57 protein-coding genes, 1 tRNA gene, 1 pseudogene and 1 riboswitch (1 of these 60 only partly in view) are annotated in these 55020 nt (G+C 69.4%); of the genes and pseudogenes, 32 read left to right on the forward strand and 27 right to left on the reverse strand.

All coding sequences use genetic code 11. The features are described 5' to 3' along the window. Window positions 1–93: 93 nt before the first annotated feature. Together ACFOY2_RS44375 and ACFOY2_RS44380 are read right to left on the reverse strand one after the other, a co-directional pair. Window positions 94–921, reverse strand: a complete 828-nt coding sequence (locus tag ACFOY2_RS44375) for a hypothetical protein (protein WP_379534175.1) — start codon at window positions 919–921, stop codon at window positions 94–96. 69 nt (window positions 922–990) lie between these two features. Then, entirely contained in the window at window positions 991–2082 is a 1092-nt protein-coding gene (locus ACFOY2_RS44380; protein ID WP_379534176.1) for a hypothetical protein, read from the reverse strand. 323 nt (window positions 2083–2405) lie between these two features. Between ACFOY2_RS44380 and ACFOY2_RS44385 the strand changes: the two genes are divergently transcribed. Further along, entirely contained in the window at window positions 2406–3947 is a 1542-nt protein-coding gene (locus tag ACFOY2_RS44385; RefSeq protein WP_379534177.1) for an MDR family MFS transporter, read from the forward strand. Between the two features lie 5 nt (window positions 3948–3952). Here ACFOY2_RS44385 and ACFOY2_RS44390 read toward each other — a convergent pair whose 3' ends face one another. Next, window positions 3953–4489, reverse strand: a complete 537-nt coding sequence (locus ACFOY2_RS44390; RefSeq protein WP_379534178.1) for a DinB family protein — start codon at window positions 4487–4489, stop codon at window positions 3953–3955. Window positions 4490–4579: 90 nt separating this feature from the next. Between ACFOY2_RS44390 and ACFOY2_RS44395 the strand changes: the two genes are divergently transcribed. From ACFOY2_RS44395 to ACFOY2_RS44415, 5 genes are all read left to right on the forward strand, one after another. After that, the gene (locus ACFOY2_RS44395) at window positions 4580–5563 is read left to right on the forward strand and encodes a helix-turn-helix transcriptional regulator (RefSeq protein ID WP_379534179.1); all 984 of its coding nucleotides are present in this window, start codon (window positions 4580–4582) and stop codon (window positions 5561–5563) included. Between the two features lie 58 nt (window positions 5564–5621). Beyond that, window positions 5622–6929 (forward strand): hypothetical protein, encoded by a 1308-nt coding sequence (locus tag ACFOY2_RS44400; RefSeq protein WP_379534180.1) that lies wholly within the window; start codon window positions 5622–5624, stop codon window positions 6927–6929. Window positions 6930–6974: 45 nt separating this feature from the next. After that, window positions 6975–8219 carry an AAA family ATPase gene (locus ACFOY2_RS44405; RefSeq protein ID WP_379534181.1) on the forward strand — a complete coding sequence of 415 codons (1245 nt, stop codon included), beginning with the start codon at window positions 6975–6977 and terminating at the stop codon, window positions 8217–8219. Further along, window positions 8216–9439, forward strand: a complete 1224-nt coding sequence (locus ACFOY2_RS44410) for a vWA domain-containing protein (RefSeq protein WP_379534182.1) — start codon at window positions 8216–8218, stop codon at window positions 9437–9439. Before ACFOY2_RS44405 ends, ACFOY2_RS44410 begins: the two co-directional genes overlap by 4 nt. Before the next feature lie 78 nt (window positions 9440–9517). Continuing rightward, complete coding sequence (locus ACFOY2_RS44415; RefSeq protein ID WP_379534183.1) at window positions 9518–11014, forward strand: hypothetical protein; 1497 nt, start codon at window positions 9518–9520, stop codon at window positions 11012–11014. 60 nt (window positions 11015–11074) lie between these two features. Here ACFOY2_RS44415 and ACFOY2_RS44420 read toward each other — a convergent pair whose 3' ends face one another. Further along, the gene (locus ACFOY2_RS44420; protein WP_379534184.1) at window positions 11075–11725 is read right to left on the reverse strand and encodes a LuxR C-terminal-related transcriptional regulator; all 651 of its coding nucleotides are present in this window, start codon (window positions 11723–11725) and stop codon (window positions 11075–11077) included. Further along, window positions 11710–12840, reverse strand: a complete 1131-nt coding sequence (locus ACFOY2_RS44425; RefSeq protein ID WP_379534185.1) for a sensor histidine kinase — start codon at window positions 12838–12840, stop codon at window positions 11710–11712. Before ACFOY2_RS44425 ends, ACFOY2_RS44420 begins: the two co-directional genes overlap by 16 nt. Before the next feature lie 131 nt (window positions 12841–12971). Between ACFOY2_RS44425 and ACFOY2_RS44430 the strand changes: the two genes are divergently transcribed. After that, window positions 12972–13889, forward strand: a complete 918-nt coding sequence (locus ACFOY2_RS44430) for an ATP-binding cassette domain-containing protein (RefSeq protein ID WP_379534186.1) — start codon at window positions 12972–12974, stop codon at window positions 13887–13889. After that, window positions 13886–16117: an alpha/beta fold hydrolase gene (locus ACFOY2_RS44435; protein WP_379534187.1), complete on the forward strand. Its 2232-nt coding sequence runs from the start codon at window positions 13886–13888 to the stop codon at window positions 16115–16117. The genes ACFOY2_RS44430 and ACFOY2_RS44435 overlap by 4 nt, the downstream gene beginning before the upstream one ends. On the opposite strand, the gene ACFOY2_RS44440 is transcribed toward ACFOY2_RS44435, so the two are convergent. Beyond that, window positions 16110–16325: a hypothetical protein gene (locus ACFOY2_RS44440; RefSeq protein WP_379534188.1), complete on the reverse strand. Its 216-nt coding sequence runs from the start codon at window positions 16323–16325 to the stop codon at window positions 16110–16112. The two genes, ACFOY2_RS44435 and ACFOY2_RS44440, sit on opposite strands and share 8 nt — an antisense overlap. A 39-nt stretch (window positions 16326–16364) precedes the next feature. On the opposite strand from ACFOY2_RS44440, the gene ACFOY2_RS44445 reads away from it, so the two are divergent. From ACFOY2_RS44445 to ACFOY2_RS44455, 3 genes are read left to right on the forward strand one after another with little or no spacing between them, the layout of a single operon-like run. Continuing rightward, window positions 16365–16793, forward strand: coding sequence for a hypothetical protein (locus ACFOY2_RS44445; protein ID WP_379534189.1), 429 nt, complete (start codon window positions 16365–16367; stop codon window positions 16791–16793). 10 nt (window positions 16794–16803) lie between these two features. Next, a complete protein-coding gene (locus ACFOY2_RS44450) occupies window positions 16804–17568 on the forward strand; it encodes a PAS domain S-box protein (protein ID WP_379534190.1) in 765 nt (254 codons plus the stop codon). Continuing rightward, on the forward strand, window positions 17552–18007 hold the full coding sequence (locus tag ACFOY2_RS44455) for a hypothetical protein (RefSeq protein WP_379534191.1): 456 nt from the start codon (window positions 17552–17554) through the stop codon (window positions 18005–18007). The genes ACFOY2_RS44450 and ACFOY2_RS44455 overlap by 17 nt, the downstream gene beginning before the upstream one ends. A gap of 44 nt (window positions 18008–18051) precedes the next feature. Here the strand turns inward: ACFOY2_RS44455 and ACFOY2_RS44460 are convergent, their stop codons facing one another. The 3 genes from ACFOY2_RS44460 to ACFOY2_RS44470 form a co-directional block, all read right to left on the reverse strand. After that, entirely contained in the window at window positions 18052–19041 is a 990-nt protein-coding gene (locus ACFOY2_RS44460; RefSeq protein WP_379534192.1) for an LLM class flavin-dependent oxidoreductase, read from the reverse strand. 66 nt (window positions 19042–19107) lie between these two features. Then, window positions 19108–20418, reverse strand: coding sequence for a glycoside hydrolase family 6 protein (locus ACFOY2_RS44465; protein ID WP_379534193.1), 1311 nt, complete (start codon window positions 20416–20418; stop codon window positions 19108–19110). Window positions 20419–20555: 137 nt separating this feature from the next. Beyond that, window positions 20556–21119 (reverse strand): TetR/AcrR family transcriptional regulator, encoded by a 564-nt coding sequence (locus ACFOY2_RS44470; protein ID WP_379534194.1) that lies wholly within the window; start codon window positions 21117–21119, stop codon window positions 20556–20558. Window positions 21120–21216: 97 nt separating this feature from the next. Here ACFOY2_RS44470 and ACFOY2_RS44475 point away from each other — a divergent pair, with 97 nt between their 5' ends. From ACFOY2_RS44475 to ACFOY2_RS44500, 6 genes are all read left to right on the forward strand, one after another. Beyond that, entirely contained in the window at window positions 21217–23025 is a 1809-nt protein-coding gene (locus ACFOY2_RS44475) for an MDR family MFS transporter (RefSeq protein ID WP_379534195.1), read from the forward strand. Then, complete coding sequence (locus ACFOY2_RS44480; RefSeq protein ID WP_379534196.1) at window positions 23022–23435, forward strand: hypothetical protein; 414 nt, start codon at window positions 23022–23024, stop codon at window positions 23433–23435. Before ACFOY2_RS44475 ends, ACFOY2_RS44480 begins: the two co-directional genes overlap by 4 nt. Beyond that, window positions 23432–23701, forward strand: coding sequence for a hypothetical protein (locus ACFOY2_RS44485; RefSeq protein ID WP_379534197.1), 270 nt, complete (start codon window positions 23432–23434; stop codon window positions 23699–23701). The genes ACFOY2_RS44480 and ACFOY2_RS44485 overlap by 4 nt, the downstream gene beginning before the upstream one ends. A 13-nt stretch (window positions 23702–23714) precedes the next feature. After that, entirely contained in the window at window positions 23715–24188 is a 474-nt protein-coding gene (locus tag ACFOY2_RS44490) for a universal stress protein (RefSeq protein ID WP_379534198.1), read from the forward strand. Window positions 24189–24259: 71 nt separating this feature from the next. Then, entirely contained in the window at window positions 24260–24973 is a 714-nt protein-coding gene (locus ACFOY2_RS44495; RefSeq protein WP_379534199.1) for a M15 family metallopeptidase, read from the forward strand. A gap of 148 nt (window positions 24974–25121) precedes the next feature. After that, window positions 25122–25958 (forward strand): NUDIX domain-containing protein, encoded by an 837-nt coding sequence (locus ACFOY2_RS44500; protein WP_379534298.1) that lies wholly within the window; start codon window positions 25122–25124, stop codon window positions 25956–25958. Window positions 25959–25981: 23 nt separating this feature from the next. Here ACFOY2_RS44500 and ACFOY2_RS44505 read toward each other — a convergent pair whose 3' ends face one another. After that, entirely contained in the window at window positions 25982–26308 is a 327-nt protein-coding gene (locus ACFOY2_RS44505) for an STAS domain-containing protein (RefSeq protein ID WP_379534200.1), read from the reverse strand. A 51-nt stretch (window positions 26309–26359) separates the two neighbouring features. Here ACFOY2_RS44505 and ACFOY2_RS44510 point away from each other — a divergent pair. After that, window positions 26360–26449: transfer RNA gene (locus ACFOY2_RS44510), tRNA-Ser, on the forward strand. Between the two features lie 24 nt (window positions 26450–26473). On the opposite strand, the gene ACFOY2_RS44515 is transcribed toward ACFOY2_RS44510, so the two are convergent. After that, the gene (locus ACFOY2_RS44515; RefSeq protein WP_379534201.1) at window positions 26474–27139 is read right to left on the reverse strand and encodes a DUF2306 domain-containing protein; all 666 of its coding nucleotides are present in this window, start codon (window positions 27137–27139) and stop codon (window positions 26474–26476) included. A 189-nt stretch (window positions 27140–27328) separates the two neighbouring features. Continuing rightward, window positions 27329–29206 (reverse strand): nucleotide-binding protein, encoded by a 1878-nt coding sequence (locus ACFOY2_RS44520; protein ID WP_379534202.1) that lies wholly within the window; start codon window positions 29204–29206, stop codon window positions 27329–27331. Window positions 29207–29359: 153 nt separating this feature from the next. On the opposite strand from ACFOY2_RS44520, the gene ACFOY2_RS44525 reads away from it, so the two are divergent. Beyond that, entirely contained in the window at window positions 29360–30316 is a 957-nt protein-coding gene (locus ACFOY2_RS44525; RefSeq protein WP_379534203.1) for an NAD(P)H-quinone oxidoreductase, read from the forward strand. Window positions 30317–30321: 5 nt separating this feature from the next. After that, on the forward strand, window positions 30322–30837 hold the full coding sequence (locus ACFOY2_RS44530) for a bacterial proteasome activator family protein (protein ID WP_379534204.1): 516 nt from the start codon (window positions 30322–30324) through the stop codon (window positions 30835–30837). Here ACFOY2_RS44530 and ACFOY2_RS44535 read toward each other — a convergent pair. Next, window positions 30828–31598 (reverse strand): HAD family hydrolase, encoded by a 771-nt coding sequence (locus ACFOY2_RS44535; RefSeq protein ID WP_379534205.1) that lies wholly within the window; start codon window positions 31596–31598, stop codon window positions 30828–30830. The two genes, ACFOY2_RS44530 and ACFOY2_RS44535, sit on opposite strands and share 10 nt — an antisense overlap. A gap of 250 nt (window positions 31599–31848) precedes the next feature. On the opposite strand from ACFOY2_RS44535, the gene ACFOY2_RS44540 reads away from it, so the two are divergent. Continuing rightward, window positions 31849–32052, forward strand: a complete 204-nt coding sequence (locus ACFOY2_RS44540) for a cold-shock protein (RefSeq protein ID WP_127938141.1) — start codon at window positions 31849–31851, stop codon at window positions 32050–32052. Between the two features lie 166 nt (window positions 32053–32218). Further along, window positions 32219–33526 carry a hypothetical protein gene (locus tag ACFOY2_RS44545; RefSeq protein ID WP_379534206.1) on the forward strand — a complete coding sequence of 436 codons (1308 nt, stop codon included), beginning with the start codon at window positions 32219–32221 and terminating at the stop codon, window positions 33524–33526. Between the two features lie 12 nt (window positions 33527–33538). On the opposite strand, the gene serS is transcribed toward ACFOY2_RS44545, so the two are convergent. The 4 genes from serS to ACFOY2_RS44565 all read right to left on the reverse strand — a co-directional run bounded on the left by serS (window position 33539) and on the right by ACFOY2_RS44565 (window position 37579). Further along, window positions 33539–34801 carry a serine--tRNA ligase gene (gene serS, locus ACFOY2_RS44550; RefSeq protein ID WP_379534207.1) on the reverse strand — a complete coding sequence of 421 codons (1263 nt, stop codon included), beginning with the start codon at window positions 34799–34801 and terminating at the stop codon, window positions 33539–33541. 150 nt (window positions 34802–34951) lie between these two features. Then, entirely contained in the window at window positions 34952–35872 is a 921-nt protein-coding gene (gene pheA / locus ACFOY2_RS44555; protein WP_357813675.1) for a prephenate dehydratase, read from the reverse strand. 62 nt (window positions 35873–35934) lie between these two features. After that, complete coding sequence (locus tag ACFOY2_RS44560) at window positions 35935–36354, reverse strand: DUF4446 family protein (RefSeq protein ID WP_357813677.1); 420 nt, start codon at window positions 36352–36354, stop codon at window positions 35935–35937. 22 nt (window positions 36355–36376) lie between these two features. Continuing rightward, a complete protein-coding gene (locus ACFOY2_RS44565; protein ID WP_379534208.1) occupies window positions 36377–37579 on the reverse strand; it encodes a glycosyltransferase 87 family protein in 1203 nt (400 codons plus the stop codon). Between the two features lie 715 nt (window positions 37580–38294). On the opposite strand from ACFOY2_RS44565, the gene ACFOY2_RS44570 reads away from it, so the two are divergent. Further along, window positions 38295–40493, forward strand: coding sequence for a hypothetical protein (locus ACFOY2_RS44570; RefSeq protein ID WP_379534209.1), 2199 nt, complete (start codon window positions 38295–38297; stop codon window positions 40491–40493). Between the two features lie 259 nt (window positions 40494–40752). Here the strand turns inward: ACFOY2_RS44570 and mptB are convergent. After that, window positions 40753–41907 (reverse strand): annotated as a pseudogene (gene mptB / locus ACFOY2_RS44575) (polyprenol phosphomannose-dependent alpha 1,6 mannosyltransferase MptB); the annotation flags it as partial. A 277-nt stretch (window positions 41908–42184) separates the two neighbouring features. Between mptB and ACFOY2_RS44580 the strand changes: the two are divergent. Together ACFOY2_RS44580 and ACFOY2_RS44585 are read left to right on the forward strand one after the other, a co-directional pair. Further along, the gene (locus tag ACFOY2_RS44580) at window positions 42185–42706 is read left to right on the forward strand and encodes a GNAT family N-acetyltransferase (RefSeq protein WP_379534210.1); all 522 of its coding nucleotides are present in this window, start codon (window positions 42185–42187) and stop codon (window positions 42704–42706) included. Then, window positions 42706–43263, forward strand: a complete 558-nt coding sequence (locus tag ACFOY2_RS44585) for a GNAT family N-acetyltransferase (RefSeq protein WP_379534211.1) — start codon at window positions 42706–42708, stop codon at window positions 43261–43263. The genes ACFOY2_RS44580 and ACFOY2_RS44585 overlap by 1 nt, the downstream gene beginning before the upstream one ends. Before the next feature lie 467 nt (window positions 43264–43730). Here ACFOY2_RS44585 and ACFOY2_RS44590 read toward each other — a convergent pair whose 3' ends face one another. Both ACFOY2_RS44590 and ACFOY2_RS44595 read right to left on the reverse strand, forming a co-directional pair. Continuing rightward, window positions 43731–44465: a glycosyltransferase family 2 protein gene (locus tag ACFOY2_RS44590; protein ID WP_379534212.1), complete on the reverse strand. Its 735-nt coding sequence runs from the start codon at window positions 44463–44465 to the stop codon at window positions 43731–43733. Window positions 44466–44766: 301 nt separating this feature from the next. Further along, on the reverse strand, window positions 44767–45114 hold the full coding sequence (locus tag ACFOY2_RS44595; protein ID WP_357813688.1) for an STAS domain-containing protein: 348 nt from the start codon (window positions 45112–45114) through the stop codon (window positions 44767–44769). A 187-nt stretch (window positions 45115–45301) separates the two neighbouring features. On the opposite strand from ACFOY2_RS44595, the gene ACFOY2_RS44600 reads away from it, so the two are divergent. Then, window positions 45302–45763 (forward strand): hypothetical protein, encoded by a 462-nt coding sequence (locus ACFOY2_RS44600; protein ID WP_379534213.1) that lies wholly within the window; start codon window positions 45302–45304, stop codon window positions 45761–45763. A 152-nt stretch (window positions 45764–45915) separates the two neighbouring features. Here ACFOY2_RS44600 and ACFOY2_RS44605 read toward each other — a convergent pair whose 3' ends face one another. Both ACFOY2_RS44605 and ACFOY2_RS44610 read right to left on the reverse strand, forming a co-directional pair. Then, window positions 45916–47028: a sensor histidine kinase gene (locus tag ACFOY2_RS44605; RefSeq protein ID WP_379534214.1), complete on the reverse strand. Its 1113-nt coding sequence runs from the start codon at window positions 47026–47028 to the stop codon at window positions 45916–45918. After that, window positions 47025–47720: a response regulator transcription factor gene (locus tag ACFOY2_RS44610; protein WP_379534215.1), complete on the reverse strand. Its 696-nt coding sequence runs from the start codon at window positions 47718–47720 to the stop codon at window positions 47025–47027. The genes ACFOY2_RS44605 and ACFOY2_RS44610 overlap by 4 nt, the downstream gene beginning before the upstream one ends. A gap of 94 nt (window positions 47721–47814) precedes the next feature. Here ACFOY2_RS44610 and ACFOY2_RS44615 point away from each other — a divergent pair, with 94 nt between their 5' ends. The 3 genes from ACFOY2_RS44615 (at window position 47815) to ACFOY2_RS44625 (ending at window position 48899) form a co-directional block, all read left to right on the forward strand. Continuing rightward, the gene (locus tag ACFOY2_RS44615) at window positions 47815–47985 is read left to right on the forward strand and encodes a hypothetical protein (protein WP_357813700.1); all 171 of its coding nucleotides are present in this window, start codon (window positions 47815–47817) and stop codon (window positions 47983–47985) included. Next, window positions 47982–48179, forward strand: a complete 198-nt coding sequence (locus ACFOY2_RS44620; RefSeq protein WP_379534216.1) for a DUF6412 domain-containing protein — start codon at window positions 47982–47984, stop codon at window positions 48177–48179. Before ACFOY2_RS44615 ends, ACFOY2_RS44620 begins: the two co-directional genes overlap by 4 nt. 69 nt (window positions 48180–48248) lie before the next feature. After that, the gene (locus ACFOY2_RS44625; protein ID WP_379534217.1) at window positions 48249–48899 is read left to right on the forward strand and encodes a YidC/Oxa1 family membrane protein insertase; all 651 of its coding nucleotides are present in this window, start codon (window positions 48249–48251) and stop codon (window positions 48897–48899) included. Here ACFOY2_RS44625 and ACFOY2_RS44630 read toward each other — a convergent pair. Continuing rightward, window positions 48896–49327: an ATP-binding protein gene (locus ACFOY2_RS44630; protein WP_379534218.1), complete on the reverse strand. Its 432-nt coding sequence runs from the start codon at window positions 49325–49327 to the stop codon at window positions 48896–48898. The two genes, ACFOY2_RS44625 and ACFOY2_RS44630, sit on opposite strands and share 4 nt — an antisense overlap. Window positions 49328–49468: 141 nt before the next feature. Further along, complete coding sequence (locus ACFOY2_RS44635) at window positions 49469–51337, reverse strand: sensor histidine kinase (RefSeq protein WP_379534219.1); 1869 nt, start codon at window positions 51335–51337, stop codon at window positions 49469–49471. A 95-nt stretch (window positions 51338–51432) separates the two neighbouring features. Here ACFOY2_RS44635 and ACFOY2_RS44640 point away from each other — a divergent pair, with 95 nt between their 5' ends. Continuing rightward, on the forward strand, window positions 51433–52005 hold the full coding sequence (locus ACFOY2_RS44640) for a methylated-DNA--[protein]-cysteine S-methyltransferase (protein ID WP_379534220.1): 573 nt from the start codon (window positions 51433–51435) through the stop codon (window positions 52003–52005). On the opposite strand, the gene ACFOY2_RS44645 is transcribed toward ACFOY2_RS44640, so the two are convergent. Next, window positions 51971–53302 (reverse strand): purine-cytosine permease family protein, encoded by a 1332-nt coding sequence (locus ACFOY2_RS44645; protein ID WP_379534221.1) that lies wholly within the window; start codon window positions 53300–53302, stop codon window positions 51971–51973. The two genes, ACFOY2_RS44640 and ACFOY2_RS44645, sit on opposite strands and share 35 nt — an antisense overlap. After that, window positions 53293–53406: riboswitch (TPP riboswitch) on the reverse strand. It overlaps the preceding gene by 10 nt. Window positions 53407–53485: 79 nt before the next feature. On the opposite strand from ACFOY2_RS44645, the gene ACFOY2_RS44650 reads away from it, so the two are divergent. Continuing rightward, window positions 53486–54013: a hypothetical protein gene (locus ACFOY2_RS44650; RefSeq protein ID WP_379534222.1), complete on the forward strand. Its 528-nt coding sequence runs from the start codon at window positions 53486–53488 to the stop codon at window positions 54011–54013. Here ACFOY2_RS44650 and ACFOY2_RS44655 read toward each other — a convergent pair. Further along, the gene (locus tag ACFOY2_RS44655; RefSeq protein ID WP_379534223.1) at window positions 54010–54333 is read right to left on the reverse strand and encodes a rhodanese-like domain-containing protein; all 324 of its coding nucleotides are present in this window, start codon (window positions 54331–54333) and stop codon (window positions 54010–54012) included. The two genes, ACFOY2_RS44650 and ACFOY2_RS44655, sit on opposite strands and share 4 nt — an antisense overlap. A gap of 58 nt (window positions 54334–54391) precedes the next feature. Next, complete coding sequence (locus tag ACFOY2_RS44660; RefSeq protein ID WP_379534224.1) at window positions 54392–54787, reverse strand: winged helix-turn-helix transcriptional regulator; 396 nt, start codon at window positions 54785–54787, stop codon at window positions 54392–54394. A 121-nt stretch (window positions 54788–54908) separates the two neighbouring features. On the opposite strand from ACFOY2_RS44660, the gene ACFOY2_RS44665 reads away from it, so the two are divergent. Beyond that, window positions 54909–55020 carry the 5' portion of an MFS transporter gene (locus tag ACFOY2_RS44665; protein WP_379534225.1) on the forward strand. 1301 nt of this gene lie beyond the right edge of the window, so 112 of the gene's 1413 nt are visible here — the first part of the coding sequence; the start codon lies at window positions 54909–54911; its stop codon lies beyond the right edge, outside the window.

A 55020-nucleotide genomic window follows, 5' to 3' on the forward strand; every position in this document is an offset into this window, starting at 1 on the left:
GAGCCCGGTGCTCAGTAATGGGCACGCCGGGTTCGGAGAGCGACCCGAGGAAACGGGTCGGGAGCAATCCCGATACCGCGCCTCGGGTCGACTCTACCAATTGCCGGCTGAGACGCGCGACCCTTCCTCGACGTGAACTGGGGGCAACAGCGCTGAGGCGAGTAAGCAGACTGCTGCACAGCAGCGCGGTACAGCAACACCGCCATACACGATCACCTGATAGCAATCCGTATCCACTGCTTCACCAGGGCGGGAAGCCAGTAACGAGGCTCCTGCCCTTCCCAACGGATCAGAAGGTTCGGGGTTCGAGTCCGCGGGAGCAAGAGGTGGGGAAGGGACGCCGAGGCGGTCTTGAACTGGACGCTGGTGGTGGGCAGGGATGTGGTGGGCGTTCATTGCTCGTTGCAGCAGGTCAGAGTCGAACCCGTGCGTGCCCAGGTGGTCGAGGAGCGGGTCATATCGGTCAGCCCGGTCTCGCAGGAGTTCCGAAACCAACCGGAGTTCCAGCCGGACTACCGGCACGTGGTGAGAGCCGCAGGTGATCAGGACGTGATGCTGCCATGGCCCGCTGCCCACACATTCCATGGTGTCCGCATCGGCTTGCCTCTCGACGGTGCTGAGCTCCACTTCGACCCCGTTCACCTCGAACCTGGCGAAGTATTGCGAAGATTCGGGGATCCATGCGGCGGTGTAAAGGCAGGGGAATGATGAGAGTGCTGCGGCGAACGTGTCCACGTCCTCTCGGCTGGTGAGCAAGATGTCGATGTCCCCAACAGGGAGTTGAACGCCTTGCAGGAGTGCGGCGCTTGTGCCGCACACGCGATACGCCGTGTCGGTGTCCGCAGCTCTGAGCGCATCGAGCGCCAGGTCTAAGGCTGTAGTTACATCCGTCAGGTTCAATGATCTTGTTTTGTCGCCCATGTGAGTCAACGTATCGATCACGCGAGTGCCCGCGTCAGACGTCTTCGGGTTCCGGTTGGTCCTTCGTTTTCAGGTGGGCGTACGGATCGCACGACCCAGCCGGGCCAGGCCGCCGGTCGTCAGCGCGACGATCGGCGCCATGAGCACGGTCAGCAGAGCCAACCCGTACGGCCAGCTCTGCGTTGAGTGATCGTAGTTCCTGGAACCGATCATCAGGTAGACCGACCAGGCCAGTAGCGGCCCCGCTACGCCTGCGACCACTCCTGACCCCAGGCTCGCATCCCGCCACGCCGTCCAGGCGGCCACCACGGCGATCAGGATCGCGGGACCGGCCAGACTCCACAGCAGATCGAAGGTCCTCACCTCCCCCACCTGGCCGACCGTGTACTCCAGGATGAAGAGGACCAGTCCGAGCGCTGTCCCGCCGTGGCGGAGGGCGGCCGCCGCAGCAGCAGCACCGATAAAGCCGCCGGCGAGCGAGGCAAGGAGTGCTACGACCGCGGGTTTGCCGTCCACGCCCAGCGCCTGGACGTACTGCACCGGCCCAGCCGTCACCGCACAGCCGAACCATGCGGCGAGCGGCAGTACGACGAACCGTTCACTCCCATCGGGCATCCTGCTCGCGATCAGCGAAGCGAGCACGATCGAAGCCGCGGGGTACCAGGTGGCGCTGGTGAGATCGCGATACCAGCCCGGGCCGTCGTAGGCGTGATAGTCGACCCAGTCCGTCATCCCGAACGCCTTGCCCGCGACGATCTGCCCGCAGGAGAGCACGGCGGCGATCAACGCGGCGACACCTATCGGGAGTACGGCCGGCTTCGTTTCGCCGGTCTTTCCTTGGGGCAGTCCCCGGGCCGCGACCAGATAGGCGAGTACAGCTCCCAGCACCCAGCCTGGCCAGCCCGCCATCACGTCGGCGAAGTCCGACTCGTCGAGGAGGCCCTCCGCGAAGAGTACGCCGATCATGACTGCTGACGCGCTGCCGTACAGGGTCGCCAGCGCAGCCATCGAGGGTTTCTCTCGAAGGAGGAACCCCGCCGCCAGGCCGGTCAGCACGCCGGCGGGTTCGGGACGACCGATCATCGCCAGGAGTACGGACAGGCCCGGCGCGACGACCAACGCCACACCCACCGCCAAGGCGATCCCTCGCAGGTTCGACATCAGCCCAGAAGATCATGACATGTACGTGTTCGGGTTGGTTTCCACGAGATGGACCTCGGCGACCGGTTGTCGGGCCCCTGCGGCGTGGCCAAGACGGTAAGACTGGAGCAAGTCCGACGAGGTCATCGTGGACGCCGCTGCACTGCTCATGCGCTCGTGGTCGGCCCCACGGGCAGCGGACGACGACTCATGAGCAGCGCCGAGCCCGTCGCGGCGGTCCCCGAGCCCGGCTCACCGGTGAAAACCGAGTGACATTTGGCATCATTTGCCGGAATGTTTGGCTCGGTCGATGAGTTCTGTCGGTGGTTCCGGTCAGTCTTCGCATGACCGCAACTTCTTGGAAGACCCCAGGCTGCGACGCCAGCCGCGACGACGTGACGTCCGACGACCCCGATCGAGGTGCCGTGTCCGCCCCACAACTCGACTCAACGGCCGAATCCGCCACCGCCGTCTCGGGTCGTACCCCGCCCGTGATCCGGCTGCTGGTGCTCGCCACCTTCGTGGTCATCCTCAACGAGACGATCATGATCAACGCGATCCCCCGGCTGATGGTCGCGCTGCAGATCACCGAGCAGACCGCGCAGTGGCTCTCGACCGCCTTCATGCTGACCATGGCCGCGGTCATCCCGATCACCGGGTGGTTCCTGCAGCGCGTGTCGACCCGCCGCGCGTACACCGTCGCGATGAGTTTGTTCCTGCTCGGCACGGCGTTGGCCGCCGTCGCGCCGTCGTTCGAGGTGCTGCTGGCCGCCCGCATCATCCAGGCGTCCGGGACGGCCGTGATGATGCCGCTGCTGATGACCACGATGATGCAGGTGGTGCCCAAGGCGGACCGGGGCCGGGTGATGGGCAACGTCACGCTGGCCATGTCGGTCGCGCCCGCGATGGGCCCGGCGGTTTCTGGAGTGATCCTCCAGTTCGGGTCCTGGCGGCTGCTGTTCGCCGTGGTGCTCCCCATCGCCGCCGTGATCACGTGGCGTGGGCTGAAGCAGCTCAAGAACGTCGGAGAGCCGCAGTTCAGCACCATCGACTGGTTGAGCGTGGTGACCGCGGCCGCGGGTTTCGGCGGCCTGGTCTACGGGCTGAGCCGGTTCGAGAGCGGTGACGTCGGCGTCGCCGCCGCGATCGTGGCGGCCGGTGTGGTCGCCATCGCCGTCTTCGTCGTCCGCCAGTTGTCGTTGCAGAAGCGCGACGTGCCGCTGATGGACCTGCGCACCCTGCGCCACCGCACCTACACGGTCGCGTTGATCATGATGTCGGTGGCCTTCATGGCGATGCTCGGCTCGATGATCCTGCTGCCGCTGTACCTGCAGAACGTCCGCGAGCTCAACCCCCTGGAGACCGGGCTCCTCGTGATGCCGGGCGGCCTGGCGATGGGGTTGCTCGGTCCGACCGTCGGCCGCCTGTTCGACCGGTTCGGCGGCCGGATTCTGGTCGTCCCCGGCTCGATCGGGATCATGCTCTCGCTCGCCGGATTCACCCAGGTCACGATGACGATGCCGTTCTGGCTGCTCCTCGGTCTGCACGCGCTGCTGATGGTGAGTCTGGCCGCGACCTTCACCCCGGTGTTCACCCTCGGGCTCGGAGCGGTGCCACCGGCGCTCTACTCCCACGCCAGCTCGATCCTGAGCACGTTGCAGCAGGTCGCCGCGGCCATCGGCACCGCGCTCGTGGTCACCGTGATGAGCGCGCGAGCCGACGCCCTCAGGGCCGAGGGGGTCACGGAGCAGATCGCCAACCTCGACGGAATGCGGCTGGCCTTCATCATCGGCGCGGTGCTGTCCGTGGTCGTGGTCGTCACCGCGCTGCTCCTGCCGGCCCGAGCGGACAGCGGCGTCGGCGAACTCGACGAACCCGTCCAATAAAACGGTCAGCCCATGCTTTTGGCGCCGTCCATGGACTCGCGGATGATGTCGGCGTGGCCGGCGTGCTGGGCGGTCTCGGCGATGATGTGCATCAGCACCATGCGGGCCGACCACCGCTCGTCGGCCGGGAACCATGGGGCCTTCGGCAGCGGCTGGGTGGCGTCCAGGTCGGGCAGGGTGACGACCAGCTCGTCGGTACGGCGGGCCACCTCGGCGTAGTCGGCCAGCACCCCGGCCAGCGTCTCTTCGGGCAGCAGCCGGAACCCGTCGGCCCACTCGGCGTATTCGGCCTCGGTCATGTCGGTGAAGTCGCCTATCGCGGACGGGCCGTTCAGGATGAAGCCGGCCCAGTTCCGCTCGACCTCGGTGACGTGCTTGATCAGGCCGCCCAGGCACAGCTCGCTGGCGGTGGTGCGCAGGCGGGCCTGCTCGTCGGTGAGGTCGCGGGTGGTGAAGCGCAGGAAGTGCCGCTTGTCGGCCAGCATCGCCAGCAGGTCGGCACGCTCGCTGGTGACGTGGTTGCGCAGCTCGTTGACGGTCATGATCTCTGCCTTTCGTCGTCCTGATCTGCTGACCACGCTAGGACCCTCAACGGCCACTTTCTGGCCTGAATTACCGGCACAATGGAAAACATGGCGAACACCAGCACCCGGACGCTGCGGCTGCTGTCCCTGCTGCAGACCCACCGCTACTGGCCGGGCACCGAACTGGCCGAACGGCTGGGTGTCTCGGCCCGCACCCTGCGCAGGGACATCGACCGGCTGCGCGAGCTGGGCTACCCGGTCGAAGCGCAACGGGGCGTGGACGGCGGGTACCAACTGGCCGCCGGCGCGGCGCTGCCGCCGTTGGTCATCGACGACGAAGAGGCGGTCGCCCTGGCCGTGGGGCTGCAGGCCGCCGCGCAGAGCGCAGTGGAGGGCGTCGCCGAGTCCTCGGTGCGGGTGCTGGCCAAGGTGGTGCAGGTGATGCCGACCCGGCTGCGGCAGCGGATCGACGCGCTGCGCACGATGACCGTGCCCGGCTGGGACGGCTCGGCCTGGGCGGGCATCGAGCCGAGCGTGCTCACCGCGATCGCGCTGGCCTGCCGGGACAGCGAACAGCTTCGCTTCTCCTACACCGCCGCCGACGGCCGGCGCACCGACCGGGACACAGAACCGCATCGACTGGTCTGTCTCGGCCGCCGGTGGTACCTGGTCGCCTACGACCTCACGCGGCACGACTGGCGCAGCTTCCGTGTCGACCGGCTCAGCGCGCCGCAGGCCACCGGCTCCCGGTTCAGGCCCCGCGAACTGCCCGCCGCCGACGCCGCCGAGTTCGTCCGCGCCGGCCTGGACAACATGCCCCACTGGTATCGGGTGGAGGTCCTGGTCGACGCCCCTGCCGCGACCGTACGCGAACGGATCGGCAGGTGGAGCACGGTCGAGGAGGTTGACGCCGAGCACTGCCGGGTGCACATGACCGCCGAATCTCTGGACTGGCCGACCATGGCGCTGGGTGTGGTCGATGCCGACTTCCGCATTATCGGCCCGCCCGAATTGCTCGACCAGGTCCGCAAGTGGGGAGCCCGGTTCAACCGGGCGGGCTTGACGGATCCACCGCGGGACCTTGTACGCTGATCACGATGAATACCTCCTTCAGCAGATTGGGGGTCCTGTTCGCCATAGGTGAGTGCTGATGCACCACTCGATCGCGAACGGGGATTCCCGTCTTTCCTTCTGGCTGCGCGTGCGCGAGTTCGCCGTGCCGTCCTCCATGATCGAATCTGCGACCGCTCGCCGTGCCGCCGGAGACTGGGCGGGGGCGTGTGCCGCGGCGCACGTCGACGTCGATCTGAATCCGCGCCACGCCGCTCGTGTCCACGGCCGGGAGTTCGCCGCCCGCCTTCGGGACGATCTCCGTCATCTGGCTCCTGACCTGCTGCGCTGGCACATGCCGAGGATCGCGCCCGATGGGCTGATCCGTCCTGGTGTGACCGTCTCGCTGGCCCGCTATCACGAGGTGCACCTCGTGGCCAGGACACCTCCGGCCTGGGCGGATGCGGGTCAGCGGATCAGCCTGGCCCTGTGGGACGGGTCCCGCTCCGGAGCCCATCCGCATCCGCGTCCTCATCAGCGTTTCCGCCTCGATCTGCACCGCCACCTGTGGGACGTCCGCAGGGTCGGTGAGCTGCGGGTCCGTTCAGGAGCGGACCGGCAGCCCGACGGACGGGACCTGGGCGTGCCGCTACCGCAGGGCTGCGCCGTGGACCGGTGGGCGGCCGAAGCGTGGACGCTGCTGCGCGCGGAAGGGCGGGCCGCAGGCGCGGTCGCCGTACGGCTCGGGCGGCGGCGTCAACTCGTACTGGACCTGGACGAGGGTGCCGCCTTCCAGGTCAGAACGGCTCCCGTCATGCCGGTCTTGCCCGATGCGGCGACGTGGGTGCTGCCCGACCTGGCGTTGCTTCGCGCCGGGCTGATCGAGGCCGACCGGCTGCACCCGCTCGTCGCGCCGGTGCTCGTCCCCGGCCATTCGCCGGACGACACGCCGCGAAGCCCTGAACGGGAAGCCGGCACGCGCCTGGTCGAGTGCCGTGGTGCCCGGCACCGGATCGCCGTCGTGCACGGGGTGCTGGTTCCGCTGGACCACGACCCGGCCGAGATCCGCCGCGAGAGCCTGCTGGCCGCGCTGACCGGAACCCCGCTGCCCTGCCTGCGGGTGATCGACGAGACCCACCGCGCCCCGGAGGACCTCATCGACGTCCGCACGCGCCTGGACCACGGCGACACCGCCGGCGCTCTGGCCGCCGTCGAAGACCTCCTCGGTCCTGACGCGCCACTGCCCAGGGGCGCGCTGCGGGAGGAGCTGGAGACGGCGGCGCAGCGGCGCATCGACCACGGGCTGTTCCGAGCCGGCCTGGACGGGCTCGGACAGGGCCCGGCCGCCCGGCCAGACCGCCGCTCCCGCGACGGCCGGGCACGCCCACGCCACGCGACATACCGCTGAAACCACGCGTCTTCCTGCCCGACGAGACCTCAAAGGTGATCCAGCATGCCCGAATCTTCTGTCATCTCCGGCCCTGCTCACGCCTCCAGGCTGGACGTCGCCGCCGACCTGCTGTCCATGCTCCGCGACACCACCACGGAGCCCCACGTCGACCCGCAGTTGGACGCCCTGACCCTGGCCGTGTCCGCCGACCTGCCGGTGCTGCTGTGGGGAGAGCCGGGGATCGGCAAGACCGCGGCGCTGCAGCAGCTCGCCGTGGCGCTCGACCTGCCGCTGACCACGGTGATCGCCAGCGTGCACGAACCGTCCGACTTCTCCGGCCTGCCCGTGGTCGGCGACGACCCCGCCGTCCAGGGGGTGCCGATGGCTCCGCCGGACTGGGCCGTGCGCCTGGCCGACGCCGGACGGGGGCTGCTCTTCCTGGACGAGCTGTCCACGGCGCCGCCGGCCGTCCAGGCCGCTCTGCTCCGCCTCGTACTGGAGCGGCGGGTCGGCGCCCTGCGGCTGCCGGACGGTGTCCGGATCGTGGCGGCCGCCAATCCGCGCTCCTCCGCGGCCGACGGCTGGGAGCTGAGCCCGCCCCTGGCGAACCGGTTCGTTCACCTGCAGTGGAGGCATGACCACGAGGTCGTCGTACGCGGCCTCGGCGGGACCTGGCCGAGGGCGTCGCTGCCATGGCTCGACCCGGAGCGGCTGCCGAAGGCCGTGACGTTCGCCCGGCGTGCGGTGTGCGGGCTCCTCGCCGCCCGCCCGACCCTCGTGCACCGGCTGCCGAACAACGAAGCCCACCGGGGCGGCCCGTGGCCCTCACCCCGCAGCTGGGAGATGGCACTGCGGTTGATCGCCTTCGCCACCGCGGCGAACACCTCCAAGGACGTGCTGTCCATGCTGGTCCGGGGCACGGTAGGGGACGGTCCCGGGCTGGAACTGCTGGCCTTCATGGACCGGATGGACCTCCCCGACCCCGAGACGCTGCTGGCCGACCCGGCGGCGGCCGACCTGCCCGAGCGGGGCGACCTGCGCCAGGCCGTCCTCGACGGCGTGGTCGCGGCGGTCAGGAAACGGCCGGAGAAGTCCCGCTGGGACGCGGCGTGGGCGCTGCTGGCGCGGGCGCTGGAGACCGGAGCCCCGGACCTGGTGGTCGTGCCCGCGTCCACGCTCGCCGCGCTGCGCCGCGCCGATTGGGACGTCCCCGCCCCGATCGAGCAGCTCGCAGGGGCGGTCTCCTTGAGCAGGCAGGCGGACGAGGCCGCGGCGCGGGTCGCGGCCGTCGCGGGGACGGGCCGATGACGCTGGACTTCGACAAGCTCTTCGCGGCCCGGCTGCACGCCGCACGGGCCCGGCCCTACCTGGCGACGGCGCTGTTCGCGCTGCACCCGGTGGAGTCGCGGCTCGTGCCCACGATGGCCGTGGACCGGCACTGGCGGTGCTACGTCTCACCGGCGTTCGTCGCGCAAACCTCCGTGGAGGAGCTGGCAGGGGTGTGGGTGCACGAAGTCTCCCACCTGCTGCGCGACCATCACGGCAGGAGCGACCGGGTCGCCTCGGAACGGGGGCTGACCGGGCCTGGGGAACGGTTGCGGATGAACATCGCCGCCGACTGCGAGATCAACGACGACGTGTACGGGGACGGGCTCACCCGGCCCAAGGACGCCGTCCGACCGGAGACGCTGGGGCTGCCCAATGGGGAGCTCATGGAGGACTATCTGCGCCAGTTCCGGCTCGGTCCCCACACCCAGGGGCTGGTCTGGCTGGACTGCGGCAGCGGCGCCGACGGGCTGGAGCGGGAGTGGGATCTCGGGCCGGAGGGCGCGAACGGGCTCAGCGACCAGGAACGGGACGCGGTCCGGTTCCGGGTCGCGCAGGGCATCACCGGCCGTCCGGGGGACGTCCCGAAGGGGTGGCGGCGGTGGGCGGAGGAGGCTTTCCATCCGCCGCAGCCGTGGCGGGAACTGCTCGGCGCGGCCGTCCGCTCTGCGGTGTCCGGGCCGGGTGTGGGTGAGGACTACACCTACGGCCGGCCGTCGCGGCGCTCCGCGGGTCTGCCCGGCGTCATCCTGCCGAGCCTGCGGCGCAAGCCGCCTCGGGTCTGCGTGGTCATCGACACCTCCGGGTCGGTCAGCGACGCCGAACTGGGGAGCGCGCTGGTCGAGGTGGCCGCGATCGTCCGCGCCGTGGGCGGCCGGCGCGACCTGGTCAGCGTGCTGTCGTGCGACGCGGCGGCCCGGGTCGTGCAACCGCTGTGCGCCGCCGAGGGCATCACGCTGATGGGCGGCGGCGGGACGGACCTGCGCGCGGGAGTCGCCAAGGCGCTGCGGACAAGACCGAGGCCGGACGTCATCGTGATCCTGACCGACGGGCAGACCCCCTGGCCGGACGCACGACCGGCGTGCAGGACGGTGGTCGGGCGGTTCACGCGGGACAGGGCGGCCCGGTCGTGGGACGAGAACGATCCCGACTATGTGCCGGACGCGCCGCCCGATTGGGCGCGGGTGGTCGACATCGGCTAGCGCGCCAATGTCACGGAAAGGGGGACGAGCAAGATCGTATAACTATAATGTTCCGTGCGATCGATTGGAGATGATCGCATGAAACGCGTCTTACTCGCTCTCACCGTTCTCGCCGCCGGCCTGGGAAGCGCCCCGGCCGCGCAGGCCGCGAGCGGCACCGTGGTCCTGAAGTTCTACGACAGCGCGGGCAACGGCACCGAACTCAACGCCACCCAGGCCAGAAAGACGATGTACGGCAGCGGCGGTTCCGACAGCGACGCCCTGCTCGACCCGGTCACGTTGCAGGACGTCGAGGAGTACCCGCTCTACTCGAGCGGCTCGCCCGCCCGGTTGCGGTTCGACATCCCCGACAAGGCCGTGGCCCTCGCGGTGAACTGGCCGACCAGCCGCGGCTTCTCGACGGTCATCGTCGACAACGGCGGCGGCGGGTTCACCGCCGGCAATACCGTGGTGTTCAACCAGCAGGCGGCCAAGGACGCCAAACGGCGGCTCGACGGGGCGCTGGCCGCACGGCCCGACTACGTCCGTTCGACGGCGTTCACCAGCGCCCTCGCCGACGCCGTCACCAACCTGAACGCGGCCGACGCCGCGACGACCGACGCCGATCGCGGCAGGTACGGCCAGCGCGCGCTGAACGCGGTCAACACGGCCAACGACCTGCTGCTCAGCGAGTACGGCCCGGCCTACGCCAAGGCCCACGCCACCCAGCCGTGGATCGGCCTCACGGTCGACGACCTCTCGACGTACCAGAGCTGGCCCTCGCTGGCCAAGACGCTCACGCAGCCGCACGGCTGGGTCAGGATCGTGTTCGACCCGAGCGCGGACAAGGGCGACGTCGAGCACTACCGCAGTGCCGTGAAGGCGGCGCGCGCCGCCGGCCTGCGCGTGCTCGGCCAGCCGCTCGACTCGACGTTCGCCAACGGCTACACGCGGGCGCAGTATCTGGCCAGGGTCAAGTCCTACGTCGACGCCTACCCCGACATCGAGGCATGGGAGGTGGGCAACGAGGTCAACGGCTGCTGGGTCGACGGCTACACCGACGGCGAGGGCGACTGCGACGGCAGGCTCGTCCCGGCCAATGACCGGATAAAGAACAAGATCGCCGACGCGGCCGCCTATGTGCGTTCCAAGGGTGCCCAGGTGGTCGTCACGCTCTACTGGCAGCTCGGCACCGACGCGGCCCAGTGGTCCACCTTCAACTGGGCACGCGCCAACCTGCCCGCCTCGACCAGGCAGAACATCGACGTGGTCACGCTGTCCACGTACGTGGAGGACGCGCCCATGGGCCTCGCCTTCGACCAGGTCATGCAGGCGCTGCAGACGGAGTTCCCGAGCCAGAAGGTCGCCATCGGCGAGCTGGACTACTGGAGCGATGACACCACCAAGGCGTACTGGGCCTTCGACCAGAGCGACGCGGACGTCGGACGACGCGCCGTCGCCGCCCACTACTACGCGGCCTCCCTCGGCTATCCACGCAGCCTCGGCGGCGCTTTCTGGTGGTACTTCGTGCAGGAGGTCCCCCATGACTCCGGCCTGCAGAAGGCGATCCGCTCAGTGGTGGACCAGCTCACCTGAGGTCGAGTTCGGCCCGTGAGCCACCGGCTCCGCGTTCCTCAGCCCACGCACGTCTCGACGTCACTTGATGGCCTGCAGGTAGGTGAGCACCGCCATCACCCGCCGGTTGTGATCGTCGGACGGCGGCAGGCCGAGCTTGGCGAAGATGTTGTTGGTGTGCTTGGCGACCCCTTTGTCCGTGACCCGGAAACGGGCGGCGATCGCGCCGTTGGACAGGCCCTCCGCCATCAACGCCAGCACCTCGCGCTCTCTCGGGGTCAGCTCGGCCAAGGGTTCGTCTCGGCCGCGGCGGGTCAGCAACTGCGAGATCACCTCGGGGTCCATCACGGTGCCGCCCGCGGCGACCTGGCGGACCGCGTCGACGAACCTGTCGACGTCGCCGACCCTGTCCTTGAGCAGGTAGCCCACCCCGCCGGACCGGCTGGAGAGCAGCTCGCGGGCGTAGAGCTGCTCCACGTACTGGGACAGGATCAGCACCGGCAGGCCGGGCACCTGGCGGCGGGCCTCCAGCGCGGCGCGGAGCCCCTCGTCGGTGTAGCCGGGCGGCAGGCGCACGTCGACCACGGCCACGTCGGGGCGGCAGCGGGTGAGCGCGTTCAGCAGCATCGGGCCGTTGTCGACGGCCTCGGCCACCTCGAAGCCGTTCGCCGACAGCAGGCGGATCAGGCCGTCGCGGAGGAGGGCGAGGTCTTCGGCTATGACAACGCGCACGGGAGCTCCATGATGAGTTGGGTCGGGCCTCCGGCGGGGCTGTTGAGGATGAGGCGTCCGTCGAAGGCCGACAGGCGTCTGTCGATGCCCCGCAGGCCGGTGCCGGCGGCTATGTCAGCGCCGCCGCGGCCGTCGTCGCGGACCGCCACGCGAAGCAGGCCGGCCGCATGGGAGACGCGCAGCCACACGCGGGACGCGCCACTGTGCTTGGCCACGTTGGTCAGCGCCTCCGCGGCGGCGAAGTAGACCGCGGACTCGACCGGGGCCTCCAGGCGGCCCGGCAGGTCGATCTGGACCTCGACGGGCACCGGGCACAGCAGTGCGGCGGCCTGGACCGCGCCGGCCAGGCCGCGGTCGGCCAGAACCGGAGGGTGGATGCCGCGTACCAGGTCGCGCAGGTCGGTCAGGGCCTCGCCGGCGACCTCGTGGGCCTCGTCGATCATCATCTGGACCTGGGCGGGGTCGCGGATGTTGCGGGCCAGGCCCAGGTTCATCCGGATCGCGACCAGTTTGGCCTGCGCGCCGTCGTGCAGGTCGCGTTCGATCCTGCGCAGCTCCGCCGCCTGCGCGTCGACCACCTCGGCCCGTGACTTGGTGAGCTGCCTGATGCGCGCGGCCGGGCTCGTGGCGGGGCGGAGCAACAGCGCGGACAGCCGCGCCTGCCCCGTTCTGAGCAGGGGCAGGGCCGCCAGGGTGACCGTCGCGATGGCGGCGACGGAGACGCTCAGGGCGAACGCGGTCACCCTGGTCGGCTGGACCACGCTCACCCGGGTGAAGATGTAATCGAAGGCGACCAGCAGCCCCCAGATGACGAGCGGGGGGAAGGGCCAGGTGCAGGCGTGCACGGCAAGCCAGGCCAGATCCCGCTTGTCGGAGCCGGCGGCCCGCCATGGGCTGTCGGAATCGAGCGCCACGCTCACCCAGGCCCGCTGGATCCGGGCCAGTGACCGGACGAGCATGCGCAGGCGGTCCAGCAGCGGCAGGCCGATGCCCGCCACCGGGATCAGCGCGAGGCTCACGAGCAGCATGGCGACCAGCGCGAGCGCGGCCATGCCTGTGGCGAGGTTCAGCAGCAGCCCGCTGATCACGTCGGACGCTCTGCGTGTCCAGGTCACGTCAGCAGTTTGCCGGACGGGCGGCGCGCGGACGGTAGTCCTAGCCCCACCAACGATGGTGGGAAAGTGCGTCCTGCATGGTAGGCGCACCACCATCGAGATCAGCGCGCCCGGCCGCGAGGCTGGCGACCGTGATCGAAGTGCAAGAGCTGACGATGAGATACGGCGGCAAGATCGCCGTCGACGACCTGTCGTTCACCGTGAAACCCGGGCTGGTGACCGGCTTCCTCGGTCCGAACGGCGCGGGCAAGTCCACCACCATGCGTGCCGTCCTCGGCCTGGAGGTGCCGAACGCGGGCAAGGCGCTGGTGAACGGCCGCCCGTACGCGTCCATCCTGAAGCCGATGCGGTCGATGGGGGCGCTGCTCGACGCCGGGGCGGTGCACGGGGGCCGCAGCGCGCATGCGCACCTGGCCTGTCTGGCCCGCAGCAACCGCATCGGCCGCGCCCGCGTGGCCGACGTCCTCGACCAGGTCGGCCTGAGCGACGTCGCCGGCAAGCGGATCGGCGGCTTCTCCCTCGGCATGCGGCAGCGGCTGGGCATCGGCGTGGCGCTCCTCGGCGACCCGGGGGTGCTGATGCTGGACGAGCCGCTGAACGGGCTCGACCCCGAGGGCATCCGCTGGCTGCGCGACCTGCTGCGGTCGCTGGCCGCCGAGGGCCGCACCGTGCTGCTGTCCAGCCACCTGATGAACGAGCTCGCGCTCACCGCCGACCACGTCATCGTCATCGGGCGGGGGCGGCTGATCGCCGACACCGCCATGGAGGAACTGGCCGGAAACTTCCAGCGCGACGTGCTGGTGCGCACGCCCGACCCGGAGCGCCTGGCCGGCATGCTGCGCGCGCATGGGGCGACGGTGGTCTGCGAGGACGACGGCGCCCTGTCGGTGCGGGGCTTCGACGCGGCCGAGATCGGGGTGGTGGCGCTCGACGGGCGGATCGCGCTCGCGGAACTGGCTCCGCGGGCCGCGTCCCTGGAGGAGGCGTTCATGCGGCTCACCGAGGACAGCACCGAGTACCGATCTTCCCTCCAGGAGGCCGGCCGATGATCGACGTGATCGCCTCCGAGTGGATGAAGCTCCGCTCGCTGCGCTCGAACCTCTACCTGCTGGCCTGCTCGGTGGCGGCCGTTCTGGCCTGTGCCGGGATCGCGTTCATGATCGGCCGCGGGTTCGACAGCCAGACGCTCGACCAGCGGATGAGCTTTCCGAGTAATGGGGACGGCCTGGGCAACGGGATCGCGGTCGCCTACTTCGTGTTCGCCCTGCTGGGAGCCCTGGCGATCACCTCCGAGCACGGCACGGGGATGATCCAGACGAGCCTGGTGGCCGTGCCGCGAAGGCGGGTGCTGCTGCTGGCCAAGGTGCCGGGGCTGACCGCGGTCGCGCTGGTGGCGGGCCAGGTTCTGGCGTTCTGCATGCACGCCGCCTCCATGGTGATGCTCGGCGACCGGGCCGATCAGTTGCTGCGCGACGGGCAGACGATGGGCACGTCGCTGTCGGAGCCGGGCGTGCTGGCCTCCGTGGTCGTGGCCGGGTTGTCGATGGCCGCGGTCGCGCTGATCGGGCTCGGCGTCGGGGCCGCCGTCCGCTCCACCCCCGGCGCCCTCGTCGTGCTGACCGTGATCATCGTGGTGCTGCCCGTGGTGGCCAAGACGTTGCCGATGCCGCTGCGCGCGCAGGTCGGCTCCTTCATGATCGAGAATCTTCCGCTCCAGATCGCGGGGGTCAGTGGCGGGATCCTGCCGCCTGCCGTGGCGGCCGGGCTGCTGGTCGCCTACGTGGTCGCCGCGTTGACGGCGGGCGCGACGGTGATCGCGCTGAGGGGGCGCAGGGTCAAAGCGCTGGCCGTGGGGGTGGCCGTCGCCGTGCTGGTGCCGTCGGTGCCCGCCGCCGCTTCTCCGGCTCCCAGCCCGTCGACGCTGGCTTGGGCGGACTGCGCGGACAAGAACCTCATCAAGGAGATGCGCTGCGCCTCGATCAAGGTGCCCGTTGACTGGGCCAAGCCGTCCGGCCGGAAGATCGACCTGACTGTCGGCATGCTCCCGGCCACCGGTGCCCAACGCCGGATGGGCACGGTGTTCTACATCCCCGGCGGGCCGGGCGCCTCCGGCGTGGCGGCTCTGAGCGAGAACGCGGGCAGCTTCGCCGAGTTGCGCAATCGTTTCGATGTGGTCAGCGTCGAGCCCCGCAACACCATCGACAAGGGTGTGCTGCCGTACGACTGCCTGATCTCCGGCCCGTGGATCACCTTGCCCGACACCCGCGACGAGTACGCCGAGCTGGGCAGGCGCAACCGGGCGGCGGCGGAGAAATGCCGCGCCGCCGACCCCGAGTTCTTCGACCACATGGATTCGGCCTCCGTGGCGCGCGACATGGAGGCGATCCGCGTCGCGCTGGGGGAGGAGAAGCTGAGCTTCATCGCCAACTCCTACGGTGGCGAGCCCGGGTTCGCCTACTCCCGGCTGTTCCCCGGCCGGGTGCGCGCGATGGTGTTCGACGGTGCGGCCAACCCGTACCAGGACCGCGCGCAAATCTGGCTCCTCCATGAGAAGTCCTTCACCCGCTTCGCCGCCTGGTGCGCGGCGACCACCACCTGCGCGCTGCACGGCCAGAACGTCGGCGAGGTCTGGCAGGCGCTGATAGCGCGGGCCGACCGCGTTCCGGTGCCGGTCAAGGGCGAATCGCCGGAGGCCGCCTACAGTGGGTTCGACATCAAGGAGGCAGCCGCTCCCAGCGTCATCTCACCGGGGCCTGAACCCGAGTTCCCCCGGTGGACGCAGCTCGCCGAGGCGATCAAGCGGGCCGCCGACGGTGACGCCTCAGGGTTCGCCGGCTACGTCCGGCAGGCCAAGAAAAGCCCGAAAGTCCCCTCGTTCGTCAGCATGAACATGACCCATTGCCTCGACGGCCTGGGATTCCGCGACTACGAGGAGTACCGGAAGAAGCGCAGCGAGGGCGAGCGGCTACTGCCGAACCTCGCCTGGACAGAGCTCTGGCACCCGCTCGCCTGCGTCGGCTGGCCGGCCCCCGCCACCAATCCGCCCGCGCCGCTGCCTGCCAAGGAGTTGCCGCCCTACCTGAGCGTCGGCTCCTGGACGGAAGACCCCGAGGCCATCGCACGGCTGGTGCCCGGTTCGGTCGCGGTCCAGTACCAGTGGAACGGCCACGCCCTTTACAACAGCGGCGTCCCCTGCATCATCGCCCACGTCAACCGCTACCTGATCAGCCTGCGCCTGCCCGCGCCGGGCACCGTGTGCCCCAGGGCCGTCACCTGACGATCAGCCGGTCTTGACGTTGGAGCAGTTGCGCGAGCATGGCGAGGTCGTAGGTGCACACCGTCTGATGGAGCCCTCTGTGGATGTCCGCCTCGCGCAGCCGGACGCCGCGCCTGGTCGCGTAGAACACGCCCTCGTCGCTGCAGAAGATCGACCAGCCGGGATACGTGGTCCGGAGCGCTTCAACGTCGTCACCGAGTGTCGTCATACGACTACTCTAACGAGTGGCCTATGACATACTCACGCCGTGCCCTCCCACATCCCCCGCGAACATGCCCGCCACCTCCACGGCGCCATCGCCACCCTGGTGCTCTACTCGGCCGAGCCGATCGTCCAGCTCCCCCGGTTCCGCCTTTTCGGCAGCCGGCCGGCGACGTGCGTCGGGTGGGAGTTCGTCTCCGGGCTGACCGCCTCGATGATCAACGGACCGGGCAGGTTCGAGCTCCTGGTCGAGGGGGTCAGCCACCCGGACGAGCTCGACGCGGCCCTCGCCTGGAACGCGTCCGTCGAGCGGGCCGGAGGGGCGGCCGTGCTCGTCGTGGACGCGAGGTGCATGACGTTCGACTGGGCGATAGCGGCCGATGGCGGACGGGCACGGGGCGGGTTCGTACGTACTTCGAAGCGCGCCGGGAAAGCACCCGCAAACGTTTGTCTAACTGCTAACTGCATGCATTAGCCTAACCACCGTGGGTAGCGCATTCGTCACTCGCGCTCTGCGCCGTGTGGGCCGGCGTGGTGCCTCGCTGGCGTTCGTGGGCCTGTTGAGCCTGGTGATCGCCGCTTCCCTGGCGTTCGCGCCGGCCACCCAGCGCGCCGCGCCCTCGTACGCCATCCTGGCCCGCGTCGCCCCCCTGGATGTCTGGGCCCTGGCCTGGCTGACTCTCGGCCTGTTGTGCCTGGTGCAGACGTTCATGCGCTCCGACCGCATCGCCTTCGCCGCCGCCACCGCGCTGCTCATCCTGTACGGCCTGATCTACCTCGTCTCCAGCATCACCGGCGACAACCCGCGCGGCTGGGTCGGCGGGGCCGTCTGGCTGGCGTTCGGCGGCTGGATCGCGGTGATCGCCACCTGGCCGGAGGCCATCGTCCTCGACAGGCTGCCGAAGAAGGGCGTCGCGGCCGTCATCGTCGCCGACGCCTCTGGGACCATCCAGTCCTGGAACCCGCAGGCCGCCAACCTGTTCGGCTGGAGCACCGACGAGGCGGTCGGACGACCGCTGACGTTCCTGATGCCGGACCGCTTCCGCGCCGAGCACAACGCCGGGCTCCGCCGGGTGCGAGAGAGCGGTCGATCCGAGTTGTCCGGGCGCCTCATGCCGCTGGTCGGCCTGCGGCGCGACGGCAGCGAGTTCGCCATCGCGCTGACCGTCAACGCCTGGCACAGCGACGAGGGCGTCACCTACACCGGCGTGATCCGGGCGATCGGAGGTCGTCGTGTCGGCGCCGAATGAGGTCCTCCTCCAGGTCGCGATCGGTGCGGTCCCGCTCGGCGTGGCATACCTCGCCTTCCGCTCCGCCACCGACGCCAACAAGAAGACCCAGCAGACCGCACTGCTCCAGGCCGAACGCCAGGCCGAACTGGACCGCTCCAAAGTCGACGCCGAGGCGTTCGTCCGCGCCAAGACGATCTACGAGGACGCCCTGAGCCAGATGGAGAAGCAGCTCGCCCGGGTGCAGAGCCAGGCCACCCAGGTGGGCATCGACCTGGCCAGCGAGCAGAGCACCGCGAGCGCGATGCGCGACCAGATCCGCCGGCTCCAGGCGCAGATCCGGGCGCTGGAACGCACGGTCACCAGGCTGCGCGACCAGCTCGTCACGGCGGGCCTGGCACCCGTGCCGGCCTCCGACATGACGGGCCCCTACATGATCCAGCCCTGGCAATCGGAGTAGATCCCACCGACGCCAGTGAGTGTCCTCGTGCGGCGGCCGGCCTCTTAGGACGGGGTGAGGCCGTGGGCGTGGGCCAGGAGTTCGGCCGAGCGCATCCATGCCTTCCTGTCCGGGGCGGAGAACACCGCGATCAGCTCGTCGGCCTGGGCGTGCTCGCCGAACCGCGCCACGTACTCGGCGACCTCGCCCGGGTCGCCGACGGCGGAGTATTGGGCCATGCCGACGATCTGCTGCCCGGCGGGCGATTCGAGGATCATGTCGGCTTCCTCCGGCGTGAACGTGCGTCCCCGCCCGAGGAACCGGCTCACCCGGTACCGCTTCGACTCCAGGAACTGCTCCTGGGCCTCCTCGCTGGTGTCGGCCGCGATCACGTTGAGCGCCGCCATGACGTACGGCCGGTCGAGCTGCTCGGACGGCTTGAACTCGCTGCGGTAGATCGCCACGGCCTCCTCCAGCGCGGCGGGCGCGAAGTGGGAGGCGAACGCGTACGGGAGCCCGAGCGCGGCGGCGAGCTGGGCCCCGAACAGGGAGGAGCCGAGGATGTAGAGCGGCACGTCGGTGCCCTTGCCCGGTGTCGCGTTGACGCCGGGGATCCGCGACTCGCCCCGCAGGTAGCCCTGGAGTTCCAGAACGTCCTGCGGGAACGCGTCGGCGGAGGCCGGGCTGCGGCGCAGCGCGCGCATGGTCTGCTGGTCGCTGCCGGGCGCCCGGCCGAGACCGAGGTCGATGCGCCCTGGGTGCAGCGTCTCCAGCGTGCCGAACTGCTCGGCGATGGTCAGTGGGGCGTGGTTCGGGAGCATGACGCCGCCCGCCCCGAGGCGGATCGTCTGGGTGTGTGCGGCGATGTGGGCGATGAGAACGCTGGTCGCCGATGAGGCGATGCTGTCCATGTTGTGGTGCTCGGCGTACCAGATGCGCCGGTATCCGAGCTCTTCGGCCCGCTGGGCGAGGGCCACGCTGGCGGTGAAGCTGTCGCTCGCCGTCTCGCCCTCGCCTATGTGCGCCAGATCAAGGATGGACAGCGGCAGAGCCATGAGTTCGCGCCTTTCGCAGAGCGGTTCGACCTGGCTCTTGCCAACAGCGGAAGGCGTCCAGATATTTCAGGACGCGGTGCAGGACACCGTGGGCGGAGTGCCGTTCTGGCCGGTGTGGTTGGCGAGGAAGCCGAACGTGGTGGTCGCGCCGGCCGCCAGGGCGCCGTTCCAGTTGAGGTTCGTGACGGTGACGGTTCCGCTGCCTGACAGGGTGCCGTTCCAGAGTTGCGAGATCGTCTGGCCGTTCGGGAACGTCCAGCCGACCCGCCAGCCGGCGATCGGCGAGGTGCCGGTGTTCTTCACCGACACCTCGGCCTGGAAGCCGCCCTGCCACTGGCTCGTGACGTTGTAGGTCGCGGTGCAACCAGAAGGACCACTCGTCGGTGTGACGGTGGGAGTCGGGGTGGAGGTGGGTTGCGGGGCGGCGATGGCCAGGTCGTATGCCCGTTGCGGCACGAACTGTCCCGCCCCGGCGATGCACCCGTCCGCCTCGCCTGGAGGTTTGACCCACAGGTAGGCGTCGATCGCGGCGTCGCCCGTGTTCGTGGTGCTCCAGGTGCCGGTCGCGCGGCCCGCCGGGTCGCACCACTCGCTGCCGGACGGGCCGTTGCCGTTGCGGCTGGTGTCGATGACGGTCTTGAGCCTGGACACGCCGGTCGCCGCGATGACGCTCTTGGCGTACGACACCAGCCCGGACGTGGCCCGGTAGTTGGAGGTGTTGACCGCGATGCCGTCGGCGCTGTTGGCCACGTCGGCCCCCGTCAGCCTGGAGGCGGCCTCAGAGGCCCCCAGCCAGGCGTCGTGCCCGATGTCGAAGTACACCTTGACCTGCGACGACGTTGCTCTGAACCGTTTGCCCGCGTACGCCATGGACGCCTTCACCTCGGCCTGCTGTGACGCGTTCATGCAGTTGGTCATGATCGCCAGCGCGTCCGGTTCCAGGACGATCGTGGCGGGCCGCCCGCCGAGCCCGGCCGCGATCTGGTCGATCCAGGCGCGGTAGGCGGTGTGGTCGGGAGCTCCGCCGGAGCTGGCGCCGCCGCAGTCGCGGTTCGGCATGGCGTAGACGACCGCGATCGGGATCTTGCCCGCCGTCGCGGCCGCGCCGACGTAGGCGTCGACCTGGCTGCGCACGGTCGACGGGTTGTACGTGGCGAACCACCGGCCCTGGGGCACGGCGGCGATCCTGTCCCTGATCACGGGGGTACGGCTGTCGCCCGGGTTGGCGGCGACCCATTTGGCGGCGTTCGTTCCGGGATCCACGTAGAAAGCGGAGTCGGCGGCCTGTGCGGTGGGCGTGACCAGGATGACCGCGCCGGCCGTGGCCGCGGCGGCCGAGGCGACGAGCACCGCCAGCATGGGCCTTCTGCGAGACATGACATCTACTCCGTCCGTTGCTTGGGAGCGCTCCCACTTGCACCCGGATCGTAGGGAGGTCACACCCGTCCATCAAAGACCTCCGATCGCCCGCGGCGACGTTCCCGCAGGTCAACCCCGCCTGACAGGTGAAACTTTCAGCCGGCCAGGCAGGCTTCGAACACCTTGGTCAGGCGGTCGACGTCGGCGGGCGTGGGCGACTCGGGACCGAGGCGCCGGCGCATGGCCCCGACGCCGAGGAAGACCGCCGTGGCCATGCGCGCCCTGGCGTGCACGTCGGCGCCCGCGCCGAGCTGGGCCTCCAGCGGCTGGAGCACGGCCGTGAGCAGGCGCTCGCGGGCTATCTCCGCCACCTCGGGGTCGGCGGCGGAACGTTCGAGCGTACGCAGGATCGGGCTCTCCGGCGGATGCTGCATGCGCTCGGCCGCGTACTCGGCCAGCCGCCGAGCCAGCCCCGCTCTGTCGCCCTCGAACAGCGCGGCGATGGTCGGCTCGCCTTCCAGGACCGCGCCGAACAGGCCGGCCTTCGACCCGAAATAGCGCCCGACCAGCGCGATGTTCGAGTCGGCCGCGGCGGCGATCATGCGGACGGTCACCCGCTCGTAGCCCTGCTCACCGAAGAGGCTCCGGGCCGCCTGCAGGATGCGCTCGCGCGTGGCCTCACGGTCGCGCGGCTTCGCCCCCGTCACCTGGACAGTCATGCCCGCACTCTACTCAATGGACACCCCCTTGCCGGGCGGCTAGTAAACGGGCGTATACTCAATTCGGATAAATTTGCAAAGAAGGGGATGTGGTGTCTTGGTAGCCCAAGCACAGGCCGCATCCCCCGCGAAGCGGCACTACTCCCACCGCGAAATCCTCGAGGTCATGTCCGGGCTCATGCTCGCGATGCTCACGTCGATGATCTCGACCTCGGTGGTGGGCACGGCACTGCCGACGATCGTGGGGGAACTCGGCGGTCAGGACGAGTACTCATGGGTCGCCTCGGCCACGATGCTGACAATGACGGTGTCCACGCCGTTGTGGGGCAAGCTCTCCGACGTCTTCGGACGCAAGTTGCTCTTCCAGACCGCTCTGGGGCTGTTCGTCGCGGCCTCGCTGGTGGCCGGGCTGTCGCAGAACATGGGACAGCTCATCGCGGCGCGAGCCGTACAGGGCCTGGGCGTGGGTGGTCTGTCGGCGCTGGCGCAGGTGATCCTGGGCGACATCGTCTCGCCACGGGAACGCGGCCGGTACTCCGGCTACATGGGGGCCGTCTTCGGGATCTCGACGGTCGCGGGGCCGCTGCTCGGCGGGTTCATCGTCGACACCGACTGGCTCGGCTGGCGCTGGTGCTTCTACGTCGTCGTCCCGTTCGCCCTGGTCGCCTTCCTGGTGATCCAGAAGGTGCTGAAGCTGCCGAAGGTCAAGCGCAGCACCTCGATCGACATCTGGGGCGCGACCACGATCACGGCGAGCGCGAGCTCCCTCATGCTGCTGCTGACCTTCGGGGGCAACCAGTTCGCGTGGAACTCGGGCTGGACCTACTTCCTGGTCGCGACGAGCCTGCTCATGCTGGCGCTGGCGGTGCTGGCCGAGCGGCTCGCGCGCAACCCGATCCTGCCGCCGCGGCTGTTCCGCAACCGTACGTTCGTGCTCACCAGCCTGACCTCGCTGTTCGTCGGCATGGCGATGTTCGGCGCGATGATCTACCTGCCGCAGTACCTGCAGATCGTCAAGGGGCTCAGCCCCACGGCCTCGGGCCTGATGACGCTGCCCATGGTGGTGGCGCTGTTCCTGGGCGGCGTGATCTCCGGAAAGATCGTCACCCAGACGGGACGGTGGAAGATCTTCCCGGTGGCGGGCCTGCTGATCGTGGCCGTGGGGCTGTTCCTGCTGTCCAGGCTGCACGTGGACTCCGGCGAGTGGCTCATCGGGTTCGACGTGGCGGTGCTCGGCACCGGCCTGGGCCTGTCCATGCAGATTCTCATCCTGGCCGCCCAGAACGGCTCCGATCCGCGCGACATGGCCTCCACGACCTCGGGTGTGTCGTTCTTCCGCTCCCTGGGTGGCGCCGTCGGCGTGGCCGCGTTCGGTGCGATCCTGACGAACCGGATCAAGACCGAGATGGCCGGGCTCGCCGCGGCCGCCGGCATCAGGCTGCCCGGTGGGAGCGGCGACTTCAAGCTCGGCAGCCCCGGCGAGATCCAGCGGCTCCCCGAGCCGATCAAGCACATCGTGCTGGAGTCGTTCACCCGAGGTCTTGAGACCGTGTTCCTGGTGGGCGTGCCGATCGCGCTGCTCGGCTTCGTGGCCGCGATCTTCCTGAAGGAGCTGCCGCTGCGCGGCGCCTCGACGCCGGCCCCCGTGCCCGCCGCGCCGAGCAAGGACGACCTGGTCCTGGCCGGGCTGCTGCTCGAACTCGTCGCCCAGCGCATCGAGCGCGCGAACGGCGAGCCCTCCGCGCTGCTGACCGCCGTCGCCGCAATGGCCCCGCCCGACGAGCGCTCCGAACGTGAGCGCGCCGGATCGGTCGCCAAGGACGTGCTGCGCCCCACGTCCCGCGCCCTGATCGCACAGGCCAGGCCACCACAGAAAGACCTCGTGACAGGAGGAGTCTCGCAATGATTCGCAAGTTCGCCGGCACCGTCGCGGCGGCCCTGGCCGTCCTGGCCGGGCTGTGGATGATGATCGCGCCCTTCGCTCTCGGCAGCCAGCCGGACAACGCCGACTGGACCGGCACCACCCAGTCCGAGTTCTTCACCGGCCTCGGAGTGGCCGTCGTGGGGCTCGTGGGGGCGGTCTCGTTCGCGCTGGCCATCCGCGAGGAACTGGTGACGCGGGGCCTGGTGGTCGTACGGCCGCGCCGGGTCGAACCGGAGCCCGAGCCCGTGCCGGTCGCGCCGCAGGGGTCGTCCGCGGAGCTGGCGGCGCTGCTGGCCCCGCTCGTCGAGGCGCTGCGCGAGGACCTGAACAGGACCGCTGGAGATCGCCGCCAGAACGGCAAGCCGCTGGTGGGAGTGGAGGAGAACCGATGAAGGCCAAGCTGGGCGTTTCCGCCCTGGTCCTGCTGTTCCTCGGCGGTCTGTGGCTGGTCGCCGCGCCGTTCGCGGTCGGCTACCAGCCCCTGGGCGGGGCCTACGTGGACGCGACGGTGAACGACCTGTGGCTCGGCGGCGCCCTGGCCGCGCTCTCGTTTTCCGCCCTCGTGTTCTACGCGGCCGACGCCCTGCGCGAACTGACCGCCCGCGACGGGCTGATTGCCGAGCACCACTCGGCTCCAGCACGGCACGCCGACAGCTGACGCGAGACATGCCGTGTTCGGCGAAACGGATCCGGGCTGGGAGCCGCTTGCGGGCAGGCTACCCGAAGGGCAGTTCGAGATCGGCAAGGACGGCGTCGGCCTGCTCGTCGTGGGCTTCGACGGGTCGGGCCCGAGCCGCAACGCGCTCGCGTACGCGGCCGGGCTCGCCCGCAGGGACGACGCCGCGCTGCTCATCGCCTTCGTGGAGTCGCTGAACAGCGCCTCTCTGTGGTTCTTCGCCGGGTCGCCGATCATTCCCGACGCGGCGGCCGACCTCACCGAGGACCTGCGGGACGAGCTGCGGGGGGCTGGAGTGCCCTGGCAGTTCGTCAGCGTTCGAGGGGATACGGCGCGAGAGCTGGAGACGCTCGCCAGTGCCTACATGGCGGATGCCATCGTGGTGGGGCGGTCGCGGTCCACGTGGCACGGGTCGGTGGCGGCCAAGCTGGCCAAACGGGCCCGCCGTACGGTGCTGATCGTCCCCTAGAGGTGTGCGGTGAAAGGGCTTTGACCTGGCCAGATGTCGCATATGGTGGCTAGATGAAACGTGTTGCCGCCATGGCGGTCGTGGCGCTCGCGTCCGTTGCGTGCGGCGCGGGAGAGTCGGCCGCGTCGCCAGCGCCCGCCGCATCCGCCCCCGTTCAGGAAACGCCTCAGTCACGGGCTCCCGTGGCCGCCACCCCGACGCCGAGCAAGACGGCGCCGCCCACGTTCGACGCCAAGGTCACCAAGGTGTCGCGCGACCGGCTGCCGCACTCGTGGCGCCCCGGGTGCCCGGTCCACTACCGGGACCTGCGGCTGATCACGCTGACGTACTGGGGCTTCGACAACAAACCGCACACCGGCGAGCTGGTCGTGCGCAACACGGTCACCGACGACATCGTGACCGTGTTCAGGAAGCTGTACGACTGGCGGTGGCCGATCAAGCAGATGAAGCTGGTGGACGCGTACAAGGCCGACGACTTCGCCTCGATCGACGTCGACAACACCTCCGCCTTCAACTGCCGCAAGGCCACCGGGTCCAGCAACTGGTCCAATCACGCGTACGGGGCAGCAATTGACATCAACCCCCGCGAGAACCCATACATCACTGCAAGCGGCAGCACCGCCCACCAAAACGCCAAAAAATTCACCGAACGCCCCATGAAGGGTAAAGGCGTGGTTAATCCCGGCGACAAGGTTGTCAAGGCCTTCGCCGCGGTCGGCTGGGAATGGGGCGGCTACTGGTCCGGCGCCAAGGACTATCAGCATTTCTCCAAGGGCGGCGGCTGAGGCAGACCGCCTCGCATTATTCACGCAGGTGGACGCGGATATTCTGGAGAGTGCCCCGAGGGTCCGGAGAGCGGCCCTCCTTGGTCAAGGTCGTGCCTGACGCTGGGGCGGCCCGCGGGGAAGCTGGGAGAATCAGGCCATGGTGGCAATGGACGGCGATGGCTGGACCGAGTGCTCCCAAGGCCACAGGCACTGGGGGCTGCATGGCGCTTCCGGGCTCCTCGTCGTTCATCATGACGACCGCGGCACACCGTACGTCCTGATGCAGAAACGCTCCTGGTGGAGCCACCACGGCGGCACCTGGGGGCTGCCCGGCGGCGCGCGCGACAGCCACGAGGACGCCGTCACCAGCGCGTTGCGCGAGGCCCGCGAAGAGGCGGCGCTCGGCGACGAGGGGCTACGGGTGCAGGGCGTCTACCGCGACGATCACGGCGGGTGGGTGTTCGAGACGGTCATCGCCGCGTCGGACGAGCGGCTGCCCGCCTCCCCCGCCAACGGCGAGAGCACCGAACTGCGCTGGCTGGCGCTGCCCGAGATCGGCGACAGGAGGCTGCATCCGGGGTTCGCGGCGACGTGGAGCGAGATCCAGGGGACGATCCGGCCTGAGACGATCGTGCTCGACGTGGCCAACATCGTCGGCGCGCGGGCCGAACACGGCTGGTGGCGTGACCGGCTCGGGGCGGCCACCCGGCTGCTCGACGCCGTCTCCGGGCTGCGGTTGACGCATCCGGTGCTGGCGCAGTGGTTCCCGAGGGTGGTGGCGGTCGTGGAGGGCGCCGCCAGGAGCGCGCCCGCCGTACCCGGGATCCAGGTCGTGGCGGCGACAGGAAGCGGCGACGACGCGATCGTCGACGTGGTGGATCAGGCCAAGCCCTGGGAACACGTGGTCGTCGTCACGGCGGACCGGGGGCTGCGCGAGCGGGTCGAAAAGCTCGGGGCCGAAACCATCGGCCCGAAGTGGCTGCTGTCGCAGCTCGGCGGCTGATCGACTCGATCGTACGGGCCACTTCAGAGCTTGGCCGGGCGGACATTGTCGAACGCCGCCTTGAGTCCCGTCACATCGAGCACACGCTGCAACACTCCGTGCACCCCCACCAGACTTAACGCCCCAGCGTGCGCGGTCACCCTGCGCTGGTGCTCCACCAGCACCCACAGGCCACTCGAGTCGCAGAACTCCAGCTTGGTCGTGTCGATGACGATCTGCACGCGCCCCTCGGTGAAGAGCCGTACCAGGGACTCCTTGAGCAGCGGCGCGGTGAGTTTGTCGAGGTCGCCCTCCAGGCGCACGAGCGCGCTCTCCTGCCCGCGCTCCACCTCGACATTGAGATCCGCCACCACCTGAACGTACACCCCTGTCACCGCAGCCGCTATCGTGGTTTCCGCACGGGAGGGTTCGCATAGTGGACGAGTGCAGCCGCCTTGAAAGCGGCCAGGTCAGCGATGGCCTCGTGGGTTCGAATCCCACACCCTCCGCCACGCTCCAGAGCTCCTGAAGCGCCCTCATGGCCTCTTTCCCTCTCCGAACAGCTGACCGACGGCCCGCCGGACGTGCCTGCGGATGGCCCATTCGACGACGGCGAGGTTGACGCCCCAGCCCAGGCCGAGGAGCAGCGCCCTGGGAAACGGGCCGGGCGGGCCGCCGGTGGCCGCGTTCCAGACGGCCAGGAGCACCGCCTGCGTGCCCGCGCCCATGCCGAGCGCGTACGCGCGGGCCATCCACGCGCGGTGCCTGGCGACGTCGTGCCGCAGGATCGCGGCCAGGCCGAGGGCGAGGGAGAGGGCCATGGCCGAGCCGGCGGCGAGGCGGAAGACGGTCAGCAGGCCGGCGTCGGGGGCAGGAAGGTCGGAGAACAGGGTCAGCCACACGCCGCTGAGCGCCGCGACCAGGCCGAACGGCACCAGCACCCGCCCGGCCGCCCGGTGCCAGGCGGGTCTGCGGCGGCGCAGGCCGGGCGCGAACTGGAAGGCGCCCAGGAGGCTGTAGACGGTGACGCCGGCGATGTGCAGCGTCACGGGTACGGGTGCGGCGAAGAAACGGGCGTTGTCCGGGGTCACGCCGGCACCGCCGGTCAGCTCGGCCACGCGGACGGCGCCCGCGAGCACGGGGACGACGCTGAGGGCGAGCAGTCCGGCGGGGACGAGCCGGACCGCCTTCGTGGGGGTCATGGCTCGATGGTGGCAACCGGGATGGCGGCGGTTCATCGGCGGAAGGGTTCGCGTTCGCTCCGCCTTTCGACCGCAGGCGAAGTCGTACTTCCGGCCGATGCGGATTCAGGAATTCGCCGGACGGGACGCCGGGTCAGCCGTCGACCAGGCGACGCCCTGCCACCCCCGCGCCCCCCGGGAGGAGATCACTCACTCCCTGATGCCCGTGAAACCGTCGCCCACGGAGGCGGCCAGGTGCAGATAAGCCTCCCTGGTCGGCTCCTGGAGCCGGTCGAGATCGATCTCCGCGCCCTCCTCCAGGTGCGGGTCGTACGGGACGCGGATCACCGCACGGCACCTGGCCGCGAAATGGGCCTCCAGCTTCTTGATGTCGACCGCCGACTTCGAGCGCGGCCGGACGCTGCACAGCACCACGGTCGCGTTCTTGACCAGGTCGCCGTAGTGGTGGGCTTCCAGCCAGTCGAGCGTGGCCGAGGCCGCCCTTGCGCCGTCGACCGAAGGGGAGCTGACCAGCACGATCTGGTCGGCGAGCCCGAGTACGCCGCCCATGGCGGAGTGGAGCAGGCCGGTGCCGCAGTCGGTGATGCAGATGGAGTAGAAGTTCTCCAGCACCTGGGAGACGGCCTGGTAGTCGGAGCCGCTGAACGCCTCGGAGACCGAGGGGTCGCGGTCGGAGGCCAGCACTTCGAGCCGTGAGGGCGCCTGTGAGGTGAACGCCCTGATGTCGACGTAGCGGGTGACCTGGTCGCGCTCGTTGAGCAGGTCGCGCACGGTCGCCGAGGTCTCCAGGACGAGCTTGTCGGACAGGGTGCCCCTGTCGGGGTTGGCGTCCACGGCGATCACGCGGTCGCCGCGCATCTGGGCCAGGGTGGCGCCGAGGCCGACCGTGGTCGTGGTCTTGCCCACGCCGCCCTTCAGGCTGAGCACGGCCACGCGGTGGTGTCCGGTGGTCACCGGGGTGCGGGCCCTGGTCATCAGCTCGCGGCGGCGGCGCACCTCTGGGGGTTCGCCCGGCTTGATCCAGCCTCCCGACGCCTTGTAGACCAGGCGCCGCCAGCCCTTGGAGGGGGCGTTACGCCTTCCGCGTAGCAGGGACTCCGGGTTGAGGCTCTCGGCGGTGGGCCTGCCGGTGGCCGGGGGCCGGGGCGGGGAGGTGAACACGGGGACGGGGGCCGGACGGCGGCGGCGCTCCGGCGGCGGCGGGATCTCACGCTCGGCGGGACGCCACTCCTGCTGCTCGGTCCACTGCTGAGGGGGTTCCTGGACTGGTTCGGCCCATTGAGGATGTTCTTGGGGCTCCGCAGGCCGGGGCTCCGGCTCGCTCCACTGGGGCAGCTCGTTCCTGGGGAGGGTGTCCGACGCGTCCGCCCACTGCAGGGGTTCGCTCTTCTTCGCGGAGGTCTCCGAGTCGGTCTCGCCCCACTGCGGCGGCTCGATCTTGGAGATCGGGTCGGACGGCTCCTCCGGTTTCGGACGTTCATCGCCCGGGAGAGAGACTGTCCATTTCGGCAGCTCGTTTCTCGGCTGGGTGTCCGCCCACGGGCTCCCCTCGTCCTTGCCTGACGGCTTCTCCTCCGCCGCGCTCGCGGGCTCGGGCTCGTCGGCGGGCCGCTTGTCCTCCTCCTGCTGCCGCTCGGATGGGGGCGCGGTGAACGACAGCATGTGGGGATCGGTGTCGTCGGGGCGCGGCAGCGGCTTCAGCGGGGCCAGGAACGGGTCGTCGGCGGGGGCCTCGTCGTTCGCGACGGCCTTGGAGTCGGGGACGGCACCGGAGTCCGGGACGGCACCGGAACTGCCGGCCTTCGGGACGGCACCGGAGCTGGCGGTGCCGAGCCAGTCGGCGGCCTCGCTCTCCTCCTCGGGGAGCTCCTCGGCCGCCGCAGGGCCGTACACGGAGTCGACGGCCGCGCGGAACAGCGGCGGCGTCGGCGTGTCTGGCTGGTTGGTGACCTGCAGCCACGGGTCCTTGGGGTACGGCGAGGCGACCGGCTCCTCGACGGAAGCAGTGGAGGCGCTGACTGGGACGGGGGTGTCCTCCGTCTCCTTGATGGCATCGAGCCAGGCCAACTGTTCCTCGAGAGATTCCTCTCGATCGTGTCTTGCCACCGTGTTCCCCCTCGGGTGGGTCTAAAGGGGCAGCAAATACATTGCAGATTAACGTGTAGCGCTCAGGCACAGCCCGGCAACCCACAACTTCTTTGCCCCGCTACCGTGGTTCGCATGCGAGCGATTGAGATCGCCGAACCAGGCGGGCCAGAGGTGCTGGAGTGGCGCGAGGTGCCGGAACCACGTGTCGAGCGGGGCGATGTGCTCATCGAGGTGACCGCGTCGGCGGTGAACCGTGCCGACCTCCTGCAACGGCAAGGATTCTATGACCCTCCGCCGGGGTCGTCACCCTATCCGGGGCTGGAGGTCTCGGGTGTGGTGGCCGAGGTCGGCGCGGACGTCGAGCAGTTCAAGGCGGGCGACGAGGTGTGCGCGCTGCTGGCCGGCGGCGGTTACGCCGAACGCGTAGCCGCGCCCTGGCAGCAGGTGATGCCGGCGCCCGAGGGCGTGCCCCTGCGGGAGGCCGCGGCGCTGCCCGAGGTGGCGTGCACGGTCTGGTCCAACGTGTTCATGCTCGGACGGCTGCGCAGGGGCGAGACGCTGCTGGTGCACGGCGGGGCCAGCGGCATCGGGACGTTCGCGGTGCAGCTCGCCAAGGCGCTCGGATCGACCGTGGTCGCGACCGTCGGCTCGGCGGCCAAGGGCGAGCGGGTCAAGGAGCTCGGCGCGGACGAGGTCATCAACTACCGCGAGGAGGACTTCGCCGACAAGGTTCGCGCCGACGTCATTCTCGACATCATGGGAGCGAAGTACCTCCCGGGCAACGTCAAGGCGCTCCGCACCGGCGGCCGACTGGTGATCATCGGGCTGCAGGGCGGCCGCAAGGGGGAACTCGATCTGGGCGCCCTGCTCGCCAAGCGCGGCTCCGTCCACGCGACCACGCTGCGCTCGCGTCCCGTGGACGAGAAGGGCACGATCGTCAGGAGCGTTGTGGACAACGTGTGGCCGCTGGTCGGCGCGGGTGCGGTGCGACCGGTGGTGTACGCGGAGGTGCCCATGTCGGACGCAGCCGAAGCGCACCGAATGTTGGATTCCGGGGAGCACGTCGGCAAGATCCTGCTAGTACGGTGAGTGTTATGAATGCTGAGGACAACAACACCCCCCACATCGTGGTGGTGGGTCCTGACTTCCAAGGTCAGGCCGATAACGGCGAAGACGACCGCTCGGTCACCAACCTGGTCGAGCAGCCCGCCAAGGTGATGCGGATCGGCAGCATGATCAGGCAGCTTCTCGAGGAGGTCCGCGCGGCCCCTCTCGACGAGGCCAGCCGCAAGCGGTTGAAAGAGATCCACGAGTCCTCCATCAAGGAGCTCGAGGACGGCCTGGCGCCGGAGCTGGTGGACGAGCTCGAACGGCTGTCGCTCCCGTTCACCGAGGAGAACGGCGCGCCGCCGAGCGACGCCGAGCTGCGCATCGCGCACGCCCAGCTGGTCGGCTGGCTTGAGGGGTTGTTCCACGGCATCCAGACCACGCTGTTCGCGCAGCAGATGGCTGCCCGTGCCCAGCTTGAGCAGATGCGCAGGGCGCTTCCCGGCGTGCCGGGCGACGAGCAGGGGCATCGGCCCCACGGCGGTTCCGGCCCCTACCTGTAGATCCGTTCGATCACCTGCGCGACACCGTCGTCGTCGTTGGACGCGGTCACGTGATCGACGGCCGCCAGCACGTCGGGGTGCGCGTTGGCGACCGCGTACGACGTACCTGCCCAGCTCAGCATGGGCAGGTCGTTCGGCATGTCACCGAACGCGATCACCTGCGAGGGCTTGATCTCCAGCCGCCCGGCGAACTCCGCCAGGGCTGTCGCCTTCGTCACACCTTGGGCGCTCATCTCGATCAGCCCTCTGCGGCTGGAGTGCGTCGCCGTCACCAGATGTCCGACTAGTTCGTGAACGGTGACGTGCAAGTCGTCCGCGCTCATACCTGGATGTAGTGCCAGTAGCTTGGCGCATGGGCGTGCGGTGACCGAATCCACACGTACGGTTCCCGCATCCCGATCCAGGCCACCGAGGAGGAAATCTGACTCATGCGCAAAACCAGATTCATACTCGACCGAAAATACGAGATCGGACACGTTCGCTCTTAGCTGAGCGACGACTTCCTCGAGAACATCGACCGTGATCAGGTGAGATTCCACTATCTGTTCGGTATGGAGATCGTAGATCAGCGCTCCGTTCGCACAGATGGCGACGCCACGATGACGGACGGCTGCCGCCACCCCGCCAACCCAGCGGGGCGGACGCCCTGTCACGAACACCAGCGCGGCCCCTGATTCCTCGACTTTGCCGAAGGCCATGACAGTGCGGGGAGACACGGTTCCGTCGGTGCGCAAGGCAGTACCGTCGAGGTCGGTGGCCACAAGACGTGGCTCGGGAAGGCTCTGCATAACAGGTTCCAGTTTGCCCGGTGATGCCGCCTGACAGAAATCTTCGTTGGGACGGGAACACCAACGCTCCAGAATGGTGTTAGATGTGATGGCGTTGTATTAGCTGATCCCGTAGTGAAAACCAGCATGACTTTGTCTGAGCCACCCCGGGTGCTTGCTGTACGACACACCGGGACCCACGAGGTGTGGGTCCCATAGATTCACATCCTGAGGGAGAGCTTTTATGGCTCAGGGAACCGTCAAGTGGTTCAACGCCGAGAAGGGCTTCGGCTTCATCGCCCCGGACGGCGGTGCGCCGGACGTGTTCGTGCACTTCTCCGAGATCGTCGGCAGTGGCTACCGTAGCCTCGAAGACGGCCAGCGGGTCGAATTCGAGATCACGCAGGGCCAGAAGGGGCCGCAGGCCTCTCAGGTCCGTGCCGTCTGACCTGTAGTCAGCCGGCAAGACCGGGGTTCGCTCCCAGCGGGCCTCGGTCTTTTGCTTTGTGTCGGGTTGGTCACGGATGTGATGGCCCCTGAACCGTTCGGCCTCCTCAGCCATCGAGCTGTATATGAGGTACGCGTGGTTATGCCACCCCGTGACCGTTGCCGGGGTGCTCGTGCTCTTGATCAACGACCACCTGCTCAAGCAGTCCTGGCCCGGCCTCATCACGGGCAAGCTCAGCGACGTCGCCGGGCTCGTCGTGGCCCCCGCGCTGCTGGCGCTGCTGTTCTGGCGGCGGGCCGACCTGGCGGCCACCGTGCTGACCGGAGCGCTCTTCACGCTCGTGAAGAGCACGGAGACGGGCGCGGAGGTCGCCTCCCACCTCTGGACCCTCGTGGCGGGCCCTTCGCGCGTCCTGGCCGATCCCACGGACCTGCTCGCCCTGCCCGCGCTCGCCCTGGCCTGGTGGGTACGCCGGCGCACCCTCCACGGCGGCTCAGAACGCCGGCGGATCATCGTCGTCATGCCGCTGGCCGTGCTCGCGGTCACCGCCACGTCGGCGGCCCAACTGCCCACCGCCCATGCCGTCGAGGTGGACGGGGACCGGATCGTCGTCCGCGTCTGGTCCGCCCCGGGACAGAGCTCATCGGACGGCGGGGTCACATGGTCGCAGACCCATGAGGACGGCACCGCCCCCGTCGAGGCGCCCCAGAGCGCCGGCTGCGTGCCGGGGCAGGCCACACGCTGCTACCGGGTGGTCGAGGGCCGGATGGCCGTCGAGCAGTCCGACGACGGCGGCAAGACGTGGGGGCCGTCGTGGGAGATGAACGGGGATGACTTCGCCCGGTTGAACAGGCGTAATTCTGGATTGAACGGGCGCTACTCCATGGGTCTGGGCGTGCAGGCCAGACCCGGAGGGCACGTGGTCGTCGTCGCGAACGGCCTGGACGGCATCCTGGTCCGCGACGTGTCCGGTACGTGGCGGCGGGTCGGCTGGCCAGGAGCCGAGGTCCCCGCGCTCGACCTGACCCCCGAACGGAACGTGGCGCTCCTCCTCGCCGCCTGCATGCTCTTCGGCGGGATCGGAGCGCGGTTGCGGCAGTATCCGCGGGTTTACATCGGGTTCGCCGCGGCCACCTGCCTGGGGCTGTACGCCGCCTTCAGCGGGGACCTCAGCCCGTTCTCCGGCTCCGAGTTCTGGGAGGTGGGGCTGACCTGGGCGGGCCTGCTGGCGGCCATCGTGGGCGGCATGGTGTGCCTGGTGCTGGCGTTCGCGGGCCGGGCGCAGCCGGTGAACGCGGCGGTCGGCGTGATCGGGGCGCCACTGGTGTTCGCGACCGTCTACCTGCCCTTCGTGGGCTGGTCGGCGGGTACGCCCGGAGCGTACTGGGCCGCCGTCACGTGCGCCGTGCTGCTGACGGGGCTCGTGGTGCTGGGGAGCGCCCTCCTGATCAGGAAGGCCGCTCCCCTCACGTGACGACGAGCCCCTCTACTTGGCGGGCTCCAGGACGTCGAGGCCCACGAACGGGCGCAGCGCCTGGGGAACCACCACGGAGCCGTCGGCCTGCTGGTGGTTCTCCAGGATCGCGACGATCCAGCGGGTGGTGGCCAGCGTGCCGTTGAGCGTGGCGACGTGCTGCGGCTTGCCGTCCTTGTCGCGATAGCGGACCGCGAGCCTGCGGGCCTGGAACTCCGTGCAGTTGGAGGTCGAGGTCAGCTCGCGGTAGCGGCCCTGGGTGGGGATCCACGCCTCGCAGTCGAACTTGCGGGCGGCCGACATGCCGAGGTCGCCCGCGGCGGTGTCGATGATCCGGTAGGGGACCTCGATCTTGGCGAGCATCTCCTTCTCCCAGGCGAGCAGCCGCAGGTGCTCGTCGTGGGCGTCCTGCGGGCGTACGTAGGAGAACATCTCGACCTTGTCGAACTGGTGGACCCGGATGATGCCCCTGGTGTCCTTGCCGTACGAGCCCGCCTCGCGACGGAAGCACGACGACCAGCCCGCGTACCGCAGCGGCAGCTCGTCACCGCCGAGGATCTCCTGGGCGTGGTAGCCGGCCAGCGCCACCTCGCTCGTGCCGACCAGGTAGAGGTCGTCCTCCGGGAGCCGGTAGATCTCCTTGTCGTGGGCCACGTGGAAACCCGTGCCCTGCATGGTCTCCGGCTTGACCAGCACCGGCGTGATCATCGGCATGAACCCGGCCTCGATGGCCTGCTGCATGGCCATGTTGAGCAGGCCGAGCTGCAGGCGCGCGCCGGCGCCCTTGAGGAAGAAGAACCGCGAGCCGGACACCTTGGCGCCCCGCTCCATGTCGATCGCGCCGAGCGCCTCGCCCAGCTCCAGGTGGTCTTTGGGCTCGAAGTCGAACGTACGCGGCTCGCCATGGGTCTCAAGGACCACGTAGTCGTCCTCGCCGCCCTCCGGCGCGCCCTCCTCGACGATGTTGGGCACCGTCTGCAGCAGCTCGTCGAGCTCGCCGCCCAGCTTCTCCGCATCGGACTCGGCGGCCTTGACCTGGCTCGCGAGCTCCTTGGCCCGCTGCAGCAGCGCGGCCTTCTCCTCGCCCTGCGCCTTGGAGACCGACTTGCCCATGCTCTTTTGCTCGGCGCGCAGAGACTCGAACGAGGTCAGCGCGGATCGGCGGCGCTCATCGAGGTCGAGCAGCGTGTCGACGACGGAGTCGTCCTCACCGCGGGCACGCTGCGACGCCCGTAGCCGGTCGGGATCCTCACGAAGGGTACGCAGGTCAATCACAAGGAAAGGCTACCGGCGCGCGGCGGCGGCCCGCCCCTGGATTACCGGTCTGCCCTCATCAACCCAGCCCAGCTCCGTCTCAGACCCGCCCTATCGGACGCCTCCGCCCTTGGATCGCCTGGCCCTGCGACCCTCAGAAGCGGCCGGGGCTCAGAGCTCGCCGGCGCGGATGCGGGCCAGCCACTCGCCCGCCTCGGCGAACTCCGCGTCGCCCGTACCCCGCTTGATCTTCGGCGCGACCCCGTCGGCTCGCGGATAGCTGCCCAGGAAGCGCACCTCGCCGCAGATGCGGTGCAGCCCCGCGAGGGCCTCCCCGACCCGGGCGTCCGCGACGTGCCCCTCGAAGTCGAAGTGGAAGAAGTAGCGCCCGATGCCGTTCCGGGTCGGCCGCGACTCGATGCGCGTCAGGTTGACCCCGCGTACGGAGAACTCCGTCAGCATCTCCAGCAGCGCGCCCGGGTGGTCGTCGGCGAGGAACACCACGAGCGTGGTGCGATCGGAACCGGTCGGCTCCGGCAGCGGCCCCGATCGGCTCACCTTGACGAAGCGGGTCACGGTGTCGGACCGGTCGCCGATGCCGCCGGCCACCTCGACCAGCCCGTAGTGCTCGCCGGCGATGCGGGCGGCGATGGCGGCGTCGTACGGCGAGCCCGGCAGCGAGACCTCCTGGGCCGCCGCCGCCGTCGAGGGCGCGGCCACCACGACCGCGTCGGGCAGCTCGCGCGAGATGAAGGCGCGGCACTGGGTGATGGCCGCCGGATGCGTGTAGACCCGCTTGATGTGCGGGATCTCGGTGCCGGGTCTGGCCAGCAGCGAGAACTGCACGGGCAGCAGCAGCTCGGCCGTGATCAGCAACGGCTCGCCCCAGGCGAACTCGTCGAGCGTCGTGGTGATCGCGCCCTCGATGGAGTTCTCCAGCGGAACGACGGCGCCGTCGGCGTCACCCGTGCGGGCGGCGTTGAGCGCGGCGCTCACCGTGGCGCAGGGCAGGCGCTCGGCGGTGGGGTCGAGGAGCCGCAGGGCCTCTTCGGTGAAGGTCCCCTCCGGCCCGAGATAGGCGAGTCTGGGCATGCATCAAGAGTATCCGCAGGTTGAGGCACCTGTGGCGGTTTTCGGCCAGGCGGCGTCAGGCTTTACAGCAGCCCAGACGCCTTGGACGTGATCAGGGGCCCGATCCCGAGCCTGGCCGCCCGTACGGCCTCTTCCTCCTCGGGAGACAGCGGCGTCTGCCCCTTTCCCCCGACTACGGGGCGGATGTAGGTGCGCGTCTCGGTCTGTCCGTTGATCGAGGTCAGGACGATGCCATCGCCCAGCCCGTTGATCATCGCCACGGAGAACGACAACCGCCCGGACATCTCCGACAGGGCGTCATACCGGCAGACGGCCACGTCCCTGATGGCCCTGAGATCGCCCATGCCCTCGCTCGACTGCCTGGCGAGCAACCGCTGGCAGTCTTCCACTGCGGCTCTGGCCTGTCTCAGCGCCAGATGCCCGATGAGCACGCCACTGACCCCGGCGACGACGCCCACGATGACCCATGTCGTAATGAGCACGACACAGAGGGTAATGGTTGAGTCAGGCGATCTCCCGCCGTTTCGGCACCCAGGACGCCAACAACCACACCAGCACCAACGCCCCGAGCCCGAACCCGTTCTGCACGATCTTCCCGAACACCACGCTGACCACGGGGATGTCCGCCGCCTTCAGCGAAACCCCCCACCAGGGAACCGGCACCACGTAGTAGAGCCACACCCCCGCCGCCACCTTCAGCCGCATCGGATCGCGTCCGTCGCCCACGATCGCCCCGAGCACCAGAACCACCCAGGCCAGGTGGTGGATCCAGGCGACGGGCGACAACAGCACCGCCATCAGACCGACGAGCGCGACGGCGGTGATCGAATCGTTCGCCTTGTACGCGTCGCGCGCGGCCCGGAACCCGTACCACCCGACCGCGGCCACGATCGCGGCCCAGATCACGAAGGTCAGCGTTTCGTCCATGTACAGCCGGATCAGCATGCCGCGGATCGACTGGTTGGTCGTGGCCGCGTTCGCGCCCAGCCGTTCCGGATCAAGCAGCGCCGAGAACCAGTAGTCGGCCGCGTCCCGCGGAATCACCCCGAACGGCAGCAGTGTGAGAACCGCCGCCGTGAACGTCGCCATGAAGAACGTCCGCCACTGCTTGGTGATCAACAGGTAGATCAGGAACACACCCGGGGTCAGCTTCACCGCCGTCGCCAGCCCGATCAGGAACCCCCGGGGCCACCACGGCCGCTTCGCCGCCACGTCCGCCAGGCACAGGGCGACCAGCAGGATGTCCACCTGCCCGAACCGCACCTGGTCCCTGATCGGCATCAGGTACGTGCAGGCCACCATGAGCAGCGCGACCAGCCACGGCGCGTACTTGCGCAACTCCGGCCGGAACACCTGCCTGAACGCGAACCACACGGTCACGCCCAACGCCGCGAAGATCCCGGCCGTCCACACCCATTGGGCCGTCTCCCAGGACATCTTGGCCAGCGCCACGGCCAGCATGGCCGCGATGGGCGGATACGTGAACGGCAGCAGTTGAGGTGCCGGCGTGAAATAGTCGTACACTGGCCGACCGTCGAGCAGCATCTGCCCGCCGGTACGGTAAACATCCAGGTCGACCAGTCGCTGATCGTCCGGGTTGGTGAGCCACATGTGAACCAACGGCGCCGCGGCCACCGCGACCACGAGCACCGCGACGGCCCACGCCCACCACTGCCGCTGTGTCACCTGTACCTCGCCACTTGTCACGATGTGGCACGTTACCGTGGCTGTTGTCGTTCGAGGGGAAGACTCTGGGGGTCCATACATGCCGAACGCCACACCGTACCCGCCTCAAGGCCGGTACGGGGAGCGCCATGAGCACCCCCACGACAGGCCACACTCGTCACAACACCCACACCACCCTCGGACGGAACACCCCCGGACGCAGCCTGCGTCCGCCCCACACACATCACCTCAGCACGCATCAGCGCAACCTGCGTCACCGCAACACCCATCAGCGCTGCTCACATCGACGCCACGCGAACCATCGCAGCGCGCATCGGTGTGGCGTGCCATGGAACAGGCGCCCCACGGTCGCCGAGCAATCACCCGCCTCCTTCCCGTCCTTCTGCTCGTCACCCTGGCGGCCCTCGTAGCGCCCAGCGCGCCGGCGATGGCCGCGACCGCCAATGGACCCGCGGCGCAAGGAACGATCGCCCTTGGGCTGCCCCAGCAAGTATCTGGGGCGCAGGGGCGGGCCGGCCAAGGGCTGCCCGTGGGGCAGGAGCCCGCCGGGCAAGGAACTGCCGGGCAGAGGCAGGTCGTGGGCGGGCGGGTTGCGCTCGTTGGGGTGCCTGGCTTGGAATGGAGCGATCTGGACCAGGCACGCACGCCCAACATGTGGCGTCTCGTCGGCGAAGGGGCCTCGGCGTCGCTTTCGACCCGGGCCGTCCCGCCCCCGGACCGTGGGACCACCTGCCCCGTGGCCGGATGGTTGACCGTTTCGGCGGGGCAACGGGCCGGTACGGAGGGCAGGGGCTGCTCGCCGATCCCCACACCCCAGTCGACGGGCGGCCAGGGAGCCGCCATCCCGAACTGGTCGGCGTTGACCGCATTCCAGGCCGAAACTGGGTACAACGCTCAGCTTGGCACCCTCGGTGGACTGGTGACGGGCGGCGGTGGCAAAGTGGCGGCCGTTGGGCCGGGGGCCGCGCTGGCGGGGGCGGACAAGTCGGGAAATATTGCCAACTATGCTCCGACGCTAGGTGCCCTCGGCGACCTCAGCCCCTACAACCTGATCGTCTTTGAAGCCGCCGACCTCGCCAACGCCTGGATGCGGCAGCCGCCGGACGAGCACGGCGTCCCGATCCCGCTGCCCGCAGCCCTCCGCCAAGCCGCTGTCGCGCAGGCGGACCAGCAGATCGGCGCCCTGATCGGCAAGCTGCCGCCCAACACGACCATCCTGCTGGCCGGCGTCTCCGACGTGACACCGAACGCCCACCTCCACGTGGCGGTCGCCGCCGGGCCCTCCGCGAGCGGGCAGCCGTTCCAGCACGGCTCTCTCACCGCCACCTCCACCCGCCAGGACGCCCTGGTCACGATCACCGACCTCACGGCCACCGCCATCCAGGTGCTCGGCCTTCCCTCCACGCGTGAGGTTGTCGGTCGCCCATGGCAGTCCGTCGGGGCCGCTCCCGCCTCCCCGGCCGACACCGTGACCGACCTCGCGGACGCGGACCTGGCCAGCCAGGTCCTCCGAGAGGTTCGGGGGCCGTTCTTCACGGTGCTCGTGACGTTGCAGCTCCTCTTCTACGCTTGGGCGGCCCTCGCCCTCCGCCGTCGTTCCCGCAACCGCTTCCGCGCGAGTGAGGCCACGGCCACCGCCGGTCAGAACCACGCGTCTTCCGTCACCCCCTCCGCAAGCGCAGAGAACAACCTCAACCATCGCGACCAGCCGCCCTCAAGCGCAGGAGAGGCCGACCCTCACCGACGCCCCCCATCCTCCGCGAGTGAGAAGGACGTTGACCATCAGGAACGGGCGTCTGTGGGTGTGGATGCTGGTCAGGAGCGCCAGGGCCTCCAGCCGTCCTCGGTTGTCGCTTTGGCCAGTGCCTCCAAACTTCTGAAATCCGTTCAGATCGTGGCGGTGGTCAGTGGGGCCATTCCCGTCGCCACGTTCCTGGCGCAGTTGGTGCCGTGGTGGACGTTGCCGGTGCCGATGGTGTCGGTGATCGTGACGATCGTCGGGATCGCCGGGCTGATCACCGCCGCGGCCTTCGCCGGGCCCTGGCGCGCTCACGTACTGGGCCCCCTGACCGTGGTCGCCGCCGTCACCTCGCTCGCTCTCATCATCGACGTCATGACCGGCTCCAAACTCCAGGTGAACGCGGTGACCGGGTACGAGCCCGTGACCGGAGGGCGGTTCTACGGGTTCAGCAACATCGCCTTCGCCGTCTACGCCACCGGCACCATCCTCGGGCTGGCCGGGGTGGGGCAGTGGCTGCTCGGCCGTGGGGTGTCCAGGGTCGTCGTCGTGGTGCTGTGTGCGGTGTACGGGGCGTTCGCGGTCTTCGCGGATGGGTGGCCTTCGTGGGGTGCCGACTTCGGCGGGGTTCCGGCGTTCGTGGTCGGCTTGGCCGTCTTTCTCATACTGCTTTCCGGCAAGCGTGTGTCGATACTCAGCCTCTTGCTCGTCAGCCTGGTGGGGACCGCGCTGGTGGGCGCCCTCTCGGTCTCCGACTGGCTGCGTCCAGAGGCCGAGCGCACCCATCTGGGCAACTTCGTGCAGCAGATCATCGACGGTCAGGCGTGGACGGTCATCGGACGCAAGTTCGGCGCCATGATCGGGGTAACCGTCGGCAACTGGTCATTGACCCTCCTCTCGCTGGTCGCGCTGGCCTTCCTGTACCTGGTGCTCGCCCGCCCGTCGCGCTGGGGCGCCTCCGCGCTCGGCCAGGCCTACGACCTGGCCCCGATGCTCAGGGCGGGGCTGTTCGGCGCTCTCACGTGTGCCTTCATCGGCTTCCTCATGAACGACTCAGGCATCGCCATCCCGGCTATGGCGCTGACGGTAGCCGTGCCGCTGACGCTTGCCGCCTGCGTTCGCGCGCTGCAGCTCGCCACGCCCAAAGAACCAGCGCCACGGTCAGAGCCAGCAGGACCCACGCGAGCTGAGGTCTGACGACGGTTCTGAGCCAATCGAGGTCCGCGGGCGGCCCCTCGATTCTGGCGGGCAGATACGCCAGCGACAGGACCGCCAGGTGGGCGACCATGAAGCGGTCCACCGCAGACGCCGTCACCAGCGCCAGCAGCCCCAGGGCGAGGCCCTCGTACCAGGGGAGGATGTACGGGGTGGCGAAGATGTAGGCCACCGCCAGGGCAGCGGCCACTACTGGCGCCTCCAACCCGGGCCCTGAGTCGCTTGTCGATGGGCGGCGGGAGGCGGCCAGGCGGAGGAGTGACCAGGCGATGAGTGCGAGGAGCAGGAGAGAGCCGATCTGGATTTCCGTTCGGTAGGCGCTGCCTGTGCCCACGATGGATTGGAACCAGCCCTGGACGAGTTTCCAGAACGAGGCATGTGAGATCGACTTGCTGGCCCGGGTGACTGGTGCCAGTGCTTCGGAGCCGGCGATCGCGTACCCGGTGATCACCACTGCCAGGGCGCAGGCTGCCATGAGGGCGAGGCGTGCGGGGCGGCGGCGGAGTTCCCAGGCGGGGCCGAGGGCCACGAGGCCGGCGTTGGCCTTGATTGCCACGCCCAGCCCGAGCAGGGCGCCCGCGCCCACGGGACGGCTTCTGGCCAGGAGTGCGGCGACCATGCAGGCGATGGCGAGGGTGTCGACGTGCATGCCCGCTACCAGGTGGTAGAGCAGGAGCGGGTTGGCCGTCCACAGCAGCGCCGCCCGCAGCCGTCTGGCCGGGTCGTCTCTGGTGAAGCGGTCTATCAGCAGGCCTGTGGCGATGAAAGCGGCGGCGTTGAAGAGGGCCAGCACGAATATCGTCAACCTGAGCGAATCGCCGCCGATCCAGCTCGCCACCGCCTGTACGACCGTGGCCACCGGGCCGTAGACGCTCGGCTCCTCCCGCCAAGGCTCTTCGACGGCATCGGCGATGACGTCGCCTGGTAGGTCGATTGCGCCATGGGTGTACGGATTGAGGCCCAGGGTCACCATGCGGCCGTAGACGGCGTAGTTGAGGTGGTCGCCCGAGCCTGAGGGGGGCAGGAACGTCAGAACCGTGGCGGCTGCGCAGCCTATAAGCACCAGCAGTCGTGCGGTCTCCGCGGTGCTGCGGCCGAGGTGGGGCGTGACTGAGCGGCTCAGTACGGTCAGGGCGGCCAGGAGGCCGAGGCCACCCAGGACGAGTGTGATCGCTGCCAGGGCGATCACCAGGTATGGGTTGGGGTTGACGTGGAGTGAGTACGGCGGTTGCCAGGCTGGGCCGCTCAGGGCGGGAACCATTGCCGAAGGGCCGAGCAGGCCTATGACGATCGTCAGCAGGATCGAGGCGCCGATCGCCGCCGTGGCCAGCCCGGTGAGCCGGCCTCGTGCCTGTTGGTGCCGCGTCTGCGAAGTCACCGGGAAATTCCAGCACACTCCCGAAGTGGGTTCTGCCAGGTGGTGGCGGGCTGTGGATAAGGGGCCACCGAAGAGATACGACCGTCAGCGGCGAGAAGCCCCCGGCCGGCGGCCCGAAAATGTGTTGCCCAGGCTGAGAAGCAGCTACTACCGTCGCCCCAGCGCGAGGAACGCGTGATCACGGGATGAGGAGGTTGATGAATATGGCCGCCGTCGGGCCTCATCAGCATGTCCTCATCCGGCCCGCGCTATAGCAGAGCGCGGCCCGGGTCGTTCCAACGACCAGGAGAGACACGTGTCTTCCTCTTCTTCACCCGCCCACGCCGACATGATCACTGAGCGCCTGATCCTGCGTCCCTGGACCACGAGCGAGGCCACCGCGGTCCTCGACGACACCCGGTCCACGCACTGGGCAGACGACTTCCCCGCCGAAGGCGATCGCGTGGTCGCGGGCCTCTTCGGCCGGCATCCCGCCTGGCTCGGGGCATACGGCCACCGTCTGATCATCGAGCGCGCGAGCGGCTTGGTGGTGGGCTCGGCCGGCCTGTTCTGGCCGCCCAGCGAGGGCGCCCTCGAGATCGGATACGGCATCGTGGCCTCCCGCCGCGGCAGGGGCTACGCCCCAGAAGCCACCCAGGCCCTGGCAGAGTTCGCCCTCACCACGCCTGAGGTCCACACCGTGTTCGCCAATGTGGAACCGTCCAACCCGTCCTCGGTCCGCGTGCTGGAGAAAGCCGGCTTCCACCGGTGGGCCACCGAAGACGACGAGGAGAACCTGGCCCACTTCAGGGTCACGAGTCCGGACCACTCACGGTGATGATCCCCCACCACGACACCCCCAACGCCACCGAGAACAGGACCGCCATGCCCACCTGGACCACCCGCCCGCAGACCACCGCGGACATCCCCGCCATCCGCGACATCCTGCTCGCCGCCTTCCCCACGGCTCTGGAAGCCGACCTCGTCGACGCCCTGCGCGCCGACCCCAAGGCATGGATCGACGGACTGTCCATGGTCGCCACCGCACCCGACGGCACCCCGGCCGGGTACGCACTGCTCACCCGCTGCCACGTCGACGGCCGGCCCGCCCTCGCACTGGGCCCGTGCGCCGTCCCGCCCCAGGTCCAGCGCACCGGCGCCGGCTCCGCCGCCATCCGCGCCGCCCTGGACGCCGCCCGCGCCATAGGAGAGAACCTGATCCTCGTCCTGGGCCACGCCGGCTACTACCCGAGGTTCGGCTTCACCCCCGCCTCCCGCTTCGGCATCCAAGCGCCCTTCGAGGCACCCGATGAGGCCATGATGGCCATGGCCCTCGACGGCACCCGCCCGGTCCCGACCGGCATCATCCAGTACCCCGCCGCCTTTGGCGTCTGACACGCCCGCGGCACCACAGCCCTTCCCAGACCACCCGCCCAACGGGCGGCCTGGGAAGGGCGCAATTCCTCTTGAGAAAGCGGATTGATCAGGCCCCAGCGCCGGTCGGCCGCCAGGTGGCGCGCCTTCGATCACACCGGCGGCGCGCGAACGGTCCTTCATTCCGGACGCCGCACCCTACACGTCGCGTCGAACCAGTACGACGGCTCACCATGCCGGACGGTCGGAACCACCACCGGATACCGGGTGCCACCATCGTGAAGCTGGACAGTCAGGTCGGCATCGCAGTCGCAGCACATGCCGACCATGTCCCAACGCAGGCCATGGCTGTATCCGACCGAAATTCCCTCAGCACTACCGAAACCCCAGGTACGGCCCGGAAGACAGGACCAGGACGGACGCGGCCCAGAGAACAGCGCCAAGACGAGTGCGCGGCCCAGAGAACCGGGCCGTGAGGGGTGGGGGTGTTAGCGGGTGAGGCGGAGTTTGTCGAGGTTTTGGGTGACGAGGGGGTCGCGGGTGGCCAGCGCGCGTGCTACGTCCCGCAATTGTTTTGCGCGGTGAAGTTGCGCCCGCCAGTCGGTCCCCGTGGCCCGGTGGGACATGTCCACTTCGACCTCGGCGATCCGGTACCCCTTGCGCAGCAGGTCGATGGTCAGCGCGGTCTCCACGCCGAACCCGTGCGCCAGCGGTCTGGCCGCCTCGAATGCGGCCCTGGTGAGGCAGCGCTGGCCGTTCAGCGGCTGGCGGGGCTCGAAGCCGGTGGCTCGGCGGATGCCCTCTTTCGACAGACGTACGACTAAGCCGTGGCCCCCGAGCTTGATCCTGGTCGTGAACACCGCGATGGTCATGTCGGCCTCGCCCGCGCGTACGGGCTCGATGAGGGGGGCGGCGGCGCTGGCCGTCTCGCCCAGGTCGGCGTCGAGGAAGAGCAGGTGGCGAGGGGTGACGTCCGCCTCGTCAAAGAGTCGGACGGCCTCCGCTCCCGTCTCCATCGCTGCCGCCTTGCCCCGGTTGCGGCTGTGACGAACTATCCGGGCGCCGGCCGCACGTGCCACCCTGCCCGTTTGGTCCGCCGAGCCGTCGTCCACGACCATGACGAGGTCGACGCCGGGGAGGGCGGCGGCCGTCCTGACGGTGGTCGCGATCCGATCGACCTCGTTGACGGCCGGGATGATGACCGCGGTCTCGCCGCTGCTCACTGAGCGTCACCTCCGTTTGGGAAGCCGACAGGCTTACCTCGCCGCGAACAGTCCGCGACCGCACGATCGGCTGCCTGACGGTCGGTCCTCACGCACCGCGACGGGTCCACGATCGTACGACGACGGCGGCAGCCACCCGGAACACGTTGCGAAACGTCCGTGGCGACGTGCCGGCCGGACGTAACGCGCCGCGCGAGAGTCACGGCCCCAGGGCACCGTGAAAGGGTCACGGTGTCGCGACGCCCTACGAGGCCCGCGATCCCGCGACGGTCGCCGCCCTGGCGATCGAGTGTGAGACGTGTCATGATCCCTCGGTGATGAGGAACTCCCGCGGCACCTCATCATGCACGGTGAACACCGAGTCGAGCCCCGTGACCTGCAGAATCTTACGTACGGCAGGACGCGGCGCGGCGACTTCGAGCGCTCCTCCCTGCTCCTTCATCCGTTTGAGTGCTGACAACAGTACGTTCATCCCCGTGGAGTCGCAGAAATCCACGGCGGACATGTCGATGACCACTCGGCTGGGCCCGTCCTGCAGCAGCCGAGTGAACTCGGACTGCAGTTGGGGCGCCGTGTACAGGTCGATTTCTCCGGTGATGGCAACGAGTGCGCACCCGGCATGTGATCGAGTCGAGACCTTGAGCTCCACATGGGCAGGCTAGCGGCGCGAAGGCTTCCGGTCACGTTGTCACGCCGATAGGGCAACCACTGGTTTTTGTCCTCCGTTTGGGCTCCATGAAAACGGAGAGTACGCGAAGCTTGACAGCGTGACACTGCGACCGGCACCGGTTCATGGAGAAGGAAGGGCTGGGGCACGACCGGCGAGCCCCGCATCGATGAAGGCAGACAAACCTGAAGATCCCCAGCGCCAAGGGCTCCGAGAACACCTGGAGACCATCCTCGTCCGCACAGAAAAGGCCACCTCATGGCATGACGAAGCAGGACACCTCCGCGGCCTGGTGAACCACGAAGGCTACGTCCCCATCCGCACCCGCCTCGCGGTCGAGGACCTCGAGTTCCTCGCCGGCGCGCGTGCCGAGCTGCTCAGGTTCGCCGAGCTCGGGCTCAGGTTGCTCGATCTCCATCAGCCGCGGGACGCGGGGGGCATCACCAGCGACACCGCCCACCCGATATTGCGGTGCCGGAGCTGCATGTGGCGCTGGCCCTGCCCGACATTTCGGGCGATGTCGGAGTCGTTCGGCGCCCCGAGGGACCAGCCCGAGACAACCGCACTCCCTGAGACAACCGTGCGCCCCGAGCCCGTGCGCCGCGAGACGGAGCTCCCCGAAAGCGCCTGAAGCGGGGGTGCCCAATGTCCAGGAGTCCTTGAGGGCAGCGAGCCCCTCAAGGTGAGGGAGGCTCGAAACGAGGGGTCCCGAAAAGGCCGAGGGCCGGAGAGGCCGAGGGGGTCCGCAACCGATACGGCTCCAGTGGGGCCGGGTGAGAAGCGTCAGCCGACCAGGGGAAGCCGGATCTCGAACCGGCACCCCGGCCCGTCGTTGACCACCCCGATCACCCCGTCGTGCGCCTCCACGATCCCTTGGGCGATGGCCAGCCCGAGCCCCGCCCCACCCCCGGCGGTAGGAGTACGAGCCGCCTCCCCCCGGAAAGCCACCTCGAACACCCGAGGCAGGTCTGCCTCGGGAATCCCCCCACAACAGTCAGAAACCGACAGACAAGCCATCCCTCCGTCATCCACCCCGGCCCGCAGCGCCACGGTCCGGTCGGACGGCGTGTGCCGGATGGCGTTGATCACGAGGTTCCCCAGGGCCCGCCCCAACGCCCCAGCGTCGGCTTCCACGGGCACGCTCGCCGCCGCCTCGGCCGTGAGCCGCACGCCCTTGGCCCGGGCGAGCGGCTCGGCCCCCGCCACAGTGTCGGCGACGAGGTCGGCCAGCCCGATGCGGGCCCGCGAGAGCCGCAGCGCCCCCGCGTGGATGCGTGACAGCTCGAACAGGTCGTCCACCATGGCCGACAGCCGCTCCACTTCCAGCTTGATCTGGGCGTGGTAGCGCGCGACCGTCTCGGGGTCGGATACGACGCCGTCCTCCAGCGCCTCGGCCATGGCCCGCATCCCGGCCAGAGGCGTGCGCAGGTCGTGGCTCACCCAGGCGACGAGTTCGCGCCGCGCCCCCTCAAGGGCGCGTTCCCGCGCGTACGCCTCCTCCAGCGTGTTCGCGATCGTCTGCAGCTCGGCAGGCAGCCCTCGGGGCGCGGCGAACGGTACCCGGCCCACTGCGGCGACCAGCCGCCTGCTCTCCCCCACCACCCGCCTGGCCAGCACGAACGCCACCCCGAGCCCCACCAGCCCGCCGACGGCGACCACGCTGAGCACGGTGTCCTTGACCGGCCCCTCGATGATCATCTGCATGATGATCGCCACCACTCCGACCAGCGTCGCCGTCACGGCCACCACCACGACGACGGCCAGCATCACGCCGATGGACCGGGTACGCAGCCACCACATGATCCCGACGCCCGCGAGCGCGACGAGCAGCCCGAGCCCCGCGACGACGGCCACCACCATGGGCAGGTCCACCATGACCGTGGTCAAAAAGATCACGGAATGTCCATGGGCTCGTACCGGTATCCGACGCCCCACACCGTGACAATCCTCCGCGGCGCGGTCGGATCGGGCTCGATCTTCTCCCGAAGCCGCCGCACGTGCACGGTGACGGTGGAGGAGTCGCCGAACGACCAGCCCCACACCTGGTCGAGCAGCGCCGCCCGGCTGAACGCCTGCCGGGGATTGCGCATCAGGTACGCCAGCAGGTCGAACTCCCTGGCCGTCAGCATCACCTCCCGCCCCCGCAGGAGTGCCTCATGGGCCCCCACGTCCACCACCAGGTCCCCGTCGCGCAGGACGCCGGTGCCGCCCGTGACGGAGGCCCCGCGCGCCCGCCGAAGCACGGACTGAACCCGCAGTGCCAGCTCGCGCGGGCTGAAGGGCTTGGTCACGTAGTCGTCGGCCCCGGTCTCCAGCCCGGCCACCCGGTCGATCTCCTCGCCGAGCGCGGTCAGCATGATCACCGGGACCGGCCAGCGCTCCCTGAGCTTCCTGCACACCTGCAGCCCGTCGATCTTCGGGAGCATCAGGTCGAGCACCATGAGGTCAGGCGGATGGGCCAGCGCCCTGCGCAGCGCCTCGACGCCGTCGCCCACGCACTCGACCTCGTGCCCGTCGCGTTCCAGATAGCGCGCCACGACCTCGGAGACGGTGGGATCGTCGTCGACCACCAGGATGCGCGTGTTCACGCTTTCACGGTACGACCGGGGCGTCCGGGGGCGAGAGGTATGTCATCGGTTCGTAAGGCTCGCGGATCATGCCGGGAGGACGTACGGTTACCCCATGGGTAAAGTCGTCATGCTCGTGTTGGGCACCTTGCTGGGCCTCTTCGTGGTGTTCAACTTTCTCGTGCCGATGCTGGTCGGTCTCGTGAAGCTCGCTCTGATCGTCGGAGTGGTCGCTCTGCTGGTCTTCGTCGCGGTCACCGTGGTGGGCAAGTCTTCTCGTTCGTGACGATCTTCTTTGACCCGTGGCTGGTCGGGATCACCATGGTGGCGATCCTGCTGCTGGCCACGTGGGCGGCCACGTTGCTGCCCGTCCTCAGCGGGGAGTCGCCGAGCTTTCCGCTGTCCTACGCGCGCCGTACGGCGTTCCAGCGCCAGCGCGACCCGGACGCGGCCGGACGTCCGCGTCCACGAGCCCCGTGAGCATGCCCCGCTTTCTGTCAGGCGGGGCTCCTCAACGGGTGTGAGCCCCATTACCGAGAAGCAGGGCTCATGATCGATTCTCTTGTCACGTTCGTCATCAGCATGTCCGGCGGCAGCGCCGCGCTCGGGATCGTGCTGTTCACTGCGGCCGTACGCCTTCTGCTGCTGCCGCTCAACGTCCGCCAGGCCAGGACGACGAAGATCCGCGAGCGGCTGGCGCCCAAGGTCGCCCAGCTGCGCAAACGCTTCGAGCGCAACCCCGAGCGGCTGCTGAGGGAGACCTCGGCCCTCTACGCCAAGGAGGGCAGTTCGCCGTTCGCGGGGTTCATGCCGGCGTTGGCGCAGTTGCCGTTCATGTGGCTGATGTTCAGGGTGGCCACGCATCCGACCGCGTTGATCGGGCACGATCTGCTGGGGGCGCCGCTGGGTCAGCAGGTGGCCGGGGTGGTCGCCCATTACGGTCTGGCCAGTGCACCATTTTTGGTCTTTGTCGCGCTCATCGCTCTGGTCATCGCCGTGGCCTGGTTGTCGGCCCGTCAGATCAAGATCACGGAGGACCAGCCGGCGTACCTCAGGAAGCTCCTGCCGATCATGCCGTACGGCTCCGTGCTGGCCGTGCTGGTGCTCCCCCTGGCGGCCGGACTGTACCTGCTGGTCTCCACGGCCTGGGCCGTCGGCGAGCGCGCCGTCCTCGCCCGCCTGCCCCTCGCGACGGCCTAACCGGCCTCGCGCAGCGCCGCGACCTGCCCGTTCATGGATTTTTTCGGAGCGGGCAGGATCGCCCACACCGTCGTGGTGTCGGCGTCGTGCCGGACCCCCCAGCTCTCCGCCACGTACTCGACGATGCCGAGCCCCCGGCCCCCGAGCGAGGACAGGGTCGGGCGGCCCGCCCGCGGCTCGGTGGCCGCGCCCCCGTCGCTCACCGCCACCTCGATGTGATCTTCGCTACGCAGCCAGGCCACCCTCACCATGCCCGACGGCAGCGGATGCGCGTGCCGGAGCGCGTTGCTCAGCAACTCGCTCACCACGAGCACGGCATCGTCGATAGCGGTGGAAAAGACCCCGCTTTCCTGCAGGTCAGTGCTCAGACGCTGGCGGGCGACGGCGACACTGGACGGCGCGTACGGCAGCAGCACCACGCTTGACACACCCACCTCCCCGTTACCTGTGCCCCCGCGGGAACACTCCCCGGTACGACCGAAATGCCCCGTTACTCGATCCCAGAAACCGCATCTCGATCACAGCTTGTACACATTGGACGATAGATCAGCGCAACCGTGACCACCTCGTTACCGCATCGGTGTGTCGGATCGGATAGTGGAAGCGGTTCGGAGAACGAGCCGCATTCTCGTGCCGCCTCCAGGTCTTGGATGAGCGCTCACGTCCCCCCTTTGGGCTTTGGCGAGGCTGCGGACGATGTAGAGGCCGAGCCCCACTCCACCAAACCGTCTCCGGTCGCCGCTGTCCACCTGGACGAATCTCTCAAAGATCCGCTCTCGGTCAGGCGGGGATATACCAACTCCCTCGTCGTCGACGACCACGACGACACCGTCATCCTCCGGCCAGGCCTCGACGCTGATGAGCCCTCCCTTCGGCGAGTACTTGAACGCGTTCTCCAGTAACTGCCCCAGAATGATGTCGGTAGCCAGCGGGTCCCCCAGCACCCGCGGCAGCCCGTCCGGGATGTGCACCTCGACGCGGTGTTTGTCCGACAGCGCGGGCAGTCCGAGCGTGGCCGCGTCGATCCGCTCGGCCAGGTCGAACTCCTCGATCCGCACCTTGAGCTCCTCCGCCCCCGCCCTGGCGCCGAGCAGCAGATGATCCATGAGCTGGCCGAGCGATCTGGCCCGCTCGGCGATCGTGTGCACGGCCGCGCGGCGTTCGAGATCGCCCATGTGGTCCCAGCGGGCGTCCAGCGTGCTGGCGAACCCGCGCACGATCGTGATCGGCGTACGCAGCTCGTGGCTGGTCGTGGCCAGGAACAGGTCCTTGGCCTCTTCGAGTTCCTTGGCCGTGGTGACGTCGCGGAAGTCGATGACCACCTCGCCCGTCTCCTCGATCCGCGCGCTCACCACATCCAGCCAGCGCCCGCTCCCCATCTGGAACGTGAGCTTCTTCCCTGGCTTGGGCAGCGGGAACGGCGGGGGCCCGCCGATCACGTCCTTGGCCTCGAACGCGGTCAGCTCGGCGGCGGCCGGGTTCCAGCGCACCACGCGTCCTTCGCCGTCGAGCACGGCGATGCCGTCGGCGCTGGCGTCGAAGACCGCCTGCTCGTGCGCCCGCTGCCGCACCGCCTCCTGGTAGGCCATGGCGTTGCTCACGGCGATGCCCGCGTGCCCGGCCAGCAGCTCCAGCAGTTCCAGCTCCAGGTGCCCCGGCGTGCGCCGGGCGAACAGCGCGTAGAGCGCGCCGTAAGGCCGCCCGCCGACGGCGGCCAGTCCCAGCGCGATCGTGTGCAATCCGCTCAGCTGAGCCCACACCAGGTCGTCCAGCCCCTCCGACTGCAGCAGGACGGTCTTGCCGGTGCGTAAAAGTTTGTCAACGAGACTCGTGCGCAGGTCGGTGGTCGTCCCCCTGAGCGATTCCGGCAACTGGTACGTGCTGACCAGCCGCAGCCGTTCCCTCTCGATCAGCACGAACCCGCCCGCGTCGGCCCCGGTGAGCTCCGTGAGGTTGGCCGAGATCCGGTCCAGTACGGCCGGCAGCTCCAGCTCGGAGTTGATGTCGCCGACCACGTCGGTCAGCTGCCGCACCAGCCTGTCGCGGCGCGCCATGCGATGCTTGGCGGCCTGGTCGACGCCCGCCAGGTGGTACACGCAGACGTATCCGGCCACGGCGCTGCCCAGGCGTAACGCGCTGATGTCGACCCGCACGTCGAGCACGCTGTCGTCCTTGCGCAGGCGCTTGGTGCGCAGCGAGACCTGGCCTCCGGTGCGCACGCGTTCGAGCACGGCGTTGTGCTCGGCGGTCAGCTCCTCCGGCACGATCGGCGCCCGGCGCCCGCGCACCTCCTCCGCCGTCCATCCGAAGAGCCGCTCGGCGGCGTCGTTCCAGATCAGGACGCTCTGGTCCCTGTCGAGCGCCACGACGGCGTTGGGTGAGCTGGCGAGCACCGCACGAGCGATCTCATCGTCACTACCGGCCCATTCGTCCCCCACTACTCCATAGTGCACGTGGCACGGTGAGTGCGTCGGGCGATCCGTCCGATACGCTGCGGTCACGGTGATTCCCGGCGGCTGAGAGGGGGAGGGGTATGTCGAGCGGCGATCTCGATGCCCTGTTGCGCGCGACCTCCAGCACGTATCGGAGTGAGGCGCCACCGGAGGTGGCGTTCGGCACCTACGACGGGGCCGTGGGCCAGCTGGTGCTGGCCGTGACGGGCAAGGGCATCGCAGCCTGCAGCTTCGAGCCGGAAAACACCGTGTACGAGCTGGTCAGCAGGCATGTGGGCACGTTCATCGGGCCCGACGCGCGCCGCCTCGACCCGGTCCGCAGAGAGCTGGACGCCTACTTCTCCGGCCGCCTGCGGGCGTTCGCGACGCGGGTGGACCTGACGCTGGCCACGTCGTTCGCGCGTACGGTGCTGCAGAAGACGATGGCGGTCCCCTACGGCACGACCACGACGTTCGAGCGCATCGGCGAGAGCATCGGCAGGCCGCGCGCGCTGCGGGCGATCGGCAACGCGCTGGCCTCCAACCCCGTCTGCGTGATCGTGCCCTGCCACCGGGTGGTGCGCGAGGACGGCGCGCTCGGCGACTACGCCGGCGGCGCGGCGGCCAAGCAGCACCTGCTCAACGTCGAGAGCCGCGCCTCGGCCACGCGATGAGCAGCGTGACCAGCGCGGCCACCAGCGCCCCGCCGAGCGCGCCGTTCATCCACATCTGCCGGGTGAACCCGATGGCCGCACGCGCCGAGGCCCACAAGCCGTCCCAGGCCGCGACCGTGGGGGTCGAGGTCGTCAGCCAGTACGCGACGAAGCCGAACGCCCACGGCACCAGCATCGACCAGCGCGAAGGGGCGTTCTCCTCGGTGTTCCAGCGGCGGGAGCCGCCGAGCACGAAGTAGTCGACGGCCAGCACGGCGAACATCGGCACGAACACCGCCCCGATCACGCCGAGGAAGGCGCCGTAGGAGGTGACGTCCACGACCAGGGCGATCGCGATGGTGAGCACGCCGATGGCGACGGAGAAGAGCCGCCGGTCCACGCGCGGCATCAGGTTCTGCAGCGAGACCGTGGTCGAGTAGACGTTCGCGAACGACTGGTCGGTCTCGCGCAGCACCAGGATGCCGAAGAACAGCGCGCCCACCGGCGCGGCCACGAACGGGGTGAACACCGCCATGGAGTCGGCCCCCACCGTGGCGGCCCCGGCGATCGCCACCGCGTACACGCCGAGCCCCAGGCAGGCCACCTGCGCCAGCGTGTAACCGCCGACCACACCGGTGAACGCGGCCCTGCTCGACCTGGAGTGCCGGGCGAAGTCGGCGGCCATCGGCACCCACGACACCGACAGCGCGATCACGTAATCGACGGCCGGGGCGAACGCCGTCCACGAACCGCCGTCGTACGCGGGGGCCTCGGACAGGAAGAACCAGGTGAACCAGAGCATCGACACGATCACGCCGACGGTCACGTAGCGCCGCAGCAGCCGTACGGAACCGAGGGGCCAGATCGTCAGGACGGTCGTCAGCACCCCCGCCGCGATCACCCACACCTGGTACGGCACCTCGCCGAAGATCGCGGAGGCGGCCTTGGCGATCACCCACAGCTCGAACGCGCCCCAGCCGAGCATCTGCACGATGTTCAGCACGGTCGGCACATAGGAGATCCTGGCCCCGAACAGCCCGCGCAGCAGCACCATCGCCGGCTTGCCCGTCCGCGTGCCCGGAATGGCCGACAGGCCCACCATGGCGGTGCCGACCAGGCTGCCGACCACGGCCGCCACGAGCGCGGCGGCCAGGCTGAGCGGGGCGTTTCCGAGCGGGTCGAGCAGGAACAGCGCTCCCGAGAAACCCAGGAGGCTGACGCCGAGGTTCGCCCAGAGAGCGCCCTGGTCCAGCACGCCCAGCGTCTTCGGCGGCCTGCCTTCGAGAGTCAGCGGAACTTCGTCGACGACATGCGCCATCGCACACTCCCTACGCCGGCATTACCCGGACAGGTTCAGGCGGTCGGCGACGGCTCTCGGTCGCCCTCTCAGCCCGGTGGCCCCGAGCTCCCGCGTTTGACAGATTATGGCAAAGCCGGGATCTACCCAGCTCGCGCCCCCATGATGCCTTAAAGGCCCGCCCGATTGCCAGAGAGGGTCCGCATGCGCTTCTCCTTCCGCCTACGCGGGATCGACGGGACGGTCGCCGTGGACGTCGTCCCCAACGACGCCCCCGAAGCTCTCCGCTGCCGCTTCCCCGAAGCTGCCCGGGGCCTTCCCGCCTGCACGGCCGTCATCGACCACCCGGGTCGGGGATACACGGCGGCCATGGGGTGGGTGCAACTGGTGCGCAGCTCCGATGGTTCGGACGGCTTCGACCCCGACCCGCTCGGCTTCTACGGCGATCTGAACGTGCCCTACGCCTTCTTCGGCATCCGGCCGACGCTCTTCGACGCCCCCTCACGCGACTCGCGGGCCGACATGACCTGGCTGGCCCACAGCTTCCTGTGCTTCTCCCCGACCATGGTGACCCGGGAGGTTCGCGCGGTGCTCGGCTTCTCCTGGGGGTTCGACATCCGGTCGGGGGAGGTCGTCCTCCGGCCCGTGCTGCGGCTGCCAGCCGAGAGCTGGGACGCCCATGGGCCCCGGCTGGCCGCCGCCTACCCCGGGTGGAGTTTCCGCGAGGATTAGGCGACGAAGGGCGGTTGGCCGGTTTCGCTGACCATCGGGCGGCTCGCGGCCTCCCAGGAGTGCATGCCGCCCCCCACGTTGACGGCGTCGCGTCCGAGCTGGTTGAGCCAGGCCGCCACCTGCAGCGAACGCCCGCCCACCCGGCAGACGACGTAGACGGTCGTGTCGCCCGGCACCTCCTCGACCCGCCCCTGGATCTGCGTCATCGGGATGTGGACGGCCTCAGGGGCGTGGCCGGCGCGCCATTCGTCCTGCTCCCTCACGTCGAGCAGGTAGGCGTCTGCGGGAACGGCGCCGGCGTCGATCTCAGGAACAGTCATGAACCCTCCTTCGTCGGGCCCATGTTTCCTTGCTTATTGATGTCCTCGGCAAGCTCGGTCATGCCTCCATCATCTCGCGTCGCTGGTCGTAGGCGGCACGCGCCGTGGCGATCTCCTCCTGGTGCTGTTCGGTCCAGGTGACCAGGGTCTTGATGGTTTGGTGCAGCGTACGGCCGAGCGGCGTCAGCGCGTAGTCGACCCTGGGCGGCACCACAGGGTAGACGGTACGGCTGACCAGGCCGTCCCGTTCGAGGTGGCGCAGGGTCACGCTCAGCATGCGCTGGCTGACGCCGTCGATCTCGCGGCGCAGCTCGGTGAAGCGCAGGCTCTGGCAGTCGAGCAGGGCGATGACGAGGAGCGACCATTTGTCCGCGATGCGGTCGAGGATCTGGCGGACCTCGCAGTCCTCGCGGGTGTCCCACTGTCGTACGTCGTAATCGTCGTCGTCTTCCACGGTGCCTTCGCAGTAACCGAGTGACCTAAAAGTGCCGTCTTCCATGACATTTCATGCTGGCCCATGATTTGGACGGTTACAAGAGAGAACCGAGATGCCGAGAAGTAACCGGGGGTTTGTCATGTCTGTTGTGCCCGCCCGCTCATGGGGCGTGCTGGCGGTCCTGTGCGGGGCCATCTTCCTGGAGGGCATCGACGTGGCCATGCTGAACGTCGCCCTCCCCTCGATCCGGG

This window comes from Nonomuraea purpurea, assembly GCF_042650645.1.
Lineage (GTDB): Bacteria > Actinomycetota > Actinomycetes > Streptosporangiales > Streptosporangiaceae > Nonomuraea > Nonomuraea purpurea.

What these genes read in the sequence shown, in the direction of transcription:
- ACFOY2_RS44655 (WP_379534223.1), bottom strand. Translation starts at nt 54,333, where the DNA reads ATGACTGTTCCTGAGATCGACGCCGGCGCCGTTCCCGCAGACGCCTAC.
- ACFOY2_RS44500 (WP_379534298.1), top strand. Translation starts at nt 25,122, where the DNA reads ATGGACGGCGATGGCTGGACCGAGTGCTCCCAAGGCCACAGGCACTGG.
- ACFOY2_RS44405 (WP_379534181.1), top strand. Translation starts at nt 6,975, where the DNA reads ATGCCCGAATCTTCTGTCATCTCCGGCCCTGCTCACGCCTCCAGGCTG.
- ACFOY2_RS44380 (WP_379534176.1), bottom strand. Translation starts at nt 2,082, where the DNA reads ATGTCGAACCTGCGAGGGATCGCCTTGGCGGTGGGTGTGGCGTTGGTC.
- ACFOY2_RS44495 (WP_379534199.1), top strand. Translation starts at nt 24,260, where the DNA reads ATGGCGGTCGTGGCGCTCGCGTCCGTTGCGTGCGGCGCGGGAGAGTCG.
- ACFOY2_RS44515 (WP_379534201.1), bottom strand. Translation starts at nt 27,139, where the DNA reads ATGACCCCCACGAAGGCGGTCCGGCTCGTCCCCGCCGGACTGCTCGCC.
- ACFOY2_RS44615 (WP_357813700.1), top strand. Translation starts at nt 47,815, where the DNA reads ATGGGTAAAGTCGTCATGCTCGTGTTGGGCACCTTGCTGGGCCTCTTC.
- ACFOY2_RS44640 (WP_379534220.1), top strand. Translation starts at nt 51,433, where the DNA reads ATGTCGAGCGGCGATCTCGATGCCCTGTTGCGCGCGACCTCCAGCACG.
- ACFOY2_RS44645 (WP_379534221.1), bottom strand. Translation starts at nt 53,302, where the DNA reads ATGGCGCATGTCGTCGACGAAGTTCCGCTGACTCTCGAAGGCAGGCCG.
- ACFOY2_RS44390 (WP_379534178.1), bottom strand. Translation starts at nt 4,489, where the DNA reads ATGACCGTCAACGAGCTGCGCAACCACGTCACCAGCGAGCGTGCCGAC.
- ACFOY2_RS44480 (WP_379534196.1), top strand. Translation starts at nt 23,022, where the DNA reads ATGATTCGCAAGTTCGCCGGCACCGTCGCGGCGGCCCTGGCCGTCCTG.
- ACFOY2_RS44600 (WP_379534213.1), top strand. Translation starts at nt 45,302, where the DNA reads ATGAAGGCAGACAAACCTGAAGATCCCCAGCGCCAAGGGCTCCGAGAA.
- ACFOY2_RS44650 (WP_379534222.1), top strand. Translation starts at nt 53,486, where the DNA reads ATGCGCTTCTCCTTCCGCCTACGCGGGATCGACGGGACGGTCGCCGTG.
- ACFOY2_RS44435 (WP_379534187.1), top strand. Translation starts at nt 13,886, where the DNA reads ATGATCGACGTGATCGCCTCCGAGTGGATGAAGCTCCGCTCGCTGCGC.
- ACFOY2_RS44400 (WP_379534180.1), top strand. Translation starts at nt 5,622, where the DNA reads ATGCACCACTCGATCGCGAACGGGGATTCCCGTCTTTCCTTCTGGCTG.
- ACFOY2_RS44460 (WP_379534192.1), bottom strand. Translation starts at nt 19,041, where the DNA reads ATGGCTCTGCCGCTGTCCATCCTTGATCTGGCGCACATAGGCGAGGGC.
- ACFOY2_RS44410 (WP_379534182.1), top strand. Translation starts at nt 8,216, where the DNA reads ATGACGCTGGACTTCGACAAGCTCTTCGCGGCCCGGCTGCACGCCGCA.
- ACFOY2_RS44585 (WP_379534211.1), top strand. Translation starts at nt 42,706, where the DNA reads ATGATCCCCCACCACGACACCCCCAACGCCACCGAGAACAGGACCGCC.
- ACFOY2_RS44395 (WP_379534179.1), top strand. Translation starts at nt 4,580, where the DNA reads ATGGCGAACACCAGCACCCGGACGCTGCGGCTGCTGTCCCTGCTGCAG.
- ACFOY2_RS44540 (WP_127938141.1), top strand. Translation starts at nt 31,849, where the DNA reads ATGGCTCAGGGAACCGTCAAGTGGTTCAACGCCGAGAAGGGCTTCGGC.
- ACFOY2_RS44470 (WP_379534194.1), bottom strand. Translation starts at nt 21,119, where the DNA reads ATGACTGTCCAGGTGACGGGGGCGAAGCCGCGCGACCGTGAGGCCACG.
- ACFOY2_RS44440 (WP_379534188.1), bottom strand. Translation starts at nt 16,325, where the DNA reads ATGACGACACTCGGTGACGACGTTGAAGCGCTCCGGACCACGTATCCC.
- ACFOY2_RS44415 (WP_379534183.1), top strand. Translation starts at nt 9,518, where the DNA reads ATGAAACGCGTCTTACTCGCTCTCACCGTTCTCGCCGCCGGCCTGGGA.
- ACFOY2_RS44465 (WP_379534193.1), bottom strand. Translation starts at nt 20,418, where the DNA reads ATGTCTCGCAGAAGGCCCATGCTGGCGGTGCTCGTCGCCTCGGCCGCC.
- ACFOY2_RS44525 (WP_379534203.1), top strand. Translation starts at nt 29,360, where the DNA reads ATGCGAGCGATTGAGATCGCCGAACCAGGCGGGCCAGAGGTGCTGGAG.
- ACFOY2_RS44625 (WP_379534217.1), top strand. Translation starts at nt 48,249, where the DNA reads ATGATCGATTCTCTTGTCACGTTCGTCATCAGCATGTCCGGCGGCAGC.
- ACFOY2_RS44530 (WP_379534204.1), top strand. Translation starts at nt 30,322, where the DNA reads ATGAATGCTGAGGACAACAACACCCCCCACATCGTGGTGGTGGGTCCT.
- ACFOY2_RS44485 (WP_379534197.1), top strand. Translation starts at nt 23,432, where the DNA reads ATGAAGGCCAAGCTGGGCGTTTCCGCCCTGGTCCTGCTGTTCCTCGGC.
- ACFOY2_RS44385 (WP_379534177.1), top strand. Translation starts at nt 2,406, where the DNA reads ATGACCGCAACTTCTTGGAAGACCCCAGGCTGCGACGCCAGCCGCGAC.
- ACFOY2_RS44375 (WP_379534175.1), bottom strand. Translation starts at nt 921, where the DNA reads ATGGGCGACAAAACAAGATCATTGAACCTGACGGATGTAACTACAGCC.
- pheA (WP_357813675.1), bottom strand. Translation starts at nt 35,872, where the DNA reads ATGCCCAGACTCGCCTATCTCGGGCCGGAGGGGACCTTCACCGAAGAG.